The following is a 43,381-nucleotide window of genomic DNA, read 5'->3' as shown; positions in this document are numbered from 1 at the left end:
CCCTTCAAGGTTCACCTCCATCACCTGCAAAGGCTCCCCCGCAGCAACCGCAACCGCAGCTCGCGTTCTCATCATAAATTATTCCTCCTAGGACCACTGGCTCTTTTGGGGTGTGGTCTCGTTAGAAAGGAGTAGAGCCCCGCCCAAGGCTCAGAACAATTAAGACAATGGTGGGTATTGGGTCCGGTAGACAGCCGACACATGCTTGGCGCATAGTTGATGGGCAGCATGGAGAGACCGCATGACGAAACTCAAAACCCTTGCAATCCTGGCTGCTCTGACGGGTTTGGCGCTGCCAGCACAGGCAGCTGACTTCTCGGACCCCACATGGCCCTGTGTGCAACGCAAGGTGGAAACACTATCCCTAGGGCTGATGTGGCCCAATCCGGTTGATCCCGATGCCGAACCCGCCAGTGATGCGCTGCGCGCCGATATCGCCGATCTGGCAGGCTACCTGTCCCTGCGCCGGGTTGAGCTGGACAGCCTGCAACCCCGCATCGATACATTTGCCGAAACATATGACGGGGATGCCGAAGCGCTTGGGATGGTCTTTGCCAGTGTTTTCGACACGCTTTCCAAACGCCGGACGCGAATCATCACGGGCATTGGGGATTTCTCCCTCAGCCAGATCGCCTTGGCGGACAAGATCGATCTGGCCCGCGCGGAAATGGACACCATCCTCGCCAAATCCGAGCCGGATTTTGATCGCGTGGACCTGCTGGAGGAACAACTCGACTGGGATCAGGTGATCTACACCGACCGGCAGCGCAACATCAGCTATCTTTGTGAAACGCCAACCCTGCTGGAGCGGCGGTTGTTCAGCATCGCCCAGATGCTGCAGCAGGCGGTTCAGGATCAGGGGTAGCCGCCGCTATTCCCATTCCAGCTCGGTGAAAGCGACCGTGGCATTGCGCGGGTTATAGGCGTCAAAGAGCTGCCAATGTGGCGCTTCGCTTTCGGCAATCACCTCCACGGCCTCCCCCAACCGTTGGCCCGCATCGATGGCGGCCCTTGTGTCCGTTTCCAGCACCTGCAGATAGCGCGACATGTCCTGCGCCCCTTCCGGCCAGTCCAGCGCGGGGCCGCCATGCCCGGGCACCACCCTTTGTACGTCCAACGCTTCCAGCTCTGCCAGAACCGCGCGCCACCCGGTCAGCTTGCCATCGAGGGCGGGCGTGTGCCGGTGGAAAATCAGATCCCCGGCAAAGAGGGTTCCGGTTGTCGCATCCATCACCGTCACGTCGGTTCCCGTATGGGCCATCGGCCAGGCGCGCAGCTGCAGCACCCGATCCCCCAGATCGATTTCGCCCATGGTTTCAATTGCCATGTCCACGGAAACGGTCCTCGTGCCCAGCATCGCACCGACGCCGATAAGGCGGTTCAGGCTTTCCAGATAGTTCGCCTGACGGTCTGACAGCGCGCGCGACAGATTGGCATGCCCGACGATTTCAGCCCCGGCTTCGGCGAAGGGCCCTGCACCCAGGGCGTGATCAGGATGCATATGGGTGATGATCGCGTGGGTGACGGGTTTGTCCGTCTGCGCCCGGATCGCGCGCCACAGCGCCTCGCCCATCCAGCGCGCCGAACCGGTGTCGATGACGGCAACACCTGTCTTACCAATCACGAACCCGAGGTTTGTGATATCGCCCAGATTGGTGGCATCCGGTTCTTCGATCGCACCCATATGCACGAAGACGCCAGGGGCCACCTCGGTGACCGACAGCGCGGCCCCGACCGGGGCGCAGCGCGCAGCACCCTGCTGTTGCAGTTCTCCGAAGACATCCAGATCGGGGGTTTTGGCCGCCAATGCGGCGATGCAAACGGCCTGCGTTTGCGCTTCATATCCGGGCAAAAGTTGGTCGCGGCAGGGCCCCTCCGTCAGGCTCACGCAGAGGGCAATCACGGCTTCGAACATGGCAGCTCCTTTCGGCGGCACCATTCCACACGAAAACGTGAGGTCCAATCAGCCTTAGGTATATGTGTCTTTTTGCCTGCAATTGTGGCATAACGTCGCAAATTCCGTGCAGGAGGAGACAGGCATGGCTATGAGACTTGTGCACGCCGCAGCCCTTGCGGCGCTGATTGCGGGGCCCGCCTGGGCCGCAGATTCCGTGAAGAATCCGCTGACCGAAAGCGAGACCTGGAACGATCTGCGCGGCGACGTGATCGGCGAGGCCGAGATCGCCTCTGCCGAGGGGCTACTGTCGATTGAGGCGCCCTACCGCGCCCATGATGCCGCCACCGTTCCCGTGGTTCTCAAGCAAACTGACCCCTCCAAAATCATCACCGCCGCCACGGTGGTGGTAGATGAAAACCCCGCGCCGGTTGCCGCCGTCTTCGGGTTTTCCCCGGCCATGGGGGTACTTGATTTCGAATTGCGCGTGCGGGTGAACCAATACTCCAATGTCCGTGTCATTGCCGAAACGCCGGACGGGTTCCACATGACCGGGCGCTACGTGAAAGCGTCGGGCGGCTGCTCGGCCCCGGCCACCAAGGATCCGGAAGTGGCGCTGGCCAGCATGGGCAAGATGAAACTGCGCAGCTTTGACGATGGTGCCCTGGTCTCGACCCCCCGGCGCGAAGCCCAGATCATGATCCGCCATCCGAATTACTCCGGGCTGCAGCGCGATCAGATCACGCAGCTGTTCATTCCGGCGCATTTCATCGACCACCTTGAGGTCTGGCAGGGCGATGAAATGCTCTTTACCATGGACGGGGGCATTTCAATCTCGGAAAATCCGGTGTTCCGCTTTGGCTATAACGATAACGGATCAACGTCGCTGACGGTCAAGGCGACCGATACGGATGGCAACAGCTTTGAGAGCGAGCTGCCGAAATCCGTCAGCGGATAGAAGACAATCAGAACCAATGCAAAAGCGCTGCCGGAAATGCTCCCGCAGCGCTTTTTTACGTAATCAGAAACAGATGATTTCAGCCTCAGCCTGCGCACGCCGCAGATCAGCCACCAGGTTCTCGGCCATCGCTGCACTTTGGAAAAACGACATGCGCTCACCCCCGACCCGTCGCATCGACAGGACGGTTTCGGCCTCCAGATACTGCTCATAGGGCAGGATCGAGGCGATCTCATCGATGGAACACGCGCAGCGGTCGAGCATTTCGCGGGTCTGCCCATTGGTGACCATACAGGCAAACACATAGTCGGCCCGCGCCGCCGTGGGGTAGTCGTTCAACTGCTCAGCAACCGATTGCGCCGACACGATACCGGGCACCGCCAGCAGAACGCTCAGAGCAACCGCCAGCCGTTTCATGGCGCACCGTCGAGCCGGTGAAAGGACAATTCAGACCGGTAGACCTGCCCTGCAGAGGCCTCCGCCACCAGGCTCATGTACCAGCCCGGCACCTCCTCGGACATGGTCACGCGCAGCTCCAGATCGCCGAACCCCTGCATCTTGTCATGGTTGGGATCACCGGCAAATGGATACATGCGGATGGTCTGGGTGGTGACGGTCTTGCCCTCGACCACGGCCTCACCCTGCACGATGTCCGAGGCCTGCACCAGCGCGTCCTTGACCCGGTTGCGGATATAGAATGGGCTGCCGCCCGCACTCTCGGCCATATCCCGGACAACGGTTTCGTAGAAATACATGATCATCGGATTGCCGACACTAGCCGGGAAACTGCCCAGAGCGCGGTGCTTGCCATCCTGGCGGAACTCCAGCAGCGCCAGCGCCGCCTCCCCCTCGCGGAAACTCAAGGCAATATCGCCCGTGTCCCGCGTGGCCGTATCCGGTTTCAGCGCATTACTGACCTCGCGCCGGTAGACCAGTTCGGCCCCCCGATCGATCTGATCCAATGTGCCGTTCTTGAACAGCATGTCATATGTCTTGTCACCCGCCAGCGGCGCGGCCATCGCCACACCCGCGCAGAATACTGCCACCAGTCCAAGGGCTGAAAATCTGATCATTATGGCGTCCTCCCGACGCCAAGTGTGAGGGCACGGCCCATGGCTGTCACCTCCGACTTTTGTCTGTGTCCGCCGCCTCTGAATGACCGCGAATTTTCCAATCGATCAGTGGCCGCAGCCGTGACAGCTCCGCCGGTTTGGTCAGCACGGACATATCGTTCTGCAGGCCCAGCCGCCGCACGGTCTCGCTGCGGTCCGCGGTGATCAGGATCGCGGGCACCTGGGCGCCGGTGGCCGCACGAATATCCTGCGTCGCCTGAACCCCCGTATCCGTGCCATCCAGCTGATAATCCGCCAGAATGATATCGGGCGGCATGCCCAGATCCGAAATGTGCGCCAGCGCCTCCTTGGTTGACCGTGCGGGCAACACGCTGGCCCCGCGCAGCTCCAGCCATTGCGTTGCGCCATAAAGCACATCGGCATCGTTCTCGATCACCATGACGATATATTCCAGCGTGCCGTCGAAAGTATCCTCGACCGGACCCTGCGGTACCGGCTGCGCCGTCTCAGGGTCCACAACATCCATCTCGATGCTGAAAACCGATCCACGGCCGGGCTTTGAGCGCACCGCCAGTGCGTGATCCAGCAGGCGGCAGGCGCGGTCCACCACCGACAGCCCCAGCCCCACACCCGACCCGATGGGCACATTCTCTGCCCGCGTGAACTCGTCGAAAATCCGCAGCTGATCCCTGGCCGAGATGCCGATACCGGTGTCCCAGACCTCCAGCACAACCTTCGCGCCCTTGCGGCGACACCCCAGCAGCACCCGACCGCCGGGGTCGGTATATTGGATCGCGTTGACCACCAGATTCTGGATCGAGCGCAGCAGATAGACCGGGTCGGAATGCACCACCAGGGTACAGGGCACCACGTCGAGCCGCACGGATTTCTGCGCCGCCAGCAGGCTCTGATCCGCCCTGACCCCTTCCATCAGCCCTTGAAGGCTGACATCGGTGGCCGAAACCGTGTCCGGGTCCGCGCTTTCCAGCCGCGAGATATCCAGCAGCGAATGCAACAGATATTCGGCAGAGGCAAAGGCCCCTTCCAGCCGGTCGACCATCGGGCTGAAGCGCGTCTCGCGGGTGGTCTCCTGCAGCGAGGAAATCAGCAGTTTCGCGGCATTGATCGGCTGCAACAGATCGTGGCTCGCTGCCGCCAGAAAGCGGGTCTTGGAGGATACCGCCGCCTCGGCGCGTTCCTTGGCCACCCGCAATTCTTCTTCGACGCGCGCCTTTTCCTCATATTGCTCGGTCAGGCTGGCGTTGGCGCGGGTCAGCTCCGCGGTGCGCTCCATCACCCGGTTTTCCAGCACTTCCGTGGACCGGGTTTCCAGCGTGACGTCTTTCAGCTCCACCAGAAACCCACCGTCCGGCAGCACGTTGGCCTGCACATCCAGCACCCGGTCGGCACCATGGGACACCCGGGTGGTGAGCGAGCCTTTCTTCTTGAGTTCCTCGCGCCAGGCATCAACCCGCAGCGGCGCATCCTCGGTGATCAGGGCCCGGGTACGCATGAAATCCAGCAATTCCTGCAAGGGTGTGCCCGGCTGCAAAACCGTCAGTGGCACACCGAGGATATCGCGAAACCGCCCGTTTTGCATCATGACTTCGCCAGCGGCAGAGAAGGTGCAAACCCCCGCGGTCATGTTCTGGAACACCGCCTGCAGGTAGTCCGCCTGCCGGTCGATCAGGTGCTCCTTTTCACGCCGGTTGTGCCGCACCAGCGCGGTGATCTCGGTCAGCAGCAGCACCGTGTTTTCCGGCGAGGTCTGTTGCGCGCTCATCTGATACCAACGGTCCCGCGCCACCTCCGCCACCAGCGACACCACGGATCCCGCGTGCTGACCGCTCTCCAGCGCGCGTCGTAGATTGGGCAATGTGCGATCGGTGGATACCAGATAGTCGCTGCCCGCCATCAGGTCGAAACATTCCGCCAGCGTCAGGCCCGGCACGATTTTTTCCGAGATATCCGGCAGCAGGCCTTTGAAAAGGTCGTTGCAGATGTTCAGCGCACCATCAGAAAAAAGCGCCAGCCCCTCCTCCATAGATGCCAGGGCTTCGGCGAGCGTTTTGCGGGTCCGTTCCCGCTCATAGCGCGCGCTCTCCAGCTCCAGTGTCTGGGCCGCCACCTTTTGCTGCAGATCGATGGCCGATTGAAAGGCGCGGTAGGCCGAGGGCCCCACATCCTTTTGACGGCTGGCCCGGCGGATCAGCGCATTGATGATCTTGGCCTGCTTTTCGACCTGCACCTGCGGCGGGTCATTCGGGTCGATCATGCTCAAAAGAACTTCCTTTGATCCGGTCCAAAGAAGGCCACCCCGACAAGCGTCTGGTTCATGTGCACGCCGCAATGCTGCTCGCCATAGGTGTTGAAGCCAAAGACCCGCGCCGCGCCCAGCACGTCCGAGACCGCGCGGCCCAGTTGTTTCTGTTCGATCTCAAGCTTGCGCAGCACGCAGTCGAACCCGAGGATGAAATCCGGGTTACGGCCCTTGTCGTCCTTGATGTTCAGCCCGGTTTGCAGCGTTTCGATGATCTCCTGCCCCTGCCCGAGCGTCATGATCAACCCATCATCGATCGCGGCGAGAAAGGACAGTGCGCCATCTGCGTCCGCATCCGAAATGGCCCGCACGTAGTGGCTGTCCTTATATTCGATCAGCATCGGGTTTTCGGCAAAGATCTGCGGTGAAAGATCCTCCACCGCGCAGCCCACCAGCCGCGCGTATTCGGCAGCGGCTGGCGCGCCGTTGATCTCAAAAACCTTACGCTCTTCGGGGTCGGCATCGGTGATGATGATCTGGCTGTCAGCAGGCAGAAAGTGGTCAAACCCCACGCCCTGGAAGGGCAAATCCGTTTCCAGCAGCAGCAGCAGCGCAGCATTGTGGTGCGTCTTGCCCTTGTGCAGCACATAGGTCTGTTCAAACCGCAGCCCGTCGCCTGCGGAGCCGCCAAAAACCGGCAGATCCCCCAGCACCGTTTCCAGTGTGGAGATCAGAACGTCTTCCTGTTTCGACAGACCATCCGTAAAGATCAGGCCCAGCCGATGCCAACCCGCCGTGTGCTGGAATTTCTGCTCATGCCGTTGCGCCGCGGTTGCGATTGTGGTGGTGGAGAGCGGTTTCAGCGGCTCCAGCAGCACCGACGAGCAGCGAAAATGCGTTTTCGGAAAGGCCAGCAGCAGCAGCGCGTCGGTCTCATAGCCCTCTGTGGTGATCTGACCGGCGGTGGAGCAGCCAAAGACCGGCACACCACCGAGGTTTTCCTCCAGCGTCTCCGCAATGATGGCGCCATCCAGATCGCCGGGCACAAAGGCCAGCACGAAACAGGTCTCGTCGCGGTCGATCTGCGTTGCCGCGTTGCGGGCCGCGGCCTCTTCGCCGACGGCACGGGAGAGCGCCACCGCGATGCAGGTTGGTTTCGCGCGCACATCGAGCATGCCGCGCCCTCCTAATGCTTGAGGAACGCGCGCGCTTCCGGTTCCGCTGCCCGTTGCGCGGCCATGGCCCCCTCGACCATCACCACGGCCTGGGTGCGATTGCTCACCCCGAGACGCCGCAACAAGGCGGTGATATGCGCCTTCACGGTCGCTTCGGCCAGCGACAGCTCATAGGCGATCTGCTTGTTGGGTTTCCCGCAACAGATCAGCTTCATGATGCGTTGCTGCTGCGGTGTCAGATCGGCCAGCTTGGGATGGTCGAATTCAACCGCCTGCGCCTCGCAGTTGCCCGGTGTCTGGTACTCCTTGGGCACATAGGTCCGGCCATTTGTGATCTCGGCCAGCACAGATCGCAGCGCCCGGGCAGAGGTATCCTTGGGCAAGAACCCACAGGCCCCCTCCTTCAGCAGGGACTGCACAAGGTCAAAGGACGCCAGCGACGAGATGACCAGGATCTTTGCATCCGGCAACTGCTGGCGCAGGCTGACAAACCCCGAAATCCCGATCACATCCGGCAGCTTCAGATCGAACATCACCAATTCCGGATCGAACCCGGTTTTGGCTTCGGCCAGGGCATCGCTCAGATTGCTGGCCTTGCGAATATCGCACTCGGCAAAAACCAGCTCCAGAGCCGATTCCAAGGCGTCGTTATACAGCGGGTGATCGTCGACGATCAAAATCCTCGAAACCGAATCCTGATCAATTGGCGCACGTACGTGTTCCATTAAAAAATCCTCCCGCGCATGATCGTACTCGCAAAGCTTGCATTTTCAACTGCTACCCGGTGAATCCCCCCAAATCCGGTCATATTCAGCAAACTCACGGGTTTAGAGCCCCTCTTGAGGGGCCATTTTCGCATTATGTTGCATCTTCTCTCCGTCGCAGGGGTCAGCATGCGGAATCACATTTGCCGCAAAAACGCGCGGGTGAATGTCGCGAGCGACCCGGGCGTGGCCCCCGGATCGAAGATCGATTTGTCCAAGTGTCTGAGCAGCCTGGCGCGCCCCTCAGACGGCCCGTCCCGCCGCAGGATCGCCGCCGCCGCCCGGCGCAATTGCTGCACCTGGCCTGCGCGCGCTGCCTGCCGCATTTGTCTGGCGAGCGGGTCAAAGAGCCCAAATCGCTCCAGCGCCTTCAGCCCCGCCAGCCGCCGCCCGGACAGCGCATACCCGACACCCAAAAGCCCCACCAGACCTGCCAAAGCCGCCATCGGCCACCCCGGCAGGCGCGCGGGATCGGGCCGGCTCAGCGCCAACGACGCGGGCTGTTCCTCCGGCACCGCCGACCCATAGGCCACGCGCTGCGCAGAGATGGTGACCGTCCGCATCACCCGGTTGACCGTATCGTAATAGTCGAAACTCAGCGGCTCCACGATGGTCGAGGTGTCGTTGCTGGGCCGGATGGTCCAGCGCCAGAAGGCATAGGTCTGCGGCCCCCCGGGCGACAGCTCGACAAACCGCTTGTCGGGATGGGCAAAGATCATCGCCGAAGGGGATTTCAATTCCGGCATTGGCGGGATCATCTCGGGCGTCACGCCAAGCGCCTCGATCCGCACCAACCGCAAGACCCCCTCGCCCGGCACCAGCTGATCAGGTGCGTTGGACCATTGGTCCGAAATGCGCAGCTGCTTCACCGGGAACCACCATGTCGACCCCGCAGGGGCCGGAGCCACCTCAAGGGTGACGGGCTCGGAAGTCACCGGATGCTCAAACCAGTCGTCGCGCTCATCCGTCAGGGTCAGATTATGGGTAAAGGCGCCAATGGTCAGCGTCCCCGGCCGGTCGGGATAGACCGCCATGCGCCGGCTGAAGGTCTTCACCTTCTCGCCGTTCAACCGTTCTTCGCGCCAGGTGTCATCCCCCAGTTGCGTCCAGCTGAACCCGTCGAAATCCGGCTGCACCAACTGTTCGCGGGTGATGTGACGCCGGTAGATCCCCTTGATGGTGATCAGCACCATTTCCCGGGCCAGCGGGGTATGCTCGGTCTCCTCCACCTCGACCCAGAGCTTCAGATCGGACGGCAAGACCGCCTTGGTCTGCGCCCGCAAAATCGTCGGCCCCAGCAGCAGGAGGATGCATAACAGCAGCCTCATCGCGGATCCTCCGCCTTGGGTGGGGACAGCCCCAGTTTCACCCGCCGCTTGTGTTCCTGCGCAATCCGGGCTGCCATGTAGTCGCCCGGCACATCGCTAAGCTGTTCCAGCCATCTGGCGTCCGCCACCATGAATTTATCATCGAAAATGCGCCGCACGCTAAACTGACCCCGGCTTCGCAATTCGGCTAGCCCCAGCATGGTATTGTTGTTGGTCACCTCACTCCCGGTCCCGGCGGCACGCGCGTCACCCCGCGCGACAAAGCTTTCCTCGGTCGGCCCCTCCTTGCGCTCCGGCAGCAGCCCCAGCGCCTCAGGGTCGATGCCCAGCCCGGCGTAATAGGCCGCCACCACGTCGAAATTCGCCTGCGCATCCGGGTGACCCCGCGCATGGGCCAGATCGAAGGCTTCGAGGGCGGCGGCATGGTGCCCCCGGAAGGCTTCGGCATTGCCGAGATTGTAATAGTCCCGCGCCTGCGCGAAACGCGCCGCGGCGTCGTCAAATTGCCCGGCGCGATAGTGCGCGGCCCCCTGCCAGTCGGGCGTGTCGAAAAAGGGCACCGCAAGCCCCGGCAAACCGACCGCCATCAGGGCGCGGCCAAAGGGGGCGGCTCCGCCGAGGATCAGCGCCGTCGCCAGCGCCAGCGCGGATATGAGCGCCAGCGCCTTCATGCCGCCTGCCTGCGAAACAGCAAAAGCAGCGGAAAAAGCGCCAGGATCAGCAGGTAGCGCCCCATGTCCTTCCAAAAGAGCAGCGGATAATCCTGCGCCTTCAGCCGGGTGCGCGCTGCCTCTGACAGCCAGTCCGCAAGCGCATCGGTCTGCTCCAGCGTAAAGACCCTGCCGTCGCCCGCCGCCGCGTGGGTCTCAAAGGCCGGATCCGGTGCGTTGAGCGACACCAGCGACAACCGCGCGCCCTGTGCCGCAATCGCGCTGGCGGCCTGCAACGAGGCCGCACCCAGGCCCTCGCCATCGCTCAGCAGGATCACATCCCCGGCCACAACCTCGGCATCCGCAAGCAGATCGGCGGCCATGCGCAAGGCCCGTTCCGGGCGCGATCCCGGATCCGGCACGGTTTTGGCATCGATCAGGGAGAGCGTTTGCCCCAGCTGCAGGTGGTCCAGCGTCATATCCGTGGCGACATAGGCATCCCCGGCAAAGACGATCAGCCCGCCGGGGCGCGTGCCCAACGAGGCCAGCCCGAACCGCCCCATGGTCAGCATCTGCGGCCAACGCGCATCTTCGGTCACACTGGCGGAGGCGTCGATGACAAAGAGCACGCCATCGAGGTTGCGAAAGGACAGGGTATCGCGCCGCTCGATCGCCGGGCCCGCCAGAGCCAGAAGGGTCACCGCCACAGCCGCCAGCATGGCCAGCAGCGGCGCCCGGCTGGCGCTGTTGTCGACCCGACCCAAAGCCGCCATCGCCCGCAGGAGCGCCGGATCCGTCGCCTTTTGCCAGTCGCCAAGGCCACCGCGTCGGGTATAGAGCCACCAGCCCACCCCCGCGAGCACGGGCAGCGCCAGCAACCACAGAGGCCGCAGGAGGGTGAGATCCGCCGCGCTCATGTCAGCTCCCGCCAGCCCAGCCAGAGGCTGAGGCAGACCGCGAAGGTCGCGGGCCACATCCAGTAGTCGCGAAAGACCTCCGCCGCCAATCCGTCACTGTCTGTTGCTTCGAGCTGGTCCAGCGCTTGCGCCACGGCGGCCAGATCGTCGGTGGTTCTGACCCGGAAGCTTTCGCCCCCCGAGATATCGGAGATGGCGCGCAGGGTGGCGGCATCCACCACCCCGCGTTCGCCCAGCTCGGCGGTGCTGAGATCCTTGGGACCCAGCGCGATGGTATGCACCCGGATGCCCATCCCGGCGGCCAGTTCCGCCACCCCGCGCGGATTAGTGGCGCCTGCGTTATTGACCCCGTCCGACAACAGAATAACGACGCGGGAGGCCGCCGCGCTCTCGGCCATGCGTTTGACCGCGAGCCCAAGCCCGTCGGAGATGTTGGTGGCGCGCCCCGAGATGCCGATAGTGGCCCCTTCGATCCGGCGGGCGATGGCTTCGACGTCAAAGGTGAAGGGCGAGGCGTAATAGGCTTCCGACCCAAAGACGATCAGGGCCACCCGGTCGCCGCCGCGGCGCCGCGCGAAATCGGCGCCCACGGTGGTGACCGCTTCGAGCCGGGTGATCTGACGATCATCCAGGTGGAAGTCATCCCGCACCATGGAGCCGGAAAGATCCAGAACAATGGCCAGATCGCGCCCGGTCACTTTCAGCGCGGAGACCGGCGCCAGATCGCGCGGGCCGGAGACCGCCAGCAGCATCAGCGCCCAGATCGCCCAGAGGAGGCCCTGCCGCATCTGCAGACCGGTGACCCCGCCCCGCCCCCGGCCTGCGGCCAGCAGCGCGCCGCCAATGCGGTCAGGCACCTTGATCGCCCCGCCCGCCATCTGCGCCGCCCCCAGCAGGCGCATGGCCAGCAGCGGCAACGGCAGTGCCAGCAGAATCCAGGGATCGGCCAGTTCAAACACGCGCGCCCACCTCCGCCTCCAGCGTCGCCAGATCGACCCCGCCCCCGGGCTGGTAAATCGCGCCTTTGATCTCCGCGTAGTGTTCCGGGGCCAGATCGCGCATCAGATGCAACAGGGCAACGCGCCGCTCGGCATCGGGCAGCTTTTGCACCTCGGCCAGTTGGGTTTTCAGGGTCCTTTCCGGCGCGGGCCGCCGTTTCAGGCTCAACGCCCGCAGCACGCCCGCGATCAGCAGGGCGGCCAGGCTCGCCAGACCAATGGCCACCGCCAGATCCGCCGCCATCCCCCCCGCAGCCTCGGCTGGCAGGTGGATGTCCTGCAGGCTGGTCAGCATCGCCGTTTCGCTGATCGCCCGATCCGTCATGCTGCGCGCTCCGCCGGAAAGGCCGCCACGATGCGCCGCGCCATCTGCTCAACGCTTTCGCCGGCATCCAGCACCAGGGCGGCGCGGCCCGCAATCTGCCGCACCGGGTCCTCGGCGGCCGCCGCGCCGCCGCCCAGCGTCAACCGCACACGGCGCCCATCCGCCATGCGGATCGGGTAACGCCCCTGCGGCATCCGCGCAATCTGCGCATCCGTCACCAGCACCAGCCGGGGCAGCCGTCGCCGCGCGAGCGCATCAAGCCGGTCCGCCAATCCGGCCCCCGGCGCGTCAAACCCCGACCCGATGATCAGCTCGGCCCCCGAGGGCACCAACCGGTCCGCCCGCGACAGCGCCTGATCCAGCGCCGGGTCGTCCGTCCCCTGCCCCGCGACCATCGCCGCCAGCCCCGCCTCATGCGCCTGCACCATGCCGCCGATCACATCGAGCATCCCGCGGGTCCGCCCCCGCGGCGGCACGATCACCGGCTCCCCGGACGTCACCGCCAGCAGGCCTACGCGCCCGCCGCTCTCCACCACATTCCAGCCGATCAGCGTCAGCGCCTCCGCGACCGCCACCGAACGAAAGGACCGGCGCATCCCCCAGAACATCGCAGGCCGGAAATCGGCCACCAGCAGGCTGACCCGGTCGCGCTCCTCTTGAAACTGGCGCACGTGCAACCGCCCCGTCCGCGCCGTGGTGCCGCGATCCAGATGCCGGATGTCATCCCCGGCCACATATTCGCGCATGTCGGCCACTTCGAGCCCATGGCCCTTGCGCCGGGTGGCAAAGCCGCCGGGCAGCGCCGCCAGCACCGGGGCGGCATCCGCGGTCAGGGCGACACGGCGCAGGGCAATCAGGGCATCGGAGCGCAGGGCAACGCCCGGGGCCTGCAGCGCCTCGCTCATAAGGGCGGCGTGGCGTTCAGCACATCCGCCACCACATCGCGCGGCCTGCGCCCATCGGCCACCGCGCGCCAGCTCAGCACCATCCGGTGCGCCAGCGCATCGCCCGCCAGGGCGGCCACATCCTCGGGCATCGCATAATCGCGGCCCTGCAGAAAGGCCCGCGCGCGCGCCGCGGCGGCCAGCGCCAGCGATCCGCGCGGCGATACCGCATGTTCGATGTCCACCGCCTGCGGCCCCTCCCGCGTCGCCAGCACCAGCCGCACGATGTAGTCGCGCAACTCCGGCGCCAGATGCACTGCCCGCACCGCCGCCCGCGCCGCTGCCAGCTCTTCCAGCGTCAGCGCCTGCACCTCCGGCGCCCCACTCTGTGTCTCGGCCTCGACCAAATCGAGGATTTTCCGCTCAGTCTCCAACCCCGGCAGTTCCAGCACCACATGCAGCAAAAACCGGTCCAGCTGCGCTTCGGGCAGTGGGAAAGTTCCGTCATGTTCGATCGGGTTCTGCGTGGCCACCACCAGAAATGGATCAGGCAAGGCATGGGTGTCATTGCCTGCGGTGACCTGATGCTCGGCCATGGCTTCGAGCAGGGCCGATTGCACCTTGGGCGGCGCGCGGTTGATCTCATCGACCAGCACCAGATTGTTGAAGACCGGCCCCGCCACAAATTCAAACGATCCGTCCTGCGGCTTGTAAACCGGCGTGCCGGTCAGGTCCGAGGGCATCAGGTCGGGGGTGCATTGGATGCGGGCAAAGCTGCCTTCCACCGCATCCGACAGCCATTTGACTGCGCGCGTCTTGGCCAGACCCGGCGGCCCTTCGACCAGCAGATGCCCATCGGCCAGCAGGGCCACCAGCAGGCGTTCAATCAGAACCTCATGCCCGACAAGACCGTTCGCCAAATAGGACGACAGCGCCGCCACGCCTGATTTCACAGGCTCCGGTCTCATATCCATAGCTCCTCCCAGCCGCGATTGCGCGGCCTTTTGCCCGTCACGGTACCCCTGCGGGCCCGCTGCGCAAATACCACCGAAAGTATTACCTTCAGATCGGGGCGCGCTGACATCCCGGCGCGACGATGGCGGCAAACCGGGCATCGCCCATGGTTTCAGCCGCCTGCGCCAGCAGGGTATCATAGGCGCTGTCGATGTAGTCGATGAAACCGGGTTCAATGGTCTGATCCACCGGCGCTTCGGCCACCGCGTGCATCATGAAGACGTCAAAGGCGCAGAGCCCGCCGGGATTGGATTTCAGCAGGGCCCGCATGAAATCACGCGATTCCCAAGACAGCCGCTGCAGGTTCAGCGGCGTTTCCTGCAGTTTCGACTGAAACACCGCTGAGCGGTCAAAGAGCAGGATGTCCATGCCGAAGGTGAAAGACTGGAACAGTTCCTCCACCAGAATGGAGGTGTAAAACGACCGCTCCAACACGCCCAGGTGCTTCAGGCCAGGCTGTTTGACCATGATATGGGTCCCTTGCCCGCGCCTGCCGAAAAAGGTTTGCGCCATCGCCGGAGAGGTCGCAGCATAATACCCCTGCGCGGGCAGGCCCAATTGATAGACGCTGTTCATCCAGCGTAAATCCGCCGATAGGGCCTGATTGGGCGGATGCCCGGAGTAGAGCCGCAGGATCACCGTGCGCCCGGAGCCGCAGCCGTCAGCGTCTTGCCCGGCGTAGCGCATGGTCAGCGGCTTGCCGAAAACATGGGCCGCCAGATCGCGAAACGCGTTGATGATTTCCAGCGAATTCGGGTGTGGGCGTTCACCGACGATGCAGAGGCTCGCCCCCGCCAGATCACGCCCGTTTATATGCACCGGGATCGACAGATCACGCCCGAGCATGGTGGTGCGCAATTCATAATTCCAGCCGCGCCGCGCCAGATCGATATAGGCAACCCGGTCCGCCGCCACCGGCGTTATGGCAAAGAGCGCAAGAAACACTCCCAGGATCAGACGATGCATAGGCGCAAAAACTCCCTGCGCCGGAAAGTAGGGCGTGCGGGTAAAATCGTCCATGTATTTGCTGAAATTCCATGTGTACGCGCGTCTTTTTGGTTGTTTTTCAAGCGCCCACTTCGCCGAATCTCCAATTTCTGTTAACCTAACGTCAAGATCTCGGCCCGACCCAAGAAGGAGAATACCATGGGCGTAGATATTCCTGACGACTATGAAATAGATCTCAACCTCAGTGGCGGCGCAACGATTGACGGGGATCTGTCCCTAGACAGCGACATCCGTGTGCGTGAGTTGCCGACCATCGAGCTGAGGGTGCGCGAGTTGCCCGAGATCAGGATCGGGGTGACCGAAATTCCGAAAGTGCAGCTTGGGCTCGATCCCGTTGATCTGTCGCTGCGGATCAAGGAAATTCCGGCGATCCGGGCGCATTTGCCGGCCAATTTCAAGGTGGGCCTGTCGCTGCTGGGCAACGAGCTGCTCTGCATCAATCTCTGCGGTGAGGCGCAGGTCATCACCGAGGATTACAAGCCCAACCCTTGTGAAATCTGCGGCCCCGTGGGCAGCACCACCAATGCGCGGGAAATCGCTGGCAGCGCCAACCGCATTGACCTCGTAGACGACAATGGCTGATCTCAAGGAGGGCATCCAGCTGCGCAAAGGGCAAGGGATTGCGCCCTTCCAGGTCGCGCGACCGCAATCCGGTGTCCTGAAACTCTCCGGCGCGCTGAAGAAAGAGCTTGGGGCGGACGTGAAGGCGCGGCTGCTGCCCCGCAAAGGGCAAACACGGATCGCAACCCGTCTCGGGGCCACCGCCCCGCCCGGCACACATAAGGCCACGCTGGTGACCGAAGAGGGTGAATACCCCGTCGTGGTGGATGTGCCCGCGCGGGAAAAGCTGCGCCTGTCGCCGTCGTCTGTACACGTTACCGGACGGCCCGGTGACCGGGTAGCTCTGGATTTCGTGGTGAAAAATACCGGCAATGTGGCGCTCGAGGTGCCGACGGGCGGTGTTGCCGGGCTCTTTGCCTCCGACGGGCTGGCCGGTGCCTTTGCCGCCGCCTATGGCTCGGAGGCCGAGGCGCCGCTCGACATCTTCGGCGATTTCATCCTTGGTCTGCGCCGGTCGTACCTGGGGCTGATGCGGTTTCGGCTGACGCCGGAGATCAAGGGCCCATTGGGCGCCGGGCAGCACTGCCAGGCCAGCGGCGACGTCGTCCTGCCCGACCCGCTGAACGCGGACACGCAACTGGGCGAGGGTCGCGCCTTTCACGCCGTTGTCGTGATGAAGCAGAACCTGCGGCTCACGGTCCGCCTGACCCTGAGCCATCCGAACCACAAGGGGGACAGCAGATGAAACAGCGAAAGAGCATTTCCAAGGACATGCGCGACACCGTGGACAGCATGTCCGACGTGATGGCGCGGCAGATGGACCTGACCGGCGACATCATCGACGGGCTGGCGGACACAGCACAGCGGTTCCTGTCCTCGCTGACCGCGGGACAATCGTCCAATTGCTGCGACATCCCCGAACCCTGCTGGATGCCCAAGGACCTTGGCGAATACCACTGCAAGCTCTGCGCGGGCAGCACCGGCATCATGGAAATCCGCATCACCAACACCGATTTCCGCCCGCGCAATTTCACCCTAGCCGCCGCCGGACCGGACGCCGGGCGCATCACGCTCTCGCCCAACAGCTTCACGCTGGGGCCAAAAGAACGCCGCACCGTGCGCGCGGAATTCGACACCCGGCTGGATGACACCGTGCACTGCGCGGAATTCGAGGCGCTGATCTGGGTGGTGGGCTGCAACAGCCATTACCTGCGCTGGACCGTGGAGGTCGGCAAGTCGGAGCGCCCCTGCTGCCACCATGTCGAAGTCTTCGACCAACCCGACTATGAACATCACTGGTACGACCACTTCTACTGCGTGCGACCGTGCTACGGCAAATCCACGCGTCCCGGCACCGCGGGCAAGAGTGACGGCTGACCCATGTCGAATACACAATTGAAAGACATTATCGGCCAGGCCATGCGCCTGAACATGAAGTATTACTCCGGCCTCTTTGACGTCACCAAGGACTACCTCAAGGCCCTGCAGGGTCTGGCGGAACAGGGGGTCGCCCAGGACACACCCGCCAAACCCGCCCCGCAACCCGCCGCCCCCGCGATCCAACCGCTGATCCTCGCGGCCCCCGCGGGCAAGGTCGCCACCGCCAGCTTTGCGGTGACCAACAGCACCGGTCAGGAGGTCGCCGCCGATCCGGAACTATCCGAAAATCTCAAGGCTGCGGGCGTCAAGGCCGAACCCACCGGCCGGATGGTGGGCAAAGGCGAAGACGTGGTTTTCACCCTCAAGGGCAAACCGACGGGCAAGATGAAGCTCGACAAGGACGAGCACGGCACCGTCAGCATCCGCCCCTTCGGTGACCGTGAAATCCCCGTGGTCCTGCGCCGCCTGCCCCCCGCCGCCAAACCCAAAGCGAAAAAACCATGAGCGCCCCGGGCGGCATCATGGCCGAGGGCGTGCTGGTGCAGGCCATGCACCTCTATTCCGCGCTGGTGATGAAACCCTATGAACAGGGCCGCAACGCTGGGCTGATTGAACGCACCACCCTGGGCACCCTGCCGAAACCGCTGGACCGCAAGGGCCTCGGCCCGCATTTCTCCAGGAAATATCCCCGCCCCGTGCTGCTGGGCCGGGCCACGGAAAATGACGCGCTGGTTTCCGAATTCGACCGCATGGGCGAAATCTACGACGCCTATGTGCGCCCCTTCTCCACCCCGATCATGAATGCCGCCGTTGAAGAACTCTCCGCCTGGATCAAGCCGGATTTCCGCCTGCTGGATGCGGGCTGCGGCGCGGGCCGTGAGCTGTGTCGTTTGTCGCAGATGGTGCCCGAGGGCGAAGCGGTGGGCATCGATCTGGCCGCGGGCATGGTCAACGCCGCCCATGCCGCCGCCCGGGCCAAGGCCTTTGACCACACCGCGTTTTTCCAATCCGACGTGGGCGACCTGCCGGAGGTTTTCACCGATGGGTTTGATCTGGTCTATTCCTGCCTTGCGCACCACCACTACCCCGACCCGCCCGCCGCCACGCGGGAAATCTTCCGCTCCCTGCGCCCCGGCGGCTATTACACGGTGATCGACGCAGGCCCCGAATGGTTCGTCAAACGCTCCTCTGGTCTCGCGCTCTGGGCCGATCCCGGCTGGATCGGATTTCACACGCCCGAGCAATTCATGGCGCTTTTCGAGGCGGCAGGCTTTGAAAACACCGGCTGGATCGACCTTGTGCCCGGTTTCGGCATCGCCTGCGCGCAGAAGCCGGTTTGAACGAGACCGCCTACGACCGGGCCCTCATCGAAGAGGCCCTCAAGACCGCAAGGACCCGGACCGAAAAGGCGATGACCCGCTTTTTCGATGCGCGCCGCGAAACGGGGATGAATGTGCTTTACGACCAGATCAGCGACTATCCCTTTCGCGTCGGCAAAGGCCTGCGGCCCGCGCTGGTCTATGCCGCCTGTCAGGGCATGGGCGGGACAGAGGCGCAGGCCGAAAACACCGCCACCGCCATCGAGCTTTTCCACAACGGCGCGCTGGTGCATGACGACATCGAGGATATCTCGGATTTCCGGCGCGGGGATGAGACGCTCTTTCGCCGCCACGGGGTGCCGATTGCGATTAACACCGGTGATGCGACCTTTGTCTTTTGCCTGTCGCTGCTGCTCGACAATGTCGACCAGCTGGGCGTGCGCAAGGCCATGCGGATCCTCAAGGATTTCGAACGCCTCAGCCGCGAATCCGTGGAAGGCCAGGCCATCGAGCTCGACTGGATACACAACGCGCAGTTTGATCTGGAGACCGAAGATTACCTGCGCATGGCCTATAAAAAGACCTGCTGGTACACGATGATCGCGCCCCTGCGGCTGGGGGTGGTCGCAGGCTCAGGCCCCGCCATGGTTGCCGACCTCGAAGAGGCGCTCATTGACGTGATGGAGCTGGGCTATCTGGCGGGCATCGGCTTTCAGGTGCAAGACGATCTGCTGAACCTCACCGCCGATGAGGTGCTTTACGGGAAGGAAATCAGCGGTGACCTTTATGAGGGCAAACGCACGGTGATGCTGCTGCATTTCCTGCGCACCGCCCCCAAGCGCCAGCGGGCGCGGGCGATCCGGCTGCTGACCCTGCCGCGGGCAGAGAAGGAACCTGACGAGGTGCGCTGGCTGCTGCAGGCGATGCATGAGCAGGGCTCGATCCGGCACGGTCGGGAACTGGCGCAGGATTTCATCAATCGGGCACTGAAGTTCGAAGCGGAGGGGCTCGCCTTCATGCCCGAAACCCGCCACCGGCAATTCCTGCGCGAAGTGCTGAAATACGTGATTGCAAGACTGAAATAAGAGGGACCGATATGCCACATGACCACGACCACGGGAGCGCCCCACCCAGCCCCTTCGAAGAGCTGATGAAGCTGCAAAGTGCGTTTCAGCAGAGCCTGAGCCAGGCCACGATGCAGTATCTGCGGCAGTTGCAGGGGATCGTCGGGCCGGTCACGCCGGGCACCGTGGTGCAGCAGGTGGAGGGGGCGACGATTGAGCTGAAAATGCGCCCGGGCGCGCAGGCCAAGGCGACGGTGACCGTGGAAAACCGCCAGCGGGTGCATTCGATGGTCACGCCGATGATTACGCCGCTGGTGTCGGATACCGGGGCCACATGGTTTGCCCAGACCGCGTTTTCGCCCCCCACGGCGCTGCTGGCGACCGATGAGGTCATGGAATTCGCTTTGGTATTGGACGCCCCTGCGGAGATGCCAGTGGGCGTTTTCCGGGGCGCTGTGTTGATCTACGGCTGCAGTGACGGTGTGGTGCCGCTGGAGGTCACGGTGACGAAAACCACGCGCGCGGCCCACGCCGCCAAGAAAAAGGCCCCTGCGGCCGCTGCAAAATCAAAGGCCGCCACGGCAAAGAGTAAAACCACCACGGCGGCGAAAAAAGCGCCCGCCAAAAAAACCGCCGCCCGTAAACCTGCCAAATCCAGCTGAGGAGAACGACCATGCCCAATAGCGCAAACATTCGCCTCATCGATCCGCCCGAGGACGCAGGCCGCACCACCGCAAGCCTTTTTGCCTCGCTGGCCAGCCGTCTGATCACGCTGCATTATACCTCGGGCGTCAGCGTGATCGGCTCCACCCTCGCCGGGCTGGCCGAAGCCGGACGCGAGATCTCCAAGACCGCTGAGGGCGCGCGGATCAGGCGCGCGCTGGAAGCCAGTGCCGTCAAGGATAATGGCGAGCTGCTCTGGAGCGCCCTGCGGGTGACCGGCTGGACCGAGGGCATGCCCGCCGCCCCCGTGCTCGATCACATCCGCAACGATCTGGCGCTGCTGCTGGCCGACGATCTGGCCGAGACCATCGACAACGTCCCTGCCCCGCTGGAAAACAAGGTGCATCGCAGCGGCACCGTGCCCGTCCCGATCACCTTCATTGACACGCTGATGGGCCTGTGGATCCACTCCCGCGAGATCGTGCAATCGGTGGAGGCGCTGGCCCGCAGCGCGCCCGACCGCGACGCCATCGAGCCCGGGGACGCGGTGCACAGCGGCCCGATCCTGCGGTGAGCCGCTTTGATGCGCTGCGCCCCCCGGTGCTCAGCGACCCGACGGCGGCAGCTTACAAGGACTGGTTCCACCTCAACGTCTTCCTGCCCGACACCGGACGGGTGGTGCTGATCAACCTGTCGCTGCACGGACCCCCCTGGGACAAACGCGCCCGTGCCGTGGGGGTGGCACTGGCCAGCACACAGGACAGCGACTGGATCGGCGGCATCGAAATCGCCTCCCTCTCGGACAGCCAGATCGACACGCAGGCGCTCTTTCTCGCCACCGTCTCCATGGCCGTGACCCGCGATGGCACAGCGCTGCATGCCCGCGTCGCCCGGCCAGAGGATGGGTTTGAGGCGGATCTTGTCGCCCGCCCCCTGCTCTCCTCGGCCAGCCTCGATCTGACCGCAGGGTTCGGCAGCGGCTGGATCGGATGGAGCGCCATCCCCGCCCTCGCCCTCTCCGGCACCCTCAGGATCGACGGCGAGGACATCGACCTCACCCATGCCCGGGGCTATCACGACCACAACTGGGGCCGCTGGTTCTGGGGCGAGGATGTCGCCTGGGAATGGGGCGCCTGGGTGCTGAGCGAGGACATCACCATCGTCGCCGCCCGCGGCACCGACAAGGCGCACCACAGCCGCCAGCCGCCGCATGTCTTTCTGGTCCACGGCACCCGCGTCTACGGCTTCACTCCCGATCAGATCGACCTCACCTATGACGCCGCCCCCACCCGCACCGCGCGCCGCCTGCCCGGGGCGCTGGCCGCCATCCACCCCGACCGCCGCGCGCCCGACCTGCCCCGCACCGTCACCTTGCGCGCCGACAGCCGCCTCGCCCGGTTTGAGCTCACCTTCGAAACCGACACCGCCGCGCAGCTGCTGCTCAGTGACCCGATGCGCCCCGGTGCGGGCTTCATCAATGAACTGGCCGGGCGCTGCTACCTGACGGCCACGCTCGATCACCAGATGCTACGCGCCACAGGATCGGGGGTGTTTGAATATGTCGAGTGACCCCCGCCACCTGCGCGACTGGATCATCGCCCTCTACGCCGCCCTGCAAGAGGCCGAACCGCACCGCGCCCAGGCCATCCGCAAACTCGCCGGCACACAAATCTCCCGCATGGTGCTGGACGAAGACCGCGTTACCGTCCGCTTTGACAAAGACATGCTGCGGGTCACCCGCCTGCGCGCCACCGCCAGCCTGAAAAGCCCGAACGGATCCACCGACCGCCAGACAGTAACTGCCCTCCTGCTGGGCTATCTGGAAATTTCCGAGGCCATTTCACGCGATTTCATCCGCCTGCGCGGCACTGCTGATGAGGTCATGACGATCTGTGCGATCATCGAAATCCTGGTCGATGCCAGCACCCGCATCCCGGCCCTGCAAGGGCTGGCCGCCGCGTTTCTGGAAACCACCGGGCATGGTGGCCTGCGGGCCGACCGGCGCACTCGCATTGCACAGAGCCGCTTTCTGGCCGAGAAGGAAACGGATCTGCTGCGGCGCGAGGGTCTGTTGAAGGCCCCGGGCGGCCTCTAAAACCCCTGCATCACCATGTCGACGGCCCGGGTGATCGCCTCGTGCTGCGCCTCCAGGCTGGCAACAGGCGCCCCCAGCATCGCACGCGGTACGGCGGCCATGAACTGCGTGACCATCACCACCCTTTCCGCCTCCACCTCGAAGGTCGGGTTCAACCATGCGGCGGGCTTAGGGGCGGCCTCCGCGGGCATCAAGGGTGCCACGACCCGCGTGTTCAATTCCGACAGAAGGTCGCTTTGCAGATCCAGCAGATATCCCGGCCCATCCGGGTTTGGGTAAACGTCATGGCGCGGCATCTAGAATTGCCGATACCTGGTCAGCGGCAGGCCATGAGCCTCGACAAAACTGTTGGAGCTTTCCAGCGCCGCGGCATTCTCCGCCTGCCAGACCGTCGCGCGGGCCTCGGCAACGGCGGCGCGCACCCCCTCTTCCGCCGCGCGCGACAGGTTCACCTTCAACGCGCGCGCCTCGCGCAACAGCGACGTATCAAGGGACAGGTTTGTGGGTTTGCGGTGGGCTGCAGGCATGGGCATCTCCTCTATGCGCAAGTATAAGATTGTAAATCATGCGCGTCAAGGATGCGCATATTCATGCGCACTTAGTATGCTGGTAATAAAACAGTCTCTAACAAGGCAGTTTTCACCCACCGTCTCACAGTTCTTCAAAAGCCCCGGGCATGATTTCCTCCCAGAAAGCAAAGACGGCCTGCGCATTCAGCGCCGACATCCAGCCGTGCCGCTCAAAATCCACCCGGGCCGCCGAGTCCTCGATGCGGGCCAGAAACAGCCGCTTGTCCGCATCCCGCTGTGTCGGCGTCCGGCTGGCCGCCAGATCCCGCACCCGCCCCAACCGCTGCGCCCGCGCGCTGGTGGCCAGTGGCACCGGCTCTTTCGGGGTCTCCGCATAATCGTCCCGCAAGGCTGCCGCCAGATATCGCGCCGGGCTTTTCACCCCGGATTGCGCCGCGACGTAATCCAGCTTCTCGCCCACAAGTGTCTCGCCATGTTCCCCCATCCATTGACGCGCCAGACGGTCGCTGACCCCCATCGCCCGCAACCGGTCATAGACCGGCGCGCGCCGCAGCCCCTCGCCGTCATCCAGGTCAAGGATCGCCAATTGCGGGTTCTGTTTGATCAGAAACCGGATGTCGGTAACCGCCCTGCCCCGCTTGCGCACCTCCGGCGTGATCACGATGTTGCTGGTGCGGTTCACCTCCGCCACGGCCGGTTTGATGATCTTGGCGTTGAGGTGTTTGTAGACCTCGTAATAGGCGCTCTCCTCGACCCCCATCAAGCGCCGGAAGGTTTCCAGCGACCACCACCCGGTGCTGCCCGTGCGGTGAAACCGGTAGCAGTTTTCATAGAGCGCCAGCGCGTGCCCGCTGGTGAACCGGCGCTGGATGTTGAGGTTGATCAGCGCAAACACCTTCGGGTCGGCCAGCTTTTCGGCCAGCGCCGGGGAATAGGCGTATTCGCACACACCGCCCTTGAGCTTGGCATAGCTCAGCAGGCTGGACACGCCCCATTCCTGCTGGCCCACCTCGTCCAGCATGTCCCATTCCGCCACGGTTTCGGCGAGCCCACGCAGCGACGCTTTCAGCGTATCGAAATCATTGGAGTTATACCCCACCATCAGGCAGAGCGTGCGCGCATCCATCTGGAACGAAGCTGCCTGGGTCAGCGTGTCATAGGCGTTCAGCAGCAGCACGTTGCTCAACTTGCGTTGCAGCAGCGTCAGCTTGCCCGACACGTGGATCGCGGCCACATGCTTTTTGACAGCGCCCCGCCGGAGCGACCCCGTCAGTTTTTCCTTTGGAATATCGTCCATCCTGCTCACGCCTTTTGGCCAGACCTCTGAGGGTCCCTGAGCGGTATCTTAGCCTCAAAGGCACCCGAATTCAATCCGGGATCGGATACCTTTTACGCCGCTGAGGCATCCGGCCGGAAGGTGTCGGTTCAACGGCTAAGGAACCCAAATACGGGACAAGAGACGGGCGATCTGCACAATGTCGGTCTCTAACATACGCAATAGGCCCTAAATCCCGAGAATCGGTACCTTTCCGCCTGCGCTGGGGTCCTTGAAATCCCGGATCAGGGTACCTTTGGTCCTGTATGCAGGCGCCCATGATGCTTTAGTTCTTTGATAAATTTAGACTATTCTAAACCAAAGTCTTTAAAGACTCTAAAGATTCTCAAACCCAGCCCGCTGATATTGCCCGTTTTTCCACGACAGGGTTTCACTTTTGCTGTTTCATGTGTGATAGTTTTTGGAAAGTTAGAAAAAAACTATCACATCGGCAGTTCAGCATGACATCTTTTGGAAAAGACCCCCTCCCCCCGTATTTCGGCATCGATCCCAAGCAGGCTGCGGGCCGTCTCGTGGAGCCTATCCATACCGCGCGATTCGCGAAAGCGGCGGCTTTCGCCGCCCGTGGTCGCGATGAGTTGGCCAAGAGCGGACATGCCCCGGACGGCAATAAGCGGTTGCGGCGCTTCTCGACATGGGAGGTCTGTCGTTATCTGATCCCCGTCGCTCCCGCGCATTTTCGCCGGGTTCTGAAAAACGATCCCGTCCTGCCTCAGGGCACCGGTGAGGGAAATTCCAAGTGGTTCTCGCTTGAGGAGGTCATGACGCTCCGCGATCACTTCGCTGAGGAAGGTGCTGCTCACCGGGAGTATCGCCCCTATCGCCCGGAGGGACTGGACGCCAAGGTGATTGCCGTCGCGAACTTCAAGGGCGGCGTCGGCAAGACCTCCACCTGCGCGCATCTGGCCATGAGCGCGGCACTGGATGGTTACCGCGTGCTGGTGATCGATCTCGACAGCCAGGGCTCGATGACGAGCATTATGGGTGGTCAGGTGCAGGATGAATGGCAGACCGCCTTCCCAATCCTCGCGCGCGACTACGCGCAGCACATCGGCGGTGAGAACAAGGTGCGCGCCGCGCGCGGAGAGACCCCGATCCCGCTGGACGAAACCCTCACTGAGGCGCTTGAGGTTTCGCCGCGAAACCTGATCCAGACCACGCATTGGTCCAACATTGATTTGATCGGGGCGCAGCTGAACCTCTACTGGGCTGAGTTTCAGGTGCCGGTCTGGCGGATGCAGAGCCGCGGTTGGCCGCTCTGGGATGCGCTGACCAACGGGTTGGACGACAGTGGCATTCTGCAGGACTACGACCTCGTGCTGCTCGATACACCGCCCGCGCTGGGGTATCTCACGATCAATGCGCTGGCCGCTGCGGATATCCTGATCGTCCCGTTGGGCGCGTCCTTTCTGGAGTTCGATTCCACCGGGCGTTTCTTCGATATGCTCTACTCGACATTCGCCAGCATCGAGGACGGCGAAAACGCGCAGCGCCGCCACGCCGGGCTGCCGGATGTCAAATTCGAATGGGACGCCGTGCGGACGCTGATCACCCGATTTGACGCGGCACAGCAGACGGATCTGGCGAATGTGATCCAAGCCTATTTTGGCGACCTGATGACCACTTTCCGGCAGGATATGACCGCGATGGTCGGGCAGGCCGGTGAGCAGGTCAACGGCATCTATGAGGCCGACTACAGGGATTTCAACCGGGACACATATGTGCGGGGCCGCGAGGCCTTTGACCGTACCTGGGCGGAGGTCAAGGAGCTGATCGTCGGCGCGTGGTGGAAAGATGAGCAGGAGGCAAAACATGGCGAAGCGTAGAAAAGTCAGCGCCCCGAGCGCGGATGATCTCAATCGGATCGAGGAGGAGTTTCGCCGCGAAACCCTTAACCGACCGAACGCAGCCTTAGCCCCAATTTCACAGGTTTCTGCCGAGAGCGCGCGCAGCCATGAAATGGCGGATCCCGAAACCCGGGCAACGCAGGCCCAGAACACAGCGGATGCGGACCGGCTGCGCGAGGCTGAAGGGCAGGGGCGGCTGATCCTGAACATCCCGCTCGAAGACATTCAGGCCGACGCGATGGTGCGCGATCGGACGGTCATCGACCCCGCGGATATGGATGAGCTCAAAGCCTCCATCGCGGCACATGGCTTGCGCCTGCCGGTGGAGGTTTTTGAGCGCTCTGGCGAGGGGCAGGCCTATGGGCTGCTGTCGGGGTATCGCCGCCTCTGGGCGGTGCGCGAACTGGGCGCGCTGACGGGCGATGCCAAGTATAAGACCATCAAGGCGCTGGTCCGTGACCCCGACGCCCTGGGCGGCAGCTTTGCCGCGATGGTGGAGGAAAATGAAATCCGCACCAACCTGTCGCATTACGAACGGGGCCGCATCGCGGTTGTCGCGGCGCAGCAGGGCGCCTTTGCCAGCACCGAAGAGGCGGTGGCCCAGCTCTTTGCCATGGCGAGCAAGGCGAAACGTTCAAAGATACGCTCGTTTTCCGTTATTTTTGAAGAGCTTGGCGATATGCTCGAATTTCCCGAAAACCTCAAGGAACGCGATGGCCTGCGGCTGTCCGCAGCCCTGCGCAACGGTGCGGAGATCAAGCTGCGCGATGCTCTGGCGCTGGCGCAACCGGCTTCAGCGGAGGAGGAATGGGCGTCCATGGAGCCGGTTATCGAGGCCTTTGAGGTCACCGGAAGTGACCCCAAGAAAGGCGGCAGACCCAAGAAAAAGGCCCCCAAGATGGGTTGGGAAGGGCGCGATACGGTGCACCTGTCGAGCGGCGTGACCCTGCAATACGGCAGCGACAGCCAGGGCTATCTGATCCGCCTGAAGGGCAGGGGGGTCGACCGCGCCCTGCTGGAACGGGCGCTGGAGCATTTGCAGTATCTGTTCGATAAGGAGTGAGGGCGCCACCCTGTCGCGTTGGATCGGCCGGGTGGCATAACGTTGATATCCACCGCCGGATATCAGCGTGTGCCCATGCCAATCCCGTCTCCAACAGCGCGAAGCGCTTTAGTCCAAACGCAATTTGAAAATCGCGTAGACCAGCAACCCGAAGCAGCTCAGACCCGCGAGGACAAATGGCGCGCGAATGGCCATGTCACGCCCCAGATCGTCCTGAAGGACCGATACGGCAAACCCCCCGGCGAGCGCGCCAAGCGGCATCGAACCCCATCCGAAGAAGCGGTAGATGCTGTTCACCCGCCCCAGAAGATCGGAAGGGATGCGCCGTTGCCGCCAGGAGACGGTGATCACGTTCCACAGCATCGCTGCGGCCATCACCGCGAAGAGCGAGAGCGCCATGACAAGGCTGCTTGTGCTGATCCCGATCAGGACGTACCCGGCACCCCATGTGGCAACCGACAGGTAGAGGCAGAGCTGTATCCCAAGCGCTTTCGTGATCTGGGGGGCGAGCAGGCTGCCGGTGATCGCCCCCACGGCGGCCACCGAAAGAATGAAGCCATACTCAGCCGCCGAGAGCCCCAGAACCTCTTGCGCAAAGAGCACTTGAACGGTGAGCGTCGCGGTTGCCAGGAAATTGGCCACCCCCAGGACGACGGCGAGGCGCAACAGCAACCGGTCACCGCGCATGAAGGCGATGCCCTGCAGCAGCGCCTCGCGGAAACTCGTCTGGACCCGCAATTGCGGTTGCAGGGTGATGAGCCAGACAAGACCCGCCGCCAGCACCAGCAACGCCACATCGAGCCCAAAGGGGATGCCAATGCCAGCGGCAATCAGAACGCCCGCGAGCGGTGGCCCAATGAATTGGCCTGTCAGCTGTTCGGTGCTCCAGAGTTGCCCATTCGCCGCCTCCAGATCGTCGGGATCGACGATGGAGGGCAGAATTGTCTGGGCCGCATTGTCCCGCAGGACTTCGGCAGAGCCCAGGAGAAAGGCCAGACCGGCCAGAAGCCACACAGCGCCGGGCACCTGGTCGTTCAGCGCCAGCATGAGAATGGTGAATACAATCACAGCGCGCAGAAGGTCCGCTCGTGCGATCAGCTTCCGGTGGTCGGCCCGGTCTATGATCACCCCGGCAGGAATCGCGAAAAACAGCCATGGCAGGCGCCCCGCAGCCGCCACGGCACCAATCGCAAGCGGGTTTTGCGTCATCAAAGTGGCGAGCCAGGGCAGGGCAAGAACGATCAGCCCGTCCCCCAGATTTGTCAGCGCGCCGGCGCTGAACAAGAGGCGGTAGTTCCGGTTTCTGGACAGTAGTGCAGCGGGCATTCGCAATCTCCCATGATGCGCTCAAGCTCAGGGTCCGCAAAGCGGATGGAAACGTCAAGCGTGTCGCGCATCGATACCCCCGAAGAGGCGTCGCCCTTGGCCGGTTTCTGCGGCATCTGAGCCGTCCCGCGGGGTGCCCGGGCGCTGCGATGGGCCGCCCAAGTTCTGCACAGAGGTCCCTGCGACCAAGCCAAATTTCGCCGATAGCTTGACGATTTCTATTTCTGGTTGAATTCAATAGGTAAATCTAAAAAAAAGACGTACGGGCAGAATCTTAGCCATATTAACGCACCACATCTTTTTTGATGAAGGTGTTGAAATATTTCAGTCAGCACTCGTTTTTTTCCGCACTCAAGCAACAAGATGCCAGTTGAAAATTGGCATCATCCAACATGCACAGCCGTGATGATTTGCGGTTGTCCGATAGGGAGTCTCTAACGATGCCATCCACAAAACAAACGACCACCCAAAGGTGGGTTAACGATCAGACGCCAGACCATCCGTTTGGCAAAAACGAGGGTTGCGAGGCCTTCCTCGATGACGTCGGCGCGCGGACCCGCAGCCTGACCCCGACGACTTGAATTTACGCCTCTGGCATCGTTAAGAAAGGATGATCTGAACATGTGCATCATGTGTGAAATGGGGTACGGCCCCGAGCAAGAAACGTCTTTTGGAAAGATCGGGTTTCAAAAGGCTGGATTTCAGGCGAACTTGGATGAAGCGATAGCTCTGCAAGAGACGACGCCTGATCTGGCCGCGCTCGAAGAAGGGAATGACCCGGATTCCGTTGCCTCGGGCGGTTCTACCGGAACCCCGGACGCCGCCAACGGTCCCGAAGCGATGCTTTCGGGCTCAGATGACGGGTCCCTTCCGGCGTCGGGCGACGCGCAAATTGAGACCGACGACGCCAGCGCGCCATGGTGGGTCAACGATCAGACGCCGGACAACCCATTCGGTAAAAGTGAGGATTACGAAGCCTATCTCGACTATCTGGGGGCTCTCCAGCGCGACCTGACGCCAGAGATCGCGGGTGAAACGATGCGGATCAATGTCGAGGAGCTCAACGACCATCCAGATTACAAGGCATCCGTGATCGGCGCCCTGGAGATGTGGGCCTCAGTCGCGCCCTTCCAGTTCGAGGTCGTCGATGATGCGCCATATGATGAGGACACGGACTGGATGCAGATTGTCAGCCCGGAAATTGGTGAGCAGAGCGATGGCAGCGCCTTTTCCAGTAACCGGTACATCAGCGTTGGCCAGCGGTTCCACGACACCGAGCCCAACCTGACGGACATCGGCGGCTATGTGTTCGATACCTTCATCCATGAATTGGGTCATGAGTTCGGTCTGAACCATCCCGGGCTCTACAACTACAGCGGTCCTGGTGGGGTGCAGATCAACTACCTGAACAATGCGACCTGGATCTATGACCGTCAGCAGTACAGCGTCATGTCCTATTTCGATGGGATCGATGTTGGCGAAGACAGCCGCTGGTCGGCCTCGACGCCGCTGATGGGGGATATCGAAGCGGTCATTCGCAACTATTTCTCCACAGTGGACGATGATGGGGAGCGGACCTATCAGACCATCGACCTCAATACCGGTGACGACGTCTACGGGTTCAACAGCGCGAAATATGGGTATGAGCTCACCTCATCGGGCATGCAGCGCGACATCGGGTTCGTGATCCACGATACCGGCGGCACCGATACCGTCGACTTTTCCGGCTCCACCGCGGGCACGATCCTGGATCTGCGCGCCGGGCAGTTTTCCAGCGTCAACGGGCACAACAACAACGTGTCGATCTTTGCCGGGCACAACGCCGATGAGACCGAGTATTACATCGAGAATGGCATCGGCAGCAGCTATGACGACATTCTGATCGGGAATGACGGCGACAATGTGCTGGATGGCCGTGGCGGCGCTGACCGGATGGCGGGGAATGATGGCGATGACACCTATTTCGTCGATTCCATTGACGACATCGTGCACGAGGAAGCGGATGGCGGCAACGATACGGTCATCGTGATGTCCCGAGACATTGACGTCGGCGAAATCGCTAATGTCGAAAACATCATCTACGCCGACGGCACAGCGGACCAGGTAGCGGCGGCGGACCAGCCAGAAGACACTGGCGGTGAAACCGCGTCCAGTCCGGGTGACAACACCCGGACCAGCATCATCTTTGGCGATGACAGCGCTGAAACGCTCGACGGCGGCAGCGGTGACGACACGATCTTTGGTATGGGTGGCGATGACACGCTCATCGGGGGCCGCGACTCGCTCGCCAGCCGCGATGTCAACAACACCATCGACATTGAAGACCTCGAAGACCAGACCGAAAGCGACGATGGCAACGACTCGCTTTATGGCGGGGACGGGAACGACACCCTCCTCGGTGGTCAGGGCGATGATCTTCTCGATGGCGGGGACGGCGACGATATGATGAGCGGTCAGGCCGGTGTCGATGTCTTCCGGGGCGGTGACGGTGTTGACACGGTTGACTACAGCCGCGAGAGCCCGTTCCAGCTGCTTGTCAATCTTGAGACAAATGTCGCCAGCGGTGGCACCGCCTCGGGCGATACCTTCTACGACATCGAGAACCTGATCGGGTCTGATGACCGCATCGACCGGTTCATCGGCACCTCCGCAGCGAACCACTTTATTGGTCAGGGCGGCGGCGATGTGTTCAACGGCCGCGACGGCGATGACATATTGGATGGCGGCAGAGATGGCGACATCCTCTATGGCGAAGGCGGCGATGACACGATCATCGGGGGCGCGGGTCAGGACTATATGGATGGCGGCGAAGGCAATGATACGGTTGTCTACCGGGGCAGCTCCAGCGGTGTGACGGTCGACCTTGTCAATGGCACGGCCACGGGCGGTGACGCAGACGGGCCGGTGCAGATCGTGGGCCGCGGCACGACCATCCGGCACGACATCCTCGTCGATCTCGAAAACGTCGTGGGCTCTTTCCACGATGACCGCCTGATCGGCGATTACCAGATCAACGCGCTTTCGGGCGGGGCAGGGGATGACACGCTGACCGGTGGCGGCGGCGAAGATCTGTTGAACGGCGGGGCCGGCAGTGACACGGCGGATTACTCCGATGCGACCAGCGGGGTCCGGCTCAGCCTGCGCCGCGACACATCCGAGGGTGACACCTATGTCTCGATCGAGAACCTCTCCGGATCGGGCTTTGACGACCGGCTGCAGGGCGATTCTGCCGCCAATGTGCTGACGGGACAGGGCGGCGACGATGTGCTGCGCGGCGGTCGCGGGGATGACACGCTGCTGGGCGATTTCGCCTATCAGGGTGATGCACTGCCAACACCGGGAATGGGCACCGGCTATGCCACGCTGGGAGCGGATGCGACGAATAACTCCATCGCGACGGCCTTCGACATTTCCGACAACTTCTCTCTGGAAGAAGATCCCAACATCTTCGATTCGACGACTGTCCTGCATACGACCGTCAACGCCACCGGAAACGGCCAAGGCGGCTATTACAGCATCGATCTGGCCGCGGGCACCATCCTGTCCATCGATATTGATGGCATTGCCGATCCGAACGTGCATGACAGCTGGGTCCGGCTGCTGGACAGCAATGGCGATGTCGTCACCGAAAACGATGATGGCGGCGGCGATCCCGGCTCAACAAGCAATCGGGATTCAAGCACGGTTTTTGTCGTGGAGGAGACAGGGACCTATTACATCCTGCAGGGCAGCTGGACGGCAGAGTCCGAAGAAGGCGGCTGGACGGAAGTGGTGCCCGAGGGGTCGACCTATACGCTGAACGTCTCGGTGGACTTCCCACCGGCACCTGCAGAACCGGGGGAGGCGGGCTCTGATACGCTGCGCGGTGGCAGAGGCAGCGACCTGCTGGATGGCGGGCAGGAGGCCGATACGCTCATTGGCGGAGAGGGGGAGGATTCCTTCCGGTTCTCGACCGCGCTGGGAGACGGCAACATCGACACCATCGAGGATTTCCAGGTCAGCGAGGATGTGATCCTTCTGGACAATCTCATCTTCGAAGATGTGGGTGACGAGGGCGTGCTTTCGTTCGGTGCGTTCCACGGGAGTGCGACGGGGACCAGCCGTGACAGTGATGACCGCATCATCTATGACACCGGCAACGGGGCGTTGTCCTATGATGCCGATGGCACCGGTGATGGTGAGGCGATCCAGTTTGCGCAGCTGAGCGCCAATCTGGATCTGTCCGCGGACGATTTTGTTGTCATCTGAGGCGACGTGGGTGGGGCGCTGTTCCGGCGCCTCGCCCCGGTCCATGCCATCTGCGCAAGGGCGTGATTACATGAGAACAGCAATGATCAGGGAGATTTTGCAATGAAGTCCGCCATCAATCGCCGGACCCTCTTTGTCGCGGCAGGATCGGCGGTGGTCGCTATGACCGCCGGAGGGGCATCGGCGCAATCAGGAGATATGCGCGGTGCTGTCGAATTCGAAGGAGGCAAGGTCATCCCGAAGGGCCAGATCGAGATTTCTCTGGAGGACCCATCCGTTCAGGAGAAAGGGTATTTCAGCGACATGAAAACGCGCGTCAAAAGCGATGGCGGGTCGGAGAAGATCGCGTTTGCCCTGGCCGTGCCTGCCCGTGCGGTGGCTTCGCCAACCCTGCAGGTTGTGGCGCGACTCGAGCGCGACGACGGCTGGCTGCTTGCCCGCGGCAGTGCAAAGGCCGAGGCGGGCGCGCCCGTTTCCATCACACTCAACACGGCGATGTACTGAAGGTACCGGGGCCAGAGTGTTGCGGCGGCGTCTGCCGGGCATCAAGGGGCTGATGTGAAAGGCCCCGCGCGGGGGCCGCTTTCCTGACGCAGGATATTGGCGTGCGGGCGCGGCTATTGCATTCACCGCCCCGGATGCCAAGACTGCGCATATGCCTGCTGACATTGAATTCTCCTTTCATCAGCTGACCGATGTCGCTCAGCGGCACATCCGGGTCTTCCAGATACATCAGTTCCTGGACCGATTTGCCATGGGCCTGGCCGTGGCGGTTGTGGCCCTGGCCCTGGTTGATCGAGGCATGGATCTCTTTCAGATTTCGCTGCTGTTCGCGGTCTACTCAGCCACAACCATTGCGATGGAATTGCCGTTTGGCGGGCTGGCGGACAACATCGGACGCAAGCCCGTCTTCCTCTCTGCGGTTGTGGCCAGCCTGATCTCGTTCGTCCTGTTTCTGTCGTCGAGCGATTTCAACATTCTGGCGCTGTCGTTTGCCTTTACCGGGTTTGGTCGGGCTTTGCGCTCGGGAACACTGGACGCATGGTTTGTCGAGCGATTCAGGACCGTGGCGCCAGATGTAGATATCCAACCCGCGCTTGCAAAAGCGCAATGGGCCAATGCCATGGGCCTGGCGTTTGGTGCCATTTGCGGGGGTCTCTTGCCCGATGTCTTCGGCGTCGTTGCGATCCGGTTTGGGTTCAGCATTTACGATACCTCATACCTCGCAAGCCTCATCGTGATGTCGGTGGTGTTTTTCTACACCCTGGCTGCCATCACAGAGACGCCGCGTCCGCTGAACCCCGAGGCACTCAGGCAGGGCTTCCTAAAGGTTCCGACCGTGATCAGAGAGGCGGGTCTCCTCGCATGGACAGATCGCACGCTGTCGCGCCTGCTGATGGCGCTGGCGCTCCTCCTGATGGCGACGAACCCGGTCGAAGTGCTGTGGCCGACCCACGTCAAGGCCATGCTGAGCGAAGGTTACGCCAACACGGCGATTGGCGCGCTGACGGCGACCTATTTTTTCTCGATGGCGTTTGGCGCGGCCTTGTCGCCCCGGATCAATCGGATGTTCAGACGTCGACATGCCGTCACGCTCTCGCTGGCCCTCGCGTGTCTTGCGGCCCTGCAGATCGCAATGGCGCTTCAGGGCAGCATCCTGGGTTTCGTTGGTGTCTTCATCCTCTATTCTGTCATCTTCGGTGTGATCGAAACACCGGCCAGCAGTATTCTACATTCCTGTGTCGAAAATCATCAGAGATCTACTTTGTTGTCGCTACGCTCACTCGTGCAGCAGTTCGGGGCTGCCCTTGGTCTGATGTTGGTTGGGGGCCTCGCGGAGGGCTATTCGCTGCCCATCGCATGGGTCGGCGCGACCGCCTTTATTGTCATCGCCGCGCTTTTGGCGGGCGGATTGGCACGCAGGGCAAAGTGAGATCGGGAGCCGCCGGTTGAGCAATCCGTGACATCGCGCCCTCAGCATCAGGCACGCGCCGGACACGGCGGATCTATTCCGCGGGTTCTGCCTGTTTGCCGGGCATTTCGCGATAGATCAGGGGGGCGTCACCTTGGGCGGCGTGGGTGTCGGCCAGGGTCTGGAGCGCGCCGTGGTGCGGAGATTTGATGCAGACGGGGTCCGTGGCCGCCGCATCGCCCACAATCGCCATGGCCTGACAGCGGCAACCGCCGAAATCCACCGTTTTGCGCTCGCAGCTCTGGCAGGGCTCCGCCATCCAGTCGGTGCCGCGGTAGGCGTTGAAGGCCGCGCCCTGGTACCAGATGTCGCTGAGCGACCTGTCCTGCACCCGCTCAAAGCTCAGATGCGGGATCGATTGCGCCGCGTGACAGGGCAGCACGGTGCCGTCGGGGATCACATTGAGGCCGGAGGTGCCCCAGCCGCCCATACAGCGCTTGGGGTAGTCCTCGTGGTAGTCTGCGGGCACATAGTCGATCACCAGCCGCCCTTTGAGCCTTGTACGGGCCTCTGTGACGATCTGAGTGGCCTCGCGGGCCTGTGCGCGGGTGGGCATCAGCGCATCACGGTTTTTCAGCGCCCAGCCGTGGAACTGCACGGTGGCGACCTCAATCCGGCGGGCGCCCATTTCTTGCGCCATTTCCAGCGCGCGGGGCAGCTGGTGCAGATTGCGCCGGTGCAGAACCGCGTTGAGCGTCAGCGGGAAGCCGATTTGGCCGATCCACCCGGCCACCTGCATCTTGCGTTTGAAGCCGCCCTTATAGCCGCCAATCTCATCGGCCATTTCCGGGTTGGTGCCCTGCAGCGACAGCTGCACGTGATCGAGGCCCGCCGCATCCAATGCGGCCAGTCGTTTTTCGGTCAGCCCGATGCCAGAGGTGATGAGGTTGGTATAAAGCCCTGCATCGCGCGCCGCCGTGACTAGATCGGTGAGGTCGCGGCGCGAGGCGGGTTCACCGCCGGAGAGGTGCAGTTGCAGAACACCCAGATCGGCGGCTTCGCGAAACACCCGCGCCCAGGTGTCGGTGTCCAGTTCCGCCTCCTGACGGGTCATTTCCACCGGGTTGGAGCAATAGGGGCAGGACAGCGGGCAGCGGTAGGTCAGTTCCGCCAGCATCGCGATGGGGGGCGGGACGGTCACGGGGCGACGTCCAGAAACCGGCGATTGCGCAGCGCGTCGAGAAAACCGGCACTGTCCTTGACGATCTGGTCGATGGGCGCGTTGTAGCGTTCCGCGAGGGTGCCGGTGATCTCGCCAAAGCTGCGGGTGCCGTCGACTTCCGTCAGGATCGCATGGCCGACCGGATCGAGGGTGATCGCCCGTTCAGGGGCCAGCAGCACCCAGGTGTCGCGTACTTTGTCGTGGTGCAGGCGCACGCCGCGGGGCAGGGCGGGGATGTCGGTGGCCAGCATGTCAGGACGCCTTTTGCAGCAACAGGCCCTCGTCCGGGGTCCAGGCGCCGGGCGGGATGCGGGCAGGATCGACATAGGCGCCCCAGAGCGCATCGAGCTGCGACCAGAGCACATCTGTTTTGAAGATCAGCGCTTGCGCGGCGGCCTCCTGTTTCTCGGCGGTATCGGCGTGGTCGAGGACCCAGGCGAGACCGAAGGCCACATCCTTGGGCGCTTCTTTCAAACGGTTCTTGAAATAGCTGAGCGAGCTATCATCGGCGAAGTCGTAGTTCTGCAACAGCCCCTGAATGCGATTGGCGTGGATCTTGGGCGCAAAGAGTTCCGTGAGCGAGGCGGCGACCGCCTCCAGCAGAGACTTTTCGCGCACAAAGCGGACATAGGCATCCACCGCGAATTTGGTCGCGGGCAGCACGCCGCGGCAACTGGAGACGTAATCGGGATCGAGCCCCACGGCTTCGGCCAGCCGCAGCCAGCGGCGGATGCCGCCTTCGTTGTCGTCGGTGCCGTCGTGGTCCTCGATCCGGGACCGCCAGGCGCGGCGCAGCGCAGGGTCCTCGACGCGGGACATGAAGGCGGCGTCCTTCATCGGGATCGAATGCTGGTAGTAATACCGGTTGATCACCCAGGCGCGTACCTGATTGGGTGTGCAGCCGCCACCATGCAGCAGGTCGTGGAACGGGTGCAGATCGTGGTAGCGTTCGGCGCCGATCTGGCGCAGGCGTGCTTCAAATGCGTCGCGGCTTTGGGTCATTTACGTGATCTCCATTCCGTCCTGTCCGATGATCCATCCGGCGGCTTCGGCTTGCGCCTTTTCAGCCGAGTCCGGGCGCAGCACCGGGTTGGTGTTGTTCATGTGCACATAGACCTTCCGGGCGATGTCCAGCCCGTCGAAAGCGGCCAGAGAGCCGTCCGGCCCGCTCATGGACATATGCCCCATGCGTTTGCCGGTCTTTTGCCCCAGACCGGCCTGTACCATTTCGTCATCCTGCCACAGGGTGCCGTCGAAAAACAGCAGATCCGCGCGGGCCAGCCGCGCGCGCAGATCATCGTTGAGCAGCGCACAGCCGGGGATGTAAAAGGCGGTTTTGCCCGTGGTCTCCAGCTTCACGCCGACAGTCTGATCGCCGATCAGATCGGTCTGCACCTGCTCCCCCTCCAGATAGAGCGGTACCTTGCCGGGCACGGCAAAGAGCGTGGCCATCAGATCGGGCGCGAGCTCAAAGGGTGTGTCGAGTGCGATGGTCTCGCGGGCCACCACGGCGCTGTTGAGCGCATCGAACATCGGGTTCTGGGCCAACACCTCGTGGATGCCGGCGGTGGCAAAAAGCGTGAAGGGCTGCATTTCGCGCAAAGTGAGCAGCCCCGCAACATGGTCGATATCACCATTGGTCACCAGCACCGACGCAAGCGGAAGTTGCCGCAATCCTGTGGGGTGGAGAGACCGGGATTGCGACAACTGGTGCCGTATATCAGGAGACGCGTTCAGAATGGCCCATGCGGAACCATTGGCCGTAACAGCCAGGGAGGATTGGGTCTGTGATGGTATCGCGCCGGAGCGCGCCAGATTGCAGTTGTTACAGCCGCAATTCCACTGAGGCAGTCCACCACCGGCGGCGGCCCCAAGGATTTGCGCGCGGAATGACATATAGGCCGCCCGCGCGCAAATTGATCAGAACAGGACTTCGCGCTCTTCGTCGCTGTCCGGTCCGTACATGTTGATTTCCATGCCGCACTCGATTTCGCGGATGATTGGTTTGGTCCAAGCCATGGTCGTCTCCTCCAAAAATGCGTAGTAAACTACAGCGCTAGGGTGGCAGAGCTTGGCGTGATGAGCGACTCTTAATTTATAAGAAATCATAAGACTTTGGTCTATATCACGCGTCATCCACGGCGGGCATCAGACCGGTCAGACAAAACCCCTGATTGCGCAACGTCTTGATTTCCATGCCGAAATCGGAGGTCGCGAGCTTTTTGCGCAGATATCCGATGTAGACATCGACCACATTTTCGTTACCGGCCCCGTCGCTGGACCAGAGGGTCTCGTAGATCTCGATGCGCGGCACAGGCGCGTCCAGATGGCGCATCAGCAGTTCCAGCAGGGCGCATTCACGTTCGGTCAGGGCGACGCTGTCTGTTGCGTTCTGCAGGGTGCGCGCGGTGCGGGACAGGCGGGCAGGCTGCGGGCGCTGCGCGCTGGCGCGATGCTCTTGTACCCGCAGGCGGGCCACCAGTTCATCGAAGCTGAAGGGTTTGACCACGTAGTCATCCGCCCCGGCCTCAAGCCCGGCGGTGCGGTGTTCGACCTCCGAGAGGGCGGAGAGCATCAGGATCGGCAGGGTGGCCCCGGCGGCGCGGGCCGTGCGCACCAGATCGATGCCGCTGTCGGCCCCCAGCATGACATCGACAATCGCGCCCACATGGGTGCCGGTCTGCAACCGTTCCAGCGCCCGGTCGGCGCGGTTTTCCGTTTCGGTTTCATAGCCGTGCAGCGCCAGACCGCGGGCCAGGGCCGAGGTGATCTCGGGATCGTCGTCGATGATGAGAAGTTTGCTCATGGGCGCAGGTTATGCCGTCCCGCGCGGAAGGCGAACCGAGATTTTGGTCCCGGGTGCGGTGCCGATGGCCGCGTCGTGGGGCAGGGGGCTGATCAGGTCGATCTCGCCTTGCTGCGCCTCGACCACCCATTGGGCCAGCGCCAGACCCACGCCAAACCCCTGATTGGCGGTGGCGGAGGTGCCCTGTACGAAACGATCAAAGATTTTCGTCTGATCCTGCGGCGCGATGCCGGGGCCGTTGTCCGTGACGCTGACACCGGCTTGGGTGTCCGCCACCACCGGCGCGATCCGCAGGTGCTTGCCTGCGCGGGCGTGGCGGATGGTGTTGCGGATCAGGCTGACGATCACCTGCCGCACCCAGTTGGGATCGCAGTGCAGCGGGATGTTCGGCATCTCCGCGATCTCCATCTCCATGCCCGCGTTGTCGATTTCCGCTTGAATCTCGCTCTGCACCGCGTGCATGAGATCCGGCAGCGCGACGGTTTGCGGATCCAACGCCAGCTCGCCTGTGTCGGAGCGCGCCAGCCGCAGCAGATCGTCGATCCGGCGGTTCAGCCGTTCCGCCCGGGCCTCGATGGTGGCAAAGGCCGCACTTGTCTCGGGGTCGCCCTCTTTCCTGCCGATCTGTGCTTCCATCAGGATCACGGTCAGGGGGGTGCGCAATTCGTGGCTGATGTCGGCGAAGAACCGGCGGCGTTTGTCGTCGATTTCGGCCAGCGCGGCATTGGCCGTGCGCAGCTCTTCGGTGCGCTGTGCGATGGTGTTGTTGAGGCGGCCCCATTCCATCCGGACCTCTTTCTGCCGGGCCAGCAGGGCGGCGGCCATGCGGTTGGTTTCGGCAGAAAGCCGGCCGATCTCATCCGCCCGCGTGACCGGCAGGCTGACGGAAAAATCCCCCTCGCCGATCTGATGCGCCGCGCGGTGCAGATCATCCAGCCGCCGGAATTGCGGGCGGATCAGGCCGAAATAAAAGGCAGTGACCGCCAGCAGGGTCGCCGCCGCGATGCTCAGCGCGATCAGTGTCAGCCGTTGGCGCAGGGTGTCGATGCCAGAGAGGATGTTGTTGCGAAACAGCACTTCGGTGTTCACCGCCTGGCTGAGCAACTGATCGAAACTGGAGGCAAACCGGTCGAGGTAGGCGCGCAGGCGTTCGGGGTCTTCGATGTCGGAGATCAGGCCCTGCTCGGTGTCCTCCAGCATGGCCTGCATCCGCGCAACGCCCAGCGATTGGGTGCCGTAGCGGGATTGCTCGTCCAGACCCAGCGCCTGCGCGGCATTGACCGCCTCGGCCACATCCTTGTGCAACTGCACAAACGTGCGGCGCATCTGGTCGGTGACGGGGGCAATGCGGTCCGCGCGGACATCTCGCGGCTGGCCGATCTGCACGGCTTCGGTCGCGACCACCAGAAAGGTGGAGGCTTGAGTGGACAGGCTGGAATAGCGCGCCATGCGGGTCTCGGAGGCCAGGGCGGTGTCGAGCCGTCGCGCAACCTCGTTGAGCCCGAAGGAGAGAATGAGCGCTGTCAAAACCGTGCCTGCGCCCAAAAGCGCCGCGCCCACGGCAAGCCGCAGCTTCAGGGACAACGCGGGTTTTGGGGCGGCAGCCGTCATTCGCCCATGACCGCAAAAAGAGGCAAATTTGCCGAAAATTGCCGGAATTTCCTGCTTTTAGGGCTCAAAATAGTGCCAGAAGGGAAAGTTAAGAAGAAATTTACCGACTTTAGTATATGTCCAGCGCGTGCGTACGAGCAGAAATAAAAAACAGGAAACCCTGACCCATGATCGAACTTTTGTTTGTCGCGTGCCTGTCTACGGCACCGGATGAATGTCGCGAGCGCAGCCTTGTCTTTACGGATGTCTCGCCGATGCAATGCCTGATGGGCGCGCAGCCCGAACTGGCCAAATGGACGGCGAGCCACCCCAATCAGAAGATCAAGAGCTGGCGCTGCCGCACCGTGTCTTTCGCGGAGCGGGATACCTAGGGCCACGCGCTCACCCCTTGCGCTTCATCAGCCCGCGCGCGGGATCATAGCCCCAGACGGCCAGCAGACTTAAGGCAAGCGTGCTCAGCACGACCCAGGCGAGGGCGTGAAAGTTGAGCTGCAGGTAAAGCAGGAAGCGGATCAGCTCCACCACATGGGTGAAGGGGTTGAAGGCGCAGATGTCGCGCAGGAGCGGCGAGCTTTCCGCCATTTTCCACAAGGGATAAAGCGCGGAAGACAGGAAAAACATCGGGAAGATGACGAAGTTCATCACGCCCGCGAAGTTTTCCAGCTGCGAGATGAAGCTCGACAGGACCAGCCCGAGCGCGCCCAACATCAGCCCCCCGAGGATCAGCCCCGGCAGTACCGCGATATAGCCCAGGGCGGGCAGCGTGATCCCGAACAGGGCGGCGATGGCGAGAAACGCGTAGACCTGCAGGATCGAGATTGCGGTCGATCCAAAGAGCCTGCAAAAGAGCAGCCACCAGCGCGGGTAGGGGCTGGTGAGCAGGAGCCGCATCGAACCCATCTCGCGGTCATAGACCAGGCTGAGCGAGCTTTGCATGCCGTTGAAGAGCAGCACCATCGCGCAGAGACCGGGCACGATGTAGGTCTCGTAGGTGATATAGGTCTGGTAGGGCGGGATGATCGACAGACCCAGGGCCGCCCGGAAGCCCGCCGCAAAGATCAACAGCCAGACGAGGGGCCGCACAAGGGCCGCGATAAAGCGTTCGCGCTGGTGGATGAAGCGTAGAAATTCGCGCCCGACGATGGCGCGGGTGACGCCCCAGAACCCGCTCATGCGGGGGCTCCGGTGCGGGTCAGAAACCAATCCGACAGTGTTTGCGCGCCACGGATGTCGCCGGTGACGCCTGCGTCGATGATCTGCCCGCGGTGCAGGACCAGCAGCGCGTCATCATCGCGCACCTCGTCCGTCAGATGCGTCGTCCAGAGCACACAAAGCCCCTGTTGGGCAAGGTCATGCACATGCTCGGTGATCGCTGCTCGGGCGGCGGCATCGAGCCCGACCGTGGGTTCGTCCAGCAACAGCACCGATGGCGCGTGCAGCAGCGCGCGCGCCAGTTCCATCCGGCGGCGGTGCCCGCCATTCAGGGCACGGGCCTTCTCATCCCCCCGGGCGCGCATGTCCAGACGGTCAAGCGCTGCGTCGATCCGGCCCGGCATTTCGCTACGGGGCAGGCCGTGCAGCGCGCCGAAATAGCTCAGGTTCTGCCGCACCGTCAGGTTCAGGTCGAGCGTCGGCTGCTGAAACACCACCCCCAGTTCGGCCAACGCCTTGCGCGGGGCCGTGCGCAGATCGTGACCGGCCACATGAATGTCCCCCGTCGGCGCCACCAGCAAGCGGGTGAGCAGCGACACCAGGGTCGACTTGCCCGCGCCGTTGGGGCCCAGCAGTGCACAAAATTGACCCTGCGGTACGGCGAGCGAGACACGATCCAGCGCTTTCTTGGGGCCATAGTCGAAGCTGAGATCGGTGACGCGCAGCCCCCCGGTCATTGCCGCCATCCCGTCTGGATATTCCCGGTCACGCCTGCTCCCCAAAACGCTGAAATCCTGGATCACAGCTTGCCCCGAAAGCCATGGCGCGACAAGCGGCGCGACATAGCCTTTGGTCTTAGATGCATAAATCGCGCCGGGCCATCACAAACATGTCATTGCGGGATTTTGGGACGATCGCGTAACTTTGCCACGTTCCGTTCGGAGGTACGACCATGCCGGTCACACGACGCGAGACATTGGTTTCGGGATCCGCCGCCCTGCTGGCGCTTGGGTTTCCGGGCGATCTGGTGGCGCAGGAGATCACGGCGGAAGAGGCCATCGCGGCTTTTGCGCAAGGGGCACAGATCACACCCGGCGGGGTGATCCTGACGCTCGATGCGGTGGCGGAAGACGGCTACAAGGTGCCGGTCGAGGTCGCAGCAGAGGGCGCGCGTGCCCTGATGATCATCGCCCCGGAAAACCCCGTACCGCCGGTTGCGATGATCCGTTTTGGGCCGATGGCGGTGGAACAGCAGTTTTCCACCCGCATCCGTCTGGCCCGCACGCAAGAGGTCATGGCGCTGGCGCGGATGCCGGATGGGACAGTGCTGAGTGCCGCGCAGCTTGTCGATGTTGTCGTCGGCGGCTGTGGTGCCTGAGGAGGGTTAATCGATGGCAACCGGTGTGAAATCCCGCGTCAAACTGCCCAAGACGGTCAGAGCAGGGGAGGTCATCACGATCAAGACGCTGATCACCCACCGCATGGAAAGCGGGCAGCGTTTCGATGAGGCCGGTCAGACGATCCCGCGGTCGATCATTCACCGGTTCACCTGCGATTTCGACGGGGAAACGGTTGTCGATGCTACGCTGCATCCGGGCATTGCCACCAACCCGTTTTTCGAATTCAAGGCGCGCGTGCCCCGCTCGGGGGTTTTCAGTTTCGCATGGTACGATGATGACGGGGCCATCTATACAGCGCAAAAAAGCATCGCCGTGACGTGATCCAAGACCTGCGACGCAGACGAAAGTGGTGCTGTGACGCGGATGGATTTTGCGTGATACTGCGGCCTATGTGGCGGGGGAATTTTCGTGCATTCTGGTGCGGGGCAGTGGTTGCGAGCCTGGTGGCATCGGCGACCGCGGCTGCAGACGCGACCTGTTCAGAACCGATTTCCACCCCCGGAGATGCCGCCTATGGGGCCTATCTCTCCAATGAATGTTTGACGTGCCACCGGGCGGATGGCAGCGCTGAGGGTATTCCCTCGATCACGCGCTGGCC

General features: G+C 62.9%; 47 protein-coding genes. 20 read left to right on the top strand and 27 right to left on the bottom strand.

All coding sequences use genetic code 11. The annotated features are described in order from the left end of the window. Positions 1-241: 241 nt before the first annotated feature. The gene (locus tag Q1A20_RS24220) at positions 242-865 is read left to right on the top strand and encodes a hypothetical protein (RefSeq protein WP_299919254.1); all 624 of its coding nucleotides are present in this window, start codon (positions 242-244) and stop codon (positions 863-865) included. A 6-nt stretch (positions 866-871) separates the two neighbouring features. Here the strand turns inward: Q1A20_RS24220 and Q1A20_RS24215 are convergent, their stop codons facing one another. Then, positions 872-1,915, bottom strand: coding sequence for a quinoprotein relay system zinc metallohydrolase 2 (locus Q1A20_RS24215; RefSeq protein ID WP_299919253.1), 1,044 nt, complete (start codon positions 1,913-1,915; stop codon positions 872-874). Positions 1,916-2,039: 124 nt separating this feature from the next. Between Q1A20_RS24215 and Q1A20_RS24210 the strand changes: the two genes are divergently transcribed. Continuing rightward, positions 2,040-2,852, top strand: a complete 813-nt coding sequence (locus tag Q1A20_RS24210; protein WP_299402349.1) for a quinoprotein dehydrogenase-associated SoxYZ-like carrier — start codon at positions 2,040-2,042, stop codon at positions 2,850-2,852. A 63-nt stretch (positions 2,853-2,915) separates the two neighbouring features. Here Q1A20_RS24210 and Q1A20_RS24205 read toward each other — a convergent pair whose 3' ends face one another. The 13 genes from Q1A20_RS24205 to Q1A20_RS24145 form a co-directional block, all read right to left on the bottom strand. Further along, positions 2,916-3,269: a hypothetical protein gene (locus Q1A20_RS24205; protein WP_298976799.1), complete on the bottom strand. Its 354-nt coding sequence runs from the start codon at positions 3,267-3,269 to the stop codon at positions 2,916-2,918. Further along, positions 3,266-3,925, bottom strand: a complete 660-nt coding sequence (locus Q1A20_RS24200) for a hypothetical protein (protein ID WP_299919250.1) — start codon at positions 3,923-3,925, stop codon at positions 3,266-3,268. The genes Q1A20_RS24205 and Q1A20_RS24200 overlap by 4 nt, the downstream gene beginning before the upstream one ends. A 46-nt stretch (positions 3,926-3,971) precedes the next feature. Beyond that, entirely contained in the window at positions 3,972-6,200 is a 2,229-nt protein-coding gene (locus Q1A20_RS24195; RefSeq protein WP_299919258.1) for a PAS-domain containing protein, read from the bottom strand. A gap of 2 nt (positions 6,201-6,202) precedes the next feature. Next, positions 6,203-7,360, bottom strand: a complete 1,158-nt coding sequence (locus tag Q1A20_RS24190; RefSeq protein WP_299508013.1) for an FIST N-terminal domain-containing protein — start codon at positions 7,358-7,360, stop codon at positions 6,203-6,205. A gap of 11 nt (positions 7,361-7,371) precedes the next feature. Then, entirely contained in the window at positions 7,372-8,085 is a 714-nt protein-coding gene (locus Q1A20_RS24185) for a response regulator transcription factor (RefSeq protein ID WP_299402354.1), read from the bottom strand. Positions 8,086-8,261: 176 nt separating this feature from the next. Then, a complete protein-coding gene (locus Q1A20_RS24180; RefSeq protein ID WP_299402356.1) occupies positions 8,262-9,452 on the bottom strand; it encodes a hypothetical protein in 1,191 nt (396 codons plus the stop codon). Beyond that, positions 9,449-10,123 carry a hypothetical protein gene (locus tag Q1A20_RS24175; RefSeq protein ID WP_299402358.1) on the bottom strand — a complete coding sequence of 225 codons (675 nt, stop codon included), beginning with the start codon at positions 10,121-10,123 and terminating at the stop codon, positions 9,449-9,451. The genes Q1A20_RS24180 and Q1A20_RS24175 overlap by 4 nt, the downstream gene beginning before the upstream one ends. Next, a complete protein-coding gene (locus Q1A20_RS24170) occupies positions 10,120-11,019 on the bottom strand; it encodes a VWA domain-containing protein (protein ID WP_299402360.1) in 900 nt (299 codons plus the stop codon). Before Q1A20_RS24170 ends, Q1A20_RS24175 begins: the two co-directional genes overlap by 4 nt. Then, complete coding sequence (locus tag Q1A20_RS24165) at positions 11,016-11,978, bottom strand: VWA domain-containing protein (protein ID WP_299402362.1); 963 nt, start codon at positions 11,976-11,978, stop codon at positions 11,016-11,018. The genes Q1A20_RS24170 and Q1A20_RS24165 overlap by 4 nt, the downstream gene beginning before the upstream one ends. Beyond that, positions 11,971-12,342 carry a hypothetical protein gene (locus Q1A20_RS24160; protein WP_299402363.1) on the bottom strand — a complete coding sequence of 124 codons (372 nt, stop codon included), beginning with the start codon at positions 12,340-12,342 and terminating at the stop codon, positions 11,971-11,973. The genes Q1A20_RS24165 and Q1A20_RS24160 overlap by 8 nt, the downstream gene beginning before the upstream one ends. Next, positions 12,339-13,247 (bottom strand): DUF58 domain-containing protein, encoded by a 909-nt coding sequence (locus tag Q1A20_RS24155; protein WP_299402365.1) that lies wholly within the window; start codon positions 13,245-13,247, stop codon positions 12,339-12,341. The genes Q1A20_RS24160 and Q1A20_RS24155 overlap by 4 nt, the downstream gene beginning before the upstream one ends. Beyond that, the gene (locus tag Q1A20_RS24150) at positions 13,244-14,200 is read right to left on the bottom strand and encodes an AAA family ATPase (RefSeq protein ID WP_299402366.1); all 957 of its coding nucleotides are present in this window, start codon (positions 14,198-14,200) and stop codon (positions 13,244-13,246) included. The genes Q1A20_RS24155 and Q1A20_RS24150 overlap by 4 nt, the downstream gene beginning before the upstream one ends. A gap of 88 nt (positions 14,201-14,288) precedes the next feature. Further along, the gene (locus Q1A20_RS24145; protein ID WP_299402368.1) at positions 14,289-15,260 is read right to left on the bottom strand and encodes a hypothetical protein; all 972 of its coding nucleotides are present in this window, start codon (positions 15,258-15,260) and stop codon (positions 14,289-14,291) included. A gap of 126 nt (positions 15,261-15,386) precedes the next feature. Here Q1A20_RS24145 and Q1A20_RS24140 point away from each other — a divergent pair, with 126 nt between their 5' ends. Genes Q1A20_RS24140 through Q1A20_RS24095 form a run of 10 tightly spaced genes read left to right on the top strand, consistent with a single transcriptional unit; the run spans position 15,387 to position 22,330 of the window. Beyond that, the gene (locus tag Q1A20_RS24140) at positions 15,387-15,830 is read left to right on the top strand and encodes a hypothetical protein (protein ID WP_298976777.1); all 444 of its coding nucleotides are present in this window, start codon (positions 15,387-15,389) and stop codon (positions 15,828-15,830) included. Next, positions 15,823-16,554 carry a hypothetical protein gene (locus Q1A20_RS24135; protein ID WP_299919243.1) on the top strand — a complete coding sequence of 244 codons (732 nt, stop codon included), beginning with the start codon at positions 15,823-15,825 and terminating at the stop codon, positions 16,552-16,554. The genes Q1A20_RS24140 and Q1A20_RS24135 overlap by 8 nt, the downstream gene beginning before the upstream one ends. Continuing rightward, positions 16,551-17,186, top strand: coding sequence for a hypothetical protein (locus tag Q1A20_RS24130; RefSeq protein ID WP_299919240.1), 636 nt, complete (start codon positions 16,551-16,553; stop codon positions 17,184-17,186). Before Q1A20_RS24135 ends, Q1A20_RS24130 begins: the two co-directional genes overlap by 4 nt. Positions 17,187-17,189: 3 nt before the next feature. Then, positions 17,190-17,693: a hypothetical protein gene (locus Q1A20_RS24125; protein ID WP_298976772.1), complete on the top strand. Its 504-nt coding sequence runs from the start codon at positions 17,190-17,192 to the stop codon at positions 17,691-17,693. Next, complete coding sequence (locus tag Q1A20_RS24120; RefSeq protein WP_298976771.1) at positions 17,690-18,529, top strand: class I SAM-dependent methyltransferase; 840 nt, start codon at positions 17,690-17,692, stop codon at positions 18,527-18,529. Before Q1A20_RS24125 ends, Q1A20_RS24120 begins: the two co-directional genes overlap by 4 nt. Continuing rightward, complete coding sequence (locus tag Q1A20_RS24115; protein WP_299919237.1) at positions 18,526-19,593, top strand: polyprenyl synthetase family protein; 1,068 nt, start codon at positions 18,526-18,528, stop codon at positions 19,591-19,593. Before Q1A20_RS24120 ends, Q1A20_RS24115 begins: the two co-directional genes overlap by 4 nt. An 11-nt stretch (positions 19,594-19,604) precedes the next feature. Beyond that, positions 19,605-20,234: a hypothetical protein gene (locus Q1A20_RS24110; protein ID WP_299919235.1), complete on the top strand. Its 630-nt coding sequence runs from the start codon at positions 19,605-19,607 to the stop codon at positions 20,232-20,234. An 11-nt stretch (positions 20,235-20,245) separates the two neighbouring features. Further along, the gene (locus tag Q1A20_RS24105) at positions 20,246-20,809 is read left to right on the top strand and encodes a hypothetical protein (protein WP_299402380.1); all 564 of its coding nucleotides are present in this window, start codon (positions 20,246-20,248) and stop codon (positions 20,807-20,809) included. Further along, entirely contained in the window at positions 20,806-21,804 is a 999-nt protein-coding gene (locus Q1A20_RS24100; RefSeq protein ID WP_299402381.1) for a hypothetical protein, read from the top strand. The genes Q1A20_RS24105 and Q1A20_RS24100 overlap by 4 nt, the downstream gene beginning before the upstream one ends. Beyond that, a complete protein-coding gene (locus Q1A20_RS24095) occupies positions 21,794-22,330 on the top strand; it encodes a hypothetical protein (RefSeq protein ID WP_299402383.1) in 537 nt (178 codons plus the stop codon). The genes Q1A20_RS24100 and Q1A20_RS24095 overlap by 11 nt, the downstream gene beginning before the upstream one ends. Here Q1A20_RS24095 and Q1A20_RS24090 read toward each other — a convergent pair. The 3 genes from Q1A20_RS24090 to Q1A20_RS24080 form a co-directional block, all read right to left on the bottom strand. Further along, on the bottom strand, positions 22,327-22,626 hold the full coding sequence (locus Q1A20_RS24090) for a CcdB family protein (protein ID WP_299402385.1): 300 nt from the start codon (positions 22,624-22,626) through the stop codon (positions 22,327-22,329). The two genes, Q1A20_RS24095 and Q1A20_RS24090, sit on opposite strands and share 4 nt — an antisense overlap. Next, positions 22,627-22,857 (bottom strand): type II toxin-antitoxin system CcdA family antitoxin, encoded by a 231-nt coding sequence (locus Q1A20_RS24085; RefSeq protein WP_299402387.1) that lies wholly within the window; start codon positions 22,855-22,857, stop codon positions 22,627-22,629. Between the two features lie 124 nt (positions 22,858-22,981). Continuing rightward, the gene (locus Q1A20_RS24080) at positions 22,982-24,157 is read right to left on the bottom strand and encodes a replication initiation protein (RefSeq protein WP_299402388.1); all 1,176 of its coding nucleotides are present in this window, start codon (positions 24,155-24,157) and stop codon (positions 22,982-22,984) included. A 479-nt stretch (positions 24,158-24,636) separates the two neighbouring features. Between Q1A20_RS24080 and Q1A20_RS24075 the strand changes: the two genes are divergently transcribed. Next, positions 24,637-26,022 (top strand): AAA family ATPase, encoded by a 1,386-nt coding sequence (locus Q1A20_RS24075; protein WP_299402390.1) that lies wholly within the window; start codon positions 24,637-24,639, stop codon positions 26,020-26,022. Beyond that, complete coding sequence (locus tag Q1A20_RS24070) at positions 26,009-27,106, top strand: ParB N-terminal domain-containing protein (RefSeq protein WP_299402392.1); 1,098 nt, start codon at positions 26,009-26,011, stop codon at positions 27,104-27,106. Before Q1A20_RS24075 ends, Q1A20_RS24070 begins: the two co-directional genes overlap by 14 nt. Before the next feature lie 108 nt (positions 27,107-27,214). On the opposite strand, the gene Q1A20_RS24065 is transcribed toward Q1A20_RS24070, so the two are convergent. Further along, complete coding sequence (locus Q1A20_RS24065; protein ID WP_299919231.1) at positions 27,215-28,432, bottom strand: MFS transporter; 1,218 nt, start codon at positions 28,430-28,432, stop codon at positions 27,215-27,217. Positions 28,433-29,053: 621 nt separating this feature from the next. Here Q1A20_RS24065 and Q1A20_RS24060 point away from each other — a divergent pair. The 3 genes from Q1A20_RS24060 to Q1A20_RS24050 all read left to right on the top strand — a co-directional run bounded on the left by Q1A20_RS24060 (position 29,054) and on the right by Q1A20_RS24050 (position 34,613). Beyond that, positions 29,054-32,680, top strand: coding sequence for a M10 family metallopeptidase C-terminal domain-containing protein (locus tag Q1A20_RS24060; RefSeq protein WP_299919228.1), 3,627 nt, complete (start codon positions 29,054-29,056; stop codon positions 32,678-32,680). A gap of 102 nt (positions 32,681-32,782) precedes the next feature. Beyond that, a complete protein-coding gene (locus Q1A20_RS24055) occupies positions 32,783-33,184 on the top strand; it encodes a hypothetical protein (RefSeq protein ID WP_298976752.1) in 402 nt (133 codons plus the stop codon). Between the two features lie 151 nt (positions 33,185-33,335). Further along, positions 33,336-34,613 carry an MFS transporter gene (locus tag Q1A20_RS24050; protein ID WP_299919225.1) on the top strand — a complete coding sequence of 426 codons (1,278 nt, stop codon included), beginning with the start codon at positions 33,336-33,338 and terminating at the stop codon, positions 34,611-34,613. A gap of 73 nt (positions 34,614-34,686) precedes the next feature. Here the strand turns inward: Q1A20_RS24050 and pqqE are convergent, their stop codons facing one another. The 7 genes from pqqE to Q1A20_RS24015 form a co-directional block, all read right to left on the bottom strand. Beyond that, positions 34,687-35,793, bottom strand: coding sequence for a pyrroloquinoline quinone biosynthesis protein PqqE (gene pqqE / locus Q1A20_RS24045; protein ID WP_299919224.1), 1,107 nt, complete (start codon positions 35,791-35,793; stop codon positions 34,687-34,689). Continuing rightward, positions 35,790-36,065, bottom strand: coding sequence for a pyrroloquinoline quinone biosynthesis peptide chaperone PqqD (pqqD, locus tag Q1A20_RS24040; protein ID WP_299919221.1), 276 nt, complete (start codon positions 36,063-36,065; stop codon positions 35,790-35,792). The genes pqqE and pqqD overlap by 4 nt, the downstream gene beginning before the upstream one ends. Before the next feature lies 1 nt (position 36,066). Next, a complete protein-coding gene (pqqC, locus tag Q1A20_RS24035; RefSeq protein WP_299508066.1) occupies positions 36,067-36,816 on the bottom strand; it encodes a pyrroloquinoline-quinone synthase PqqC in 750 nt (249 codons plus the stop codon). Next, positions 36,817-37,710, bottom strand: coding sequence for a pyrroloquinoline quinone biosynthesis protein PqqB (pqqB, locus tag Q1A20_RS24030; protein ID WP_299919218.1), 894 nt, complete (start codon positions 37,708-37,710; stop codon positions 36,817-36,819). A 24-nt stretch (positions 37,711-37,734) separates the two neighbouring features. Beyond that, the gene (gene pqqA, locus Q1A20_RS24025; RefSeq protein WP_012177128.1) at positions 37,735-37,833 is read right to left on the bottom strand and encodes a pyrroloquinoline quinone precursor peptide PqqA; all 99 of its coding nucleotides are present in this window, start codon (positions 37,831-37,833) and stop codon (positions 37,735-37,737) included. Between the two features lie 106 nt (positions 37,834-37,939). Next, complete coding sequence (locus Q1A20_RS24020; RefSeq protein ID WP_298976743.1) at positions 37,940-38,620, bottom strand: response regulator transcription factor; 681 nt, start codon at positions 38,618-38,620, stop codon at positions 37,940-37,942. Positions 38,621-38,629: 9 nt separating this feature from the next. Beyond that, positions 38,630-40,231: a HAMP domain-containing sensor histidine kinase gene (locus Q1A20_RS24015; RefSeq protein WP_299402410.1), complete on the bottom strand. Its 1,602-nt coding sequence runs from the start codon at positions 40,229-40,231 to the stop codon at positions 38,630-38,632. Positions 40,232-40,398: 167 nt separating this feature from the next. On the opposite strand from Q1A20_RS24015, the gene Q1A20_RS24010 reads away from it, so the two are divergent. Continuing rightward, positions 40,399-40,602, top strand: coding sequence for a hypothetical protein (locus tag Q1A20_RS24010; protein ID WP_299402412.1), 204 nt, complete (start codon positions 40,399-40,401; stop codon positions 40,600-40,602). A 10-nt stretch (positions 40,603-40,612) separates the two neighbouring features. Here the strand turns inward: Q1A20_RS24010 and Q1A20_RS24005 are convergent, their stop codons facing one another. Together Q1A20_RS24005 and Q1A20_RS24000 are read right to left on the bottom strand one after the other, a co-directional pair. Beyond that, positions 40,613-41,404: an ABC transporter permease gene (locus tag Q1A20_RS24005; protein ID WP_299402413.1), complete on the bottom strand. Its 792-nt coding sequence runs from the start codon at positions 41,402-41,404 to the stop codon at positions 40,613-40,615. Then, positions 41,401-42,120, bottom strand: coding sequence for an ABC transporter ATP-binding protein (locus Q1A20_RS24000; RefSeq protein ID WP_299403216.1), 720 nt, complete (start codon positions 42,118-42,120; stop codon positions 41,401-41,403). The genes Q1A20_RS24005 and Q1A20_RS24000 overlap by 4 nt, the downstream gene beginning before the upstream one ends. 215 nt (positions 42,121-42,335) lie before the next feature. Between Q1A20_RS24000 and Q1A20_RS23995 the strand changes: the two genes are divergently transcribed. After that, positions 42,336-42,761 carry a thiosulfate oxidation carrier protein SoxY gene (locus tag Q1A20_RS23995; RefSeq protein WP_299402415.1) on the top strand — a complete coding sequence of 142 codons (426 nt, stop codon included), beginning with the start codon at positions 42,336-42,338 and terminating at the stop codon, positions 42,759-42,761. Between the two features lie 13 nt (positions 42,762-42,774). Beyond that, positions 42,775-43,104, top strand: a complete 330-nt coding sequence (soxZ, locus tag Q1A20_RS23990; RefSeq protein ID WP_299919213.1) for a thiosulfate oxidation carrier complex protein SoxZ — start codon at positions 42,775-42,777, stop codon at positions 43,102-43,104. The last annotated feature ends 277 nt before the right edge of the window (positions 43,105-43,381 follow it).

Source organism: uncultured Roseobacter sp., assembly GCF_947501835.1.
In the GTDB taxonomy this organism is placed as follows: Bacteria; Pseudomonadota; Alphaproteobacteria; order Rhodobacterales; family Rhodobacteraceae; genus Roseobacter.
The sequence above is the reverse complement of the archived record's forward strand: the minus strand, read 5'-3'. Positions and strand labels throughout refer to the sequence as shown.

Coding starts and splice junctions, on each gene's coding strand:
- Q1A20_RS24220 (WP_299919254.1), top strand. CDS start 242: ATGACGAAACTCAAAACCCTTGCAATCCTGGCTGCTCTGACGGGTTTG.
- Q1A20_RS24215 (WP_299919253.1), bottom strand. CDS start 1,915: ATGTTCGAAGCCGTGATTGCCCTCTGCGTGAGCCTGACGGAGGGGCCC.
- Q1A20_RS24210 (WP_299402349.1), top strand. CDS start 2,040: ATGGCTATGAGACTTGTGCACGCCGCAGCCCTTGCGGCGCTGATTGCG.
- Q1A20_RS24205 (WP_298976799.1), bottom strand. CDS start 3,269: ATGAAACGGCTGGCGGTTGCTCTGAGCGTTCTGCTGGCGGTGCCCGGT.
- Q1A20_RS24200 (WP_299919250.1), bottom strand. CDS start 3,925: ATGATCAGATTTTCAGCCCTTGGACTGGTGGCAGTATTCTGCGCGGGT.
- Q1A20_RS24195 (WP_299919258.1), bottom strand. CDS start 6,200: ATGATCGACCCGAATGACCCGCCGCAGGTGCAGGTCGAAAAGCAGGCC.
- Q1A20_RS24190 (WP_299508013.1), bottom strand. CDS start 7,360: ATGCTCGATGTGCGCGCGAAACCAACCTGCATCGCGGTGGCGCTCTCC.
- Q1A20_RS24185 (WP_299402354.1), bottom strand. CDS start 8,085: ATGGAACACGTACGTGCGCCAATTGATCAGGATTCGGTTTCGAGGATT.
- Q1A20_RS24180 (WP_299402356.1), bottom strand. CDS start 9,452: ATGAGGCTGCTGTTATGCATCCTCCTGCTGCTGGGGCCGACGATTTTG.
- Q1A20_RS24175 (WP_299402358.1), bottom strand. CDS start 10,123: ATGAAGGCGCTGGCGCTCATATCCGCGCTGGCGCTGGCGACGGCGCTG.
- Q1A20_RS24170 (WP_299402360.1), bottom strand. CDS start 11,019: ATGAGCGCGGCGGATCTCACCCTCCTGCGGCCTCTGTGGTTGCTGGCG.
- Q1A20_RS24160 (WP_299402363.1), bottom strand. CDS start 12,342: ATGACGGATCGGGCGATCAGCGAAACGGCGATGCTGACCAGCCTGCAG.
- Q1A20_RS24155 (WP_299402365.1), bottom strand. CDS start 13,247: ATGAGCGAGGCGCTGCAGGCCCCGGGCGTTGCCCTGCGCTCCGATGCC.
- Q1A20_RS24150 (WP_299402366.1), bottom strand. CDS start 14,200: ATGGATATGAGACCGGAGCCTGTGAAATCAGGCGTGGCGGCGCTGTCG.
- Q1A20_RS24145 (WP_299402368.1), bottom strand. CDS start 15,260: ATGGACGATTTTACCCGCACGCCCTACTTTCCGGCGCAGGGAGTTTTT.
- Q1A20_RS24140 (WP_298976777.1), top strand. CDS start 15,387: ATGGGCGTAGATATTCCTGACGACTATGAAATAGATCTCAACCTCAGT.
- Q1A20_RS24135 (WP_299919243.1), top strand. CDS start 15,823: ATGGCTGATCTCAAGGAGGGCATCCAGCTGCGCAAAGGGCAAGGGATT.
- Q1A20_RS24130 (WP_299919240.1), top strand. CDS start 16,551: ATGAAACAGCGAAAGAGCATTTCCAAGGACATGCGCGACACCGTGGAC.
- Q1A20_RS24125 (WP_298976772.1), top strand. CDS start 17,190: ATGTCGAATACACAATTGAAAGACATTATCGGCCAGGCCATGCGCCTG.
- Q1A20_RS24120 (WP_298976771.1), top strand. CDS start 17,690: ATGAGCGCCCCGGGCGGCATCATGGCCGAGGGCGTGCTGGTGCAGGCC.
- Q1A20_RS24110 (WP_299919235.1), top strand. CDS start 19,605: ATGCCACATGACCACGACCACGGGAGCGCCCCACCCAGCCCCTTCGAA.
- Q1A20_RS24105 (WP_299402380.1), top strand. CDS start 20,246: ATGCCCAATAGCGCAAACATTCGCCTCATCGATCCGCCCGAGGACGCA.
- Q1A20_RS24095 (WP_299402383.1), top strand. CDS start 21,794: ATGTCGAGTGACCCCCGCCACCTGCGCGACTGGATCATCGCCCTCTAC.
- Q1A20_RS24090 (WP_299402385.1), bottom strand. CDS start 22,626: ATGCCGCGCCATGACGTTTACCCAAACCCGGATGGGCCGGGATATCTG.
- Q1A20_RS24085 (WP_299402387.1), bottom strand. CDS start 22,857: ATGCCTGCAGCCCACCGCAAACCCACAAACCTGTCCCTTGATACGTCG.
- Q1A20_RS24080 (WP_299402388.1), bottom strand. CDS start 24,157: ATGGACGATATTCCAAAGGAAAAACTGACGGGGTCGCTCCGGCGGGGC.
- Q1A20_RS24075 (WP_299402390.1), top strand. CDS start 24,637: ATGACATCTTTTGGAAAAGACCCCCTCCCCCCGTATTTCGGCATCGAT.
- Q1A20_RS24070 (WP_299402392.1), top strand. CDS start 26,009: ATGGCGAAGCGTAGAAAAGTCAGCGCCCCGAGCGCGGATGATCTCAAT.
- Q1A20_RS24065 (WP_299919231.1), bottom strand. CDS start 28,432: ATGCCCGCTGCACTACTGTCCAGAAACCGGAACTACCGCCTCTTGTTC.
- Q1A20_RS24060 (WP_299919228.1), top strand. CDS start 29,054: ATGTGCATCATGTGTGAAATGGGGTACGGCCCCGAGCAAGAAACGTCT.
- Q1A20_RS24055 (WP_298976752.1), top strand. CDS start 32,783: ATGAAGTCCGCCATCAATCGCCGGACCCTCTTTGTCGCGGCAGGATCG.
- Q1A20_RS24050 (WP_299919225.1), top strand. CDS start 33,336: ATGCCTGCTGACATTGAATTCTCCTTTCATCAGCTGACCGATGTCGCT.
- pqqD (WP_299919221.1), bottom strand. CDS start 36,065: ATGCTGGCCACCGACATCCCCGCCCTGCCCCGCGGCGTGCGCCTGCAC.
- pqqC (WP_299508066.1), bottom strand. CDS start 36,816: ATGACCCAAAGCCGCGACGCATTTGAAGCACGCCTGCGCCAGATCGGC.
- pqqB (WP_299919218.1), bottom strand. CDS start 37,710: ATGTCATTCCGCGCGCAAATCCTTGGGGCCGCCGCCGGTGGTGGACTG.
- pqqA (WP_012177128.1), bottom strand. CDS start 37,833: ATGGCTTGGACCAAACCAATCATCCGCGAAATCGAGTGCGGCATGGAA.
- Q1A20_RS24020 (WP_298976743.1), bottom strand. CDS start 38,620: ATGAGCAAACTTCTCATCATCGACGACGATCCCGAGATCACCTCGGCC.
- Q1A20_RS24015 (WP_299402410.1), bottom strand. CDS start 40,231: ATGACGGCTGCCGCCCCAAAACCCGCGTTGTCCCTGAAGCTGCGGCTT.
- Q1A20_RS24010 (WP_299402412.1), top strand. CDS start 40,399: ATGATCGAACTTTTGTTTGTCGCGTGCCTGTCTACGGCACCGGATGAA.
- Q1A20_RS24005 (WP_299402413.1), bottom strand. CDS start 41,404: ATGAGCGGGTTCTGGGGCGTCACCCGCGCCATCGTCGGGCGCGAATTT.
- Q1A20_RS24000 (WP_299403216.1), bottom strand. CDS start 42,120: ATGACCGGGGGGCTGCGCGTCACCGATCTCAGCTTCGACTATGGCCCC.
- Q1A20_RS23995 (WP_299402415.1), top strand. CDS start 42,336: ATGCCGGTCACACGACGCGAGACATTGGTTTCGGGATCCGCCGCCCTG.
- soxZ (WP_299919213.1), top strand. CDS start 42,775: ATGGCAACCGGTGTGAAATCCCGCGTCAAACTGCCCAAGACGGTCAGA.